47 protein-coding genes, 2 tRNA genes and 2 pseudogenes (2 of these 51 only partly in view) are annotated in these 57,671 nt (G+C 38.3%); 36 read left to right on the forward strand and 15 right to left on the reverse strand.

Features of this window, described 5'->3' with window-relative positions:
• The 4 genes from D0T85_RS13095 to D0T85_RS13110 all read left to right on the forward strand — a co-directional run.
• A protein-coding gene (locus D0T85_RS13095) for a hybrid sensor histidine kinase/response regulator transcription factor (RefSeq protein ID WP_163213944.1) crosses the window boundary here: on the forward strand, positions 1–3,704 show its 3' portion. Its footprint begins 322 nt before the window's first position; 3,704 of the gene's 4,026 nt are visible here — the last part of the coding sequence; the start codon falls outside the window, past its left edge; the stop codon is at positions 3,702–3,704.
• Between the two features lie 142 nt (positions 3,705–3,846).
• On the forward strand, positions 3,847–4,965 hold the full coding sequence (locus D0T85_RS13100; RefSeq protein ID WP_163213946.1) for a glycoside hydrolase family 105 protein: 1,119 nt from the start codon (positions 3,847–3,849) through the stop codon (positions 4,963–4,965).
• Positions 4,966–4,981: 16 nt separating this feature from the next.
• Positions 4,982–7,102 (forward strand): glycoside hydrolase family 2 protein, encoded by a 2,121-nt coding sequence (locus tag D0T85_RS13105; RefSeq protein WP_163213948.1) that lies wholly within the window; start codon positions 4,982–4,984, stop codon positions 7,100–7,102.
• On the forward strand, positions 7,099–8,541 hold the full coding sequence (locus D0T85_RS13110) for an alpha-L-fucosidase (protein WP_163213950.1): 1,443 nt from the start codon (positions 7,099–7,101) through the stop codon (positions 8,539–8,541). Before D0T85_RS13105 ends, D0T85_RS13110 begins: the two co-directional genes overlap by 4 nt.
• 61 nt (positions 8,542–8,602) lie before the next feature.
• Here the strand turns inward: D0T85_RS13110 and D0T85_RS13115 are convergent, their stop codons facing one another.
• Together D0T85_RS13115 and D0T85_RS13120 are read right to left on the reverse strand one after the other, a co-directional pair.
• Positions 8,603–9,763 (reverse strand): MalY/PatB family protein, encoded by a 1,161-nt coding sequence (locus tag D0T85_RS13115; protein ID WP_163213952.1) that lies wholly within the window; start codon positions 9,761–9,763, stop codon positions 8,603–8,605.
• A 21-nt stretch (positions 9,764–9,784) separates the two neighbouring features.
• Entirely contained in the window at positions 9,785–11,191 is a 1,407-nt protein-coding gene (locus D0T85_RS13120) for an amidophosphoribosyltransferase (protein ID WP_163213954.1), read from the reverse strand.
• A gap of 150 nt (positions 11,192–11,341) precedes the next feature.
• Between D0T85_RS13120 and rpe the strand changes: the two genes are divergently transcribed.
• The 5 genes from rpe to D0T85_RS13145 all read left to right on the forward strand — a co-directional run bounded on the left by rpe (position 11,342) and on the right by D0T85_RS13145 (position 18,379).
• Entirely contained in the window at positions 11,342–11,992 is a 651-nt protein-coding gene (rpe, locus tag D0T85_RS13125; RefSeq protein WP_163213956.1) for a ribulose-phosphate 3-epimerase, read from the forward strand.
• Positions 11,993–12,018: 26 nt separating this feature from the next.
• Entirely contained in the window at positions 12,019–14,127 is a 2,109-nt protein-coding gene (locus D0T85_RS13130; RefSeq protein WP_163213958.1) for a ComEC/Rec2 family competence protein, read from the forward strand.
• A 51-nt stretch (positions 14,128–14,178) separates the two neighbouring features.
• Positions 14,179–16,029 (forward strand): endonuclease/exonuclease/phosphatase family protein, encoded by a 1,851-nt coding sequence (locus tag D0T85_RS13135; protein ID WP_163213960.1) that lies wholly within the window; start codon positions 14,179–14,181, stop codon positions 16,027–16,029.
• A 493-nt stretch (positions 16,030–16,522) separates the two neighbouring features.
• Positions 16,523–17,311 (forward strand): META domain-containing protein, encoded by a 789-nt coding sequence (locus D0T85_RS13140; RefSeq protein WP_163213961.1) that lies wholly within the window; start codon positions 16,523–16,525, stop codon positions 17,309–17,311.
• Between the two features lie 54 nt (positions 17,312–17,365).
• On the forward strand, positions 17,366–18,379 hold the full coding sequence (locus D0T85_RS13145) for an Rpn family recombination-promoting nuclease/putative transposase (protein ID WP_163213963.1): 1,014 nt from the start codon (positions 17,366–17,368) through the stop codon (positions 18,377–18,379).
• A 5-nt stretch (positions 18,380–18,384) separates the two neighbouring features.
• Here the strand turns inward: D0T85_RS13145 and D0T85_RS13150 are convergent, their stop codons facing one another.
• The 8 genes and pseudogenes from D0T85_RS13150 to D0T85_RS13180 all read right to left on the reverse strand — a co-directional run bounded on the left by D0T85_RS13150 (position 18,385) and on the right by D0T85_RS13180 (position 27,250).
• A complete protein-coding gene (locus tag D0T85_RS13150) occupies positions 18,385–19,374 on the reverse strand; it encodes an iron ABC transporter permease (protein ID WP_163213965.1) in 990 nt (329 codons plus the stop codon).
• Positions 19,371–20,393, reverse strand: a pseudogene (locus tag D0T85_RS13155) (ABC transporter substrate-binding protein); the annotation flags it as partial. The pseudogene D0T85_RS13155 and the gene D0T85_RS13150, both read right to left, overlap by 4 nt.
• 24 nt (positions 20,394–20,417) lie before the next feature.
• Positions 20,418–21,068 (reverse strand): annotated as a pseudogene (locus tag D0T85_RS22795) (vancomycin high temperature exclusion protein); the annotation flags it as partial.
• Between the two features lie 122 nt (positions 21,069–21,190).
• Positions 21,191–22,507 carry a TolC family protein gene (locus tag D0T85_RS13160; RefSeq protein WP_163213967.1) on the reverse strand — a complete coding sequence of 439 codons (1,317 nt, stop codon included), beginning with the start codon at positions 22,505–22,507 and terminating at the stop codon, positions 21,191–21,193.
• A 9-nt stretch (positions 22,508–22,516) separates the two neighbouring features.
• On the reverse strand, positions 22,517–23,623 hold the full coding sequence (locus D0T85_RS13165) for an efflux RND transporter periplasmic adaptor subunit (RefSeq protein ID WP_163213969.1): 1,107 nt from the start codon (positions 23,621–23,623) through the stop codon (positions 22,517–22,519).
• Between the two features lie 116 nt (positions 23,624–23,739).
• A complete protein-coding gene (locus tag D0T85_RS13170) occupies positions 23,740–24,993 on the reverse strand; it encodes an ABC transporter permease (protein ID WP_163213971.1) in 1,254 nt (417 codons plus the stop codon).
• A gap of 217 nt (positions 24,994–25,210) precedes the next feature.
• The gene (locus tag D0T85_RS13175) at positions 25,211–26,470 is read right to left on the reverse strand and encodes an ABC transporter permease (protein WP_163213973.1); all 1,260 of its coding nucleotides are present in this window, start codon (positions 26,468–26,470) and stop codon (positions 25,211–25,213) included.
• A 63-nt stretch (positions 26,471–26,533) separates the two neighbouring features.
• Positions 26,534–27,250, reverse strand: a complete 717-nt coding sequence (locus D0T85_RS13180) for an ABC transporter ATP-binding protein (protein WP_163213975.1) — start codon at positions 27,248–27,250, stop codon at positions 26,534–26,536.
• Positions 27,251–27,423: 173 nt separating this feature from the next.
• Here D0T85_RS13180 and D0T85_RS13185 point away from each other — a divergent pair, with 173 nt between their 5' ends.
• Positions 27,424–28,395, forward strand: coding sequence for an ROK family protein (locus D0T85_RS13185; RefSeq protein ID WP_163213977.1), 972 nt, complete (start codon positions 27,424–27,426; stop codon positions 28,393–28,395).
• A 146-nt stretch (positions 28,396–28,541) separates the two neighbouring features.
• On the opposite strand, the gene D0T85_RS13190 is transcribed toward D0T85_RS13185, so the two are convergent.
• Both D0T85_RS13190 and D0T85_RS13195 read right to left on the reverse strand, forming a co-directional pair.
• A tRNA-Thr gene (locus tag D0T85_RS13190) sits at positions 28,542–28,615 on the reverse strand.
• Positions 28,616–28,797: 182 nt separating this feature from the next.
• Positions 28,798–30,264: a hypothetical protein gene (locus D0T85_RS13195; protein ID WP_163213979.1), complete on the reverse strand. Its 1,467-nt coding sequence runs from the start codon at positions 30,262–30,264 to the stop codon at positions 28,798–28,800.
• A 427-nt stretch (positions 30,265–30,691) separates the two neighbouring features.
• Between D0T85_RS13195 and D0T85_RS13200 the strand changes: the two genes are divergently transcribed.
• The 21 genes from D0T85_RS13200 to D0T85_RS13300 all read left to right on the forward strand — a co-directional run bounded on the left by D0T85_RS13200 (position 30,692) and on the right by D0T85_RS13300 (position 53,346).
• Positions 30,692–31,381, forward strand: coding sequence for a hypothetical protein (locus D0T85_RS13200; RefSeq protein ID WP_163213980.1), 690 nt, complete (start codon positions 30,692–30,694; stop codon positions 31,379–31,381).
• A 488-nt stretch (positions 31,382–31,869) separates the two neighbouring features.
• The gene (locus D0T85_RS13205) at positions 31,870–32,232 is read left to right on the forward strand and encodes a hypothetical protein (protein ID WP_163213982.1); all 363 of its coding nucleotides are present in this window, start codon (positions 31,870–31,872) and stop codon (positions 32,230–32,232) included.
• A 54-nt stretch (positions 32,233–32,286) separates the two neighbouring features.
• Positions 32,287–33,039, forward strand: coding sequence for a hypothetical protein (locus D0T85_RS13210; protein ID WP_163213984.1), 753 nt, complete (start codon positions 32,287–32,289; stop codon positions 33,037–33,039).
• A gap of 5 nt (positions 33,040–33,044) precedes the next feature.
• Entirely contained in the window at positions 33,045–34,940 is a 1,896-nt protein-coding gene (locus tag D0T85_RS13215; protein WP_163213986.1) for an Hsp70 family protein, read from the forward strand.
• A 3-nt stretch (positions 34,941–34,943) separates the two neighbouring features.
• A complete protein-coding gene (locus D0T85_RS13220; protein WP_163213988.1) occupies positions 34,944–37,652 on the forward strand; it encodes an ATP-binding protein in 2,709 nt (902 codons plus the stop codon).
• A gap of 2 nt (positions 37,653–37,654) precedes the next feature.
• Complete coding sequence (locus D0T85_RS13225; RefSeq protein WP_163213990.1) at positions 37,655–39,370, forward strand: hypothetical protein; 1,716 nt, start codon at positions 37,655–37,657, stop codon at positions 39,368–39,370.
• A complete protein-coding gene (locus D0T85_RS13230) occupies positions 39,367–39,648 on the forward strand; it encodes a hypothetical protein (RefSeq protein ID WP_163213991.1) in 282 nt (93 codons plus the stop codon). The genes D0T85_RS13225 and D0T85_RS13230 overlap by 4 nt, the downstream gene beginning before the upstream one ends.
• Before the next feature lie 11 nt (positions 39,649–39,659).
• Positions 39,660–39,875 carry a hypothetical protein gene (locus tag D0T85_RS13235; RefSeq protein WP_163213993.1) on the forward strand — a complete coding sequence of 72 codons (216 nt, stop codon included), beginning with the start codon at positions 39,660–39,662 and terminating at the stop codon, positions 39,873–39,875.
• Between the two features lie 519 nt (positions 39,876–40,394).
• A complete protein-coding gene (locus D0T85_RS13240) occupies positions 40,395–40,811 on the forward strand; it encodes a YkvA family protein (RefSeq protein ID WP_163213995.1) in 417 nt (138 codons plus the stop codon).
• 949 nt (positions 40,812–41,760) lie between these two features.
• Positions 41,761–42,234 (forward strand): phospholipase D-like domain-containing protein, encoded by a 474-nt coding sequence (locus D0T85_RS13245; RefSeq protein WP_239060712.1) that lies wholly within the window; start codon positions 41,761–41,763, stop codon positions 42,232–42,234.
• Positions 42,235–42,347: 113 nt separating this feature from the next.
• A complete protein-coding gene (locus tag D0T85_RS13250; RefSeq protein ID WP_163213997.1) occupies positions 42,348–42,938 on the forward strand; it encodes a Panacea domain-containing protein in 591 nt (196 codons plus the stop codon).
• Positions 42,926–43,354: a hypothetical protein gene (locus D0T85_RS13255; protein WP_163213998.1), complete on the forward strand. Its 429-nt coding sequence runs from the start codon at positions 42,926–42,928 to the stop codon at positions 43,352–43,354. Before D0T85_RS13250 ends, D0T85_RS13255 begins: the two co-directional genes overlap by 13 nt.
• A 93-nt stretch (positions 43,355–43,447) precedes the next feature.
• Positions 43,448–43,972 (forward strand): DUF4199 domain-containing protein, encoded by a 525-nt coding sequence (locus tag D0T85_RS13260; protein WP_163213999.1) that lies wholly within the window; start codon positions 43,448–43,450, stop codon positions 43,970–43,972.
• Position 43,973: 1 nt separating this feature from the next.
• On the forward strand, positions 43,974–44,921 hold the full coding sequence (locus D0T85_RS13265; RefSeq protein WP_163214000.1) for a glycosyltransferase family 2 protein: 948 nt from the start codon (positions 43,974–43,976) through the stop codon (positions 44,919–44,921).
• 32 nt (positions 44,922–44,953) lie between these two features.
• Entirely contained in the window at positions 44,954–45,463 is a 510-nt protein-coding gene (locus D0T85_RS13270) for a DUF6452 family protein (protein ID WP_163214001.1), read from the forward strand.
• Positions 45,414–46,157 (forward strand): DUF6048 family protein, encoded by a 744-nt coding sequence (locus D0T85_RS13275; RefSeq protein WP_163214002.1) that lies wholly within the window; start codon positions 45,414–45,416, stop codon positions 46,155–46,157. The genes D0T85_RS13270 and D0T85_RS13275 overlap by 50 nt, the downstream gene beginning before the upstream one ends.
• Positions 46,158–46,177: 20 nt before the next feature.
• A complete protein-coding gene (locus D0T85_RS13280; RefSeq protein ID WP_163214003.1) occupies positions 46,178–47,209 on the forward strand; it encodes an FAD:protein FMN transferase in 1,032 nt (343 codons plus the stop codon).
• Positions 47,210–47,242: 33 nt separating this feature from the next.
• Positions 47,243–49,162: a sialate O-acetylesterase gene (locus tag D0T85_RS13285; protein ID WP_163214004.1), complete on the forward strand. Its 1,920-nt coding sequence runs from the start codon at positions 47,243–47,245 to the stop codon at positions 49,160–49,162.
• A gap of 180 nt (positions 49,163–49,342) precedes the next feature.
• Positions 49,343–51,694 carry a ferrous iron transport protein B gene (feoB, locus tag D0T85_RS13290; protein WP_163214005.1) on the forward strand — a complete coding sequence of 784 codons (2,352 nt, stop codon included), beginning with the start codon at positions 49,343–49,345 and terminating at the stop codon, positions 51,692–51,694.
• A 256-nt stretch (positions 51,695–51,950) separates the two neighbouring features.
• Positions 51,951–52,021: transfer RNA gene (locus D0T85_RS13295), tRNA-Cys, on the forward strand.
• 152 nt (positions 52,022–52,173) lie between these two features.
• On the forward strand, positions 52,174–53,346 hold the full coding sequence (locus D0T85_RS13300; RefSeq protein ID WP_163214006.1) for a site-specific integrase: 1,173 nt from the start codon (positions 52,174–52,176) through the stop codon (positions 53,344–53,346).
• 81 nt (positions 53,347–53,427) lie between these two features.
• On the opposite strand, the gene D0T85_RS13305 is transcribed toward D0T85_RS13300, so the two are convergent.
• The 3 genes from D0T85_RS13305 to D0T85_RS13315 all read right to left on the reverse strand — a co-directional run bounded on the left by D0T85_RS13305 (position 53,428) and on the right by D0T85_RS13315 (position 54,713).
• The gene (locus D0T85_RS13305) at positions 53,428–53,838 is read right to left on the reverse strand and encodes a hypothetical protein (protein WP_163214007.1); all 411 of its coding nucleotides are present in this window, start codon (positions 53,836–53,838) and stop codon (positions 53,428–53,430) included.
• Between the two features lie 93 nt (positions 53,839–53,931).
• Positions 53,932–54,477, reverse strand: a complete 546-nt coding sequence (locus D0T85_RS13310; protein WP_163214008.1) for a hypothetical protein — start codon at positions 54,475–54,477, stop codon at positions 53,932–53,934.
• Positions 54,474–54,713 (reverse strand): hypothetical protein, encoded by a 240-nt coding sequence (locus tag D0T85_RS13315; RefSeq protein WP_163214009.1) that lies wholly within the window; start codon positions 54,711–54,713, stop codon positions 54,474–54,476. The genes D0T85_RS13310 and D0T85_RS13315 overlap by 4 nt, the downstream gene beginning before the upstream one ends.
• 27 nt (positions 54,714–54,740) lie before the next feature.
• Between D0T85_RS13315 and D0T85_RS23065 the strand changes: the two genes are divergently transcribed.
• The 5 genes from D0T85_RS23065 to D0T85_RS13335 all read left to right on the forward strand — a co-directional run.
• On the forward strand, positions 54,741–54,872 hold the full coding sequence (locus D0T85_RS23065; RefSeq protein ID WP_255495701.1) for a hypothetical protein: 132 nt from the start codon (positions 54,741–54,743) through the stop codon (positions 54,870–54,872).
• A 675-nt stretch (positions 54,873–55,547) separates the two neighbouring features.
• Positions 55,548–56,675, forward strand: a complete 1,128-nt coding sequence (locus tag D0T85_RS13320; protein WP_163214010.1) for a radical SAM protein — start codon at positions 55,548–55,550, stop codon at positions 56,673–56,675.
• 11 nt (positions 56,676–56,686) lie between these two features.
• On the forward strand, positions 56,687–56,875 hold the full coding sequence (locus D0T85_RS13325) for a hypothetical protein (protein WP_163214011.1): 189 nt from the start codon (positions 56,687–56,689) through the stop codon (positions 56,873–56,875).
• 2 nt (positions 56,876–56,877) lie between these two features.
• The gene (locus D0T85_RS13330) at positions 56,878–57,228 is read left to right on the forward strand and encodes a hypothetical protein (RefSeq protein WP_163214012.1); all 351 of its coding nucleotides are present in this window, start codon (positions 56,878–56,880) and stop codon (positions 57,226–57,228) included.
• A gap of 13 nt (positions 57,229–57,241) precedes the next feature.
• Positions 57,242–57,671 carry the 5' portion of a GNAT family protein gene (locus tag D0T85_RS13335; RefSeq protein ID WP_163214013.1) on the forward strand. Its footprint extends 74 nt past the window's final position, so 430 of the gene's 504 nt are visible here — the first part of the coding sequence; its start codon is at positions 57,242–57,244; its stop codon lies beyond the right edge, outside the window.

Raw genomic sequence — 57,671 nt, forward strand, 5'->3', positions numbered from 1 at the left:
GCTACAACCGCATATACGATAAATTTGAATGGATATTCGATCGGGTTTATGTTATAAAAACAGATAAACTAAACAACTTGTGGGCATGGCACGAACAAAAGTGGCGACTGGTTGATGTAATAAACAAAACCTTAACCGAACCATTGTTCGATGGCGACTCGGTATCGTACGTTAACCCAACCATTTGTACCCATAATAATGATCTTTATACATTTATAAATAACAAAGTATACCGCTACAACCCGGCAAAGCACGAATTTGTTTTCTGTATGGCACTGCCCCAAAGCGATTCGAATATACGATTTGCCAAAGCACACCAGGGAAAGCTATGGCTATACAACAATAAGTACGGGCTGTACAAAATAGATTTATCAACCTTTAGGGTAGAGGAACAATACGGACTGATTGACGAAGTTAGTAGCAGCTCAATCAGAACTTTCCTGATAGACCGGGAAGGATACCTGTGGCTGGGAACCATAAACGGTTTGTACATACTCGACCCTCAAACCCGCACCTGCTCGCATTACACACATTCGGACACCGATCCGTTTAGTTTGCCCAATAACTCTATCTGGACAATAAACGAAGACCGCCAAGGCAATATCTGGGTAGGTACTTACTCGGGTAAATTATGTTATGTAAACATCAACGAAAGCAATGCCTTTAAAACCTTCACTCCGCAAAACAGTGGCTTAAACCAAGTACCGGTAAGCTCGTTTGCCGAAAGCGAAAAACACATCTGGATTGGAACCGAAGGAGGAGGCATAAACCGTATGGATAAAGAAACCAACCAGTTTCAATACTTCACCCAGGACAACAATATAACATCTAACAACATAAAATCAATGGTGGTTTATCCAAACGAAAACCTCTGGATATCCATGTACACCGGCGGATTAGACCATTATGACAGATCGCAAAATACTGTTACCAACTACAAAAACAAACGCGAAACATCGAACTCGCTATTGATAAATAACATTCGTAAAACGGTTCAGGAGGCCGACTCCGGATTGTGGATAGCCTACCAGTATCAAAAACCCGAGATATCTTACTTCTCGATAAAAGCCAATACATTTAAGCATATTAAACTGAAAAAAGATACCGACGAATACATCTTCGACATTCTGAAGCAGGGCGAAAAGTACTTATGGGCCATCACCAACGAAACTCTTTATAGAATGGACATAGCAACACACAAAGTAGAAACAATGATTGCCAAAAACTATATGGGGTTTTTCACGTTTTGCCTCGACGATTCCGGAAACATCTGGATAGGAACCATTGGTAATGGTTTGATTAAATTCGATCCCAACAACACCACATTTGTAGCATTGCACGAACTGTTGCCCAACAATATTTATTCTATTTACAACATTTGTTACGACGATGGAAACATTTGGATGGGCACCGATAACGGATTGTATTGTTATAACATAGCGCAAAACAGTCTACAAAAATTTGATAAACGCGAGGGTACCCAAGGTCAGGTTTACTATCCTTTGGCGGTAATGAAAGGCAATAACGGGAAATTGTATTTTGGGGGCACAAATGGCTTCACGGTAGTTAATCCTAAAAAGCTGCCTTACAATCAGTATAAACCCAAAGTTATTATTTCCGACTTCTTTATTGATCATAAATCGGCACAACCCACTTATGCCTTCAAAGACTCGGTTACCGAGATTGTATTAAAGTACGATCAGGCAAACTTCGGATTTAAATTTTCTTCGGACAACTACCATGTTCCCGAAAAAAACACGTTCAGGTACAGGCTGAAAGGATACGATGAACGTTGGATTGAAACCACAGCCGCCAACCGAACTGCCATGTACTCTAAAGTTCCGGCAGGCACATACTACTTCGAGGTTTACACTGCCAACAACGATGGGGTTTGGGGCAATACGCCTGTTACCATAAAGATAAAAAGAAAACCCGCCCCTTGGGTAAGTTGGCCGGCATACCTGCTTTATTGTTTGGTAGTTATAAGTATTGTGTACATCATACTGCGACACTACAACGAAAAGAAACGGCTAAAAATGCAACTATATCTGGAAAATATCGAAAACGATAAGAAAGAACAGATACACCAAACACAGCTTCGTTTCTTTACCAATATATCGCACGACTTCCGCACACCTCTGTCGCTTATTATTGCTGCATTAGAGAAGTTAAGAAAAGAAGGATTGAAAGAGTATTATTACCGCATACTGAATGGTAATGCCCAACGGCTGCTCAATTTGGTTAACGAGTTAATGGATTTCAGAACAGTTGAAAACGGTAAAATGAAACTGGAACTGCAATCCATCAACATTAACAACCTGATTAATGAAATAGCAACCGACTTTGCCGATTATGCCGCACAACGGAATATAGACTTCCGGATAGCATGTAACCCCAACCTGCCCAACGATATATATGTTGACAGAAATATACTGGAAAAGGTTGTTATGAACTTATTGAATAATGCCTTTAAATACAGTCGCGACAATGGCAACATTACCATAGAAACGGGGTTTGGAAACAATAACTTTGTTTCTCGCTATAAAAGCAGCCACACCATTGGCGAGGTAACCAACTATGCCGAAACGTTTCACATAGCAGTTAAGGATACCGGCGTTGGCATTTCGAAGGAGTCTATCAGCAGTGTATTCGAAAGATTTTATAAGGTAAATACCGTTAACTCCGATTCGCATTTAGGAACCGGAATAGGTTTGGCACTTGTTAAAAGCTTTGTGTTACTGCACAAAGGAAGCATATCGCTTTATAGCGAAAGAAACGAAGGTACAGATATCATTGTTTATCTGCCCCTGAACAAAGAGGTGTTTAATGAAGAAGACTTTATGCAATCGAAGGAGGTCAAGGTTGAAAAAGAAGAGCCAGCCGAAGACAATGCCCCATACACACCAGCCGGGAATGAAGAAAACAAGATACTGAAACAACTGAAAAAGAAAATACTGATAGCCGAAGACAACGAAGACCTGCGCGTACTGATTGCCGAATCGCTATCGGACGAATTTGATATTTACCAGGCACCCGACGGACTTGCAGCCACCAAGTTGATTGCCAAAGTAGATTTTGAGCTGATTGTAAGCGATATTATGATGCCCCACAAAGATGGAGTTTCGTTGTGCAACGATGTGAAAACGGATATAAACACATCGCACATTCCATTTATTTTGCTTACAGCCAAAACAAGTGTGGAAAGTAAAATAGAAGGAGTAGGGTCGGGCGCCGATTTGTATCTGGAAAAACCAATAGACCTTAACTTCCTTAAACTGTCCATACAAAATATATTCAGAAACCAGCAACAGCTGAAAGAATACTATGCCAAGAACTACTATGCCGACAGCAGTGAACTGTCGTCGAACGAACAAGACAACAAATTCCTGAAGAAACTCACAGCATTTATTGAGGCCAACCTGGATCAATCCGAGATGGATGTAAACCTGATAGCCAACGAACTGTCGATGAGCAGAAGCAAACTTTACACAAAAGTGAAAGGCCTCACAGGCAAATCGGTAGTTGAATTTGTACTAAATTACCGTTTGCGTAAAGCAGCCAAACTAATTATTGAAGAAAACATAACAATGAAAGAAGTTATGATGCAAATAGGTATTGAAAGTCAACCCTACTTTACAAATGCCTTTAAAAAGATGTTTGGCGAAACCCCAACTGCGTTTGCAGCAAAGCACAAAGCAAAATAATAACCCGTTTTAAACAAATAGATAAAACAAATACTGAATTGAGTAAAGGCGCAAATGGGTAAACATCTAATTTTGCTCAGAGGTTGATTGGCTTTAGATCAAATCATCATACAAAGAAAAAACGTTATCAAATTACATTATTATGAAACCTTTACTCACTCCGTTCCTGGCATTTCTTCTACTGGTTAACCTCTCTTGTTCCGGAAATAAAGAAAGAGATAATATAAAGTTGGTTATGAAACAAGTAGCCAACTGGCAAATGGAGAACTTTACCTATAAAACAGAAGGTAACCTGCACGACTATGGCATCGATGCCTGGACCAACGGAGTACTTTACCTGGGCATATTTGATTGGGCAGAGGCAACCGGCGATACGTTGGGCCACAAGTGGTTGATGTCTATAGGTACAGAAAACAACTGGACCATTCCTGCTAACTTTGCCAATTATCCCAAATACAGCCTTTATCATGCCGACGAGTTGTGTGTTGCCCAGTTTTACCTGAGCATGTATGGCAAGTATAAGCAACCCGAAATGCTTGCATCCGTCAGGCAACGGGCCGATTGGATAATGCACAACCCGGCCGACTCTTCTATGAGTTACCGTAACAAGCAACAATGGGTTTGGTGCGATGCGTTGTTTATGGCCCCTCCGGTATATGCACAACTATCTGATATTACCGGTAACACTGCCTATCTGGATTTTATGCATGAAAACTTCTTGAAAACATACCATCACTTATACGATAAGGAAGCTAACCTGTTTTACCGCGATGATAGTTATCTGGGCAAAACAGAGGCCAACGGCGAAAAGATTTTCTGGGGCCGGGGCAACGGTTGGGTGTTGGCAGGCATAATAAACATACTGAAACAGATTCCTGCAGATTCTCACTATCGCCCTTATTACACCAGTCTTTTTGTTGAACTGGCCGCCCGGTTAAGCAAATTGCAAAATGCTGATGGCTTTTGGCACGCCAGCCTGTTAGATCCCGCCAGTTACCCATCGCCCGAAACCAGTGCAACAGCCCTGATTACATACGGATTGGCCTATGGGGTAAACAACAAACTGCTCAACAGTTCGTATATTCCTACTATTAAAAAAGCATGGGAGGCACTTCTCACTGCTATCGATACAAACGGCAAACTGGGATATGTGCAGCCCATTGGTGCCGATCCCAAAAAGGTTACCCGCGAAATGACAGCCGTATATGGTACAGGTGCATTCCTGATGGCCGGAGTCGAAATGTTGAAACTATTAGAATAAGCATAAACTAAATCTCATGAAAAGAAACGTGTTTTTATTACTTGCCTTTTACCTTTTTGCATGCACTGCTTACAGTCAAACAACAGCAAGAACAGTTACTTCCTTCAACGAGGGTTGGAAGTTTAAAAAAGGTCCCTTCGCTAAAGACCCCACTTTGTTTGCTGCCGGCTTCGACATGCGCTGGCAGGATGTAAACATTCCGCACACCTGGAACAATACCGATATGCAGAATGATAAAAACAACTATTATGCAGGCGAGGCGTACTACCGGAAAGAGTACACCCCGGATGCTTCACTCAAAGATAAAAGAATATTCCTGCGATTCGAAGGGGTAGGTTCAGTGGCCGAAGTATATGTAAACAACACCTATGTGGGAAATCACAAAGGGGCTTACTCTGCTTTTGCTGTTGAGATAACCAATGCCTTAAAGTTTGGCGAAAAAAACCAGATTCAGGTAAAGGTCGATAACTCGTCCCGGCCAGATGTTATACCCATTAATCATACACTGTTTGGGGTGTACGGGGGTATTTATCGTCCGGTAGAACTTATTGTTACCAATAAAGTAAACATTGCTGTAACCGATTTTGCATCGCCCGGTATTTACATCAGCCAAAAGAAAGTAACTTCTAAATCGGCAGATGTGAACATTAAGATTAAGATGGAAAACAAGAACAAAACAGCTGTAGATGTTGTGCTTTCGACAACTGTTTTCGAGGCAAATGGTAAAGTAAAGGCGGGTATGTTAACTCCTGTAACCGTTCTTCCACAGGGAAGACAGTTTGTTGAACAAGACTTCACCCTAAAGAATCCGCACCTGTGGCAAGGACTGGAAGACCCCTATCTATACAAAGTAGTTACCCAGGTATTATCCGGTAACAAGGTGATTGATGAAGTAGTTCAACCCCTGGGACTAAGACACTTTGAACTGAAAGCTGCCGATGGCATGTACCTGAACGGGAAAAAAGTTCCGATGTATGGCGTATGCCGGCATCAGGACTGGTGGAAGCTAGGTAGTGCCCTTACAAACGAAAATCACGATACCGATCTTGCCATTATTAAAGAAATAGGGGCCACCACCATTCGTTTTGCACATTATCAGCAATCGGAATATCTTTATTCTAAGTGCGATAGTATTGGTTTTATGATTTGGGCAGAGATTCCTTTTGTTAACCGGGTAAGCACTTGGGAGGGCGAAAATGCCAAACAACAACTGATAGAAATGGTTCGCCAGAACTACAATCACCCCTCTATTTATGTTTGGGGGCTGCACAACGAAGTATACACCCCTTACGATTACACAGTAGCACTCACTACCGATCTGCACGATCTGGCTAAATCCGAAGATCCGTACCGGTATACGGTTTCGGTAAGTGGTTATTCAAAAGTAGATCAGGCATCGAACCTCAATGCCGACATACAAGGTATTAACCACTACTTTGGTTGGTATAGTGGCAAAATACAGGATGTAGAAAAGTGGATAACAGGCATGGAGAAAGATTTTCCCAACTACAAAGTAATGTTCTCCGAGTATGGTGCCGAAGCAAACATTCATCAACAAGAAGAGGTGGTTGGCGATTTCGGCCGGTGGTTCTCACAGTTCTATCCCGAAACATTTGCTACTAAGTTTCACGAAATACATTGGGGGGTAATATCCCAACATCCTTACCTGATTGGTTCTTACATTTGGAACACCTTCGACTTTGCTACGCCGGCCACAACACAGGGTGGGGTAGAAGCACGGAATATGAAAGGCCTTGTTACCTTCGACCGTAAAACAAAGAAAGATCCATATTACTGGTACAAAGCAAACTGGAGCAAAGAACCTGTATTGTACCTTACTCAGCGCAGGGCTACACAACGAGAAAATAAAGTAACGCCTGTAACCGTATATTCAAATATGGGCACACCTAAATTGTATGTAAATGGTGTAGAGGTAACAAATGTAACACAGGGCACAACCCATGTACACTATATCTTCAACAACATTGAACTGAACGAAGGCGAAAACACCATTATAACAAAAGTTACTGCCAACGGTAAGGAACACGAAGATAAGGTTGTGTGGAACTACTCTCCCGAGAACCGCAAGTTACTGGAGAAGGCAACGCTTAAAACAAAAGAACATATAGGATTATGAAAAAAACTCTTTTCTTATTATTTGTATTAGCAGGATTACTAATATTTCCTGCAAATGCACAAAACAGACGCGCATCAATCCCGTTAAAACATGGTGCGCACCGTATAGGGAAACGTACCGATGCCGAAATGCAACGCTGGCGCGAACATGGCTTGGGTCAGTTTATACATTGGGGAGTATATGCCATACCGGGTGGTTTTTGGGAAGACAAATATTATCCCGGTGCTGCCGAATGGATTCGCTCATGGAAAGAAATGCCCAAAGATGCTTACGATAACCTGTACAAGGGATTCAACCCCAAAGCTTTTGATGCCAAACGTTGGGCTAAACAAGCCAAAGAGATGGGGGCTAAATATATGATATTTACCACAAAGCATCACGATGGTTTTTGCTTGTGGCCCAGCAAATACACCGATTACACCATTGCCAACTCACCCTACAAAAAGGATATAGTAAAAGCTGTGGTCGATGCTTATAACAAAGAAGGAATCGATGTGCATCTGTATTTCTCCATCATCGACTGGAATTACAAAGGATATCGTTCGGCACCTCCGGTAACCAAAGAGGACAGCGTGTTGTACGATAAGTTTAAAGAGTTCACCCGCAATCAGTTAATAGAACTGTTAACCAATTACCCTACCATTAAAGGACTTTGGTTTGATGGTAGTTGGGATAAGGCATGGATAAACGAAGCCGCCTGGGTTGATGAATTAGGAAACGAACTTCGTGCCATGCATCCGGGATTGGTTATTGGTAGTCGCTTCCGTGCCGATGAGAATGGTAAACGCCACTACGACTCAAACGGTGACCTGATTGACGATTACGATCAGACTTGGGAACGCGACCTGCCCAACTCAATAGACGATTTGAATGGTAGTGATTGGGATTGTGTAATGACTGTACCTCAAAACCAATGGGGTTATCATAAGGAATGGCGAGGGTATGTAAAAACATCGTACGACTTAATAAAGATGATGCTTCATGCCGTATCTATGAATGGTAACTTTGTTGTAAACTTCGGCCCCGACGGGCAAGGCAACATTCGTCCGGAAGAAACTCAACTGGCTGCAGAGATAGGCGAATGGATGAAGATTAACAGCGAAGCCATTTACGGTACATCCCATGTAGGTTTGAAACAACAAGGCTGGGGATATTATACCGGAAAGGATAATAAAATATACCTGACTGTTTTTAACAGGCCAATTAATAACATGATTAATCTGGAGATTCCCAAAGGAGGCGTTAAGCCATTAAAAGCTTATTTCTTAGCGAATAAAGAGGAGGTTGAGATTATTGATGCCGCTAAAAACAAACACAATAACAGTTTGTATAACATCGCCATACCTGCCGGTTATACCTCGGATAAACCATTTGTTATTGTTCTTGAAGTGGAACAGAATTTGAATGATAAGGATACGTATCAACAGGCGAAAACGTAAATAGTTGAGAGTTGAGAGTTGAGAGTTGAGAGTTACCATGCGGCATCGTAACTCTCAACTCTCAACTCTCAACTCTCAACTGCTCCAATGCTTGCTTCAACACACTCCGCGGACAACCTACATTGAGCCTCATAAAGCCGGTGCCTTCTTTTCCAAACATTGTTCCATCGTTTAAAGCCAAACGGGCATCATCAACAAAGAATTTCACAAGTTCTTCTTGCGACAATCCCAATTCCCTGCAATCAAGGAATACAAGGTAAGAGGCTTGCGGACGAATCACTTTGATGGCCGGCACATTCTCTTTCAGGAAATTATCAGTAAAGTCAATATTGCCCTGAATATATTCTATCAGCTGATCCAACCATTCGGTTCCGTTACTGTAGGCGGCTGCAACGCTGATAAATGAAAATACATTTCCTCCGCCTAACTCTATCTTATTGAGGTGGTCTTCGAATTTCTCTTTCAATTCTTTATTCTCAATGATGCAATAAGAACTGTATAGCCCTGCCATATTAAAAGCTTTGCTGGGCGACATAAATGTTATGCAGTTCATTCGGGCCTCTTCGGATATCGTTGCAAAAGGATGATGCTTGTAAGGAGGTAAAGTTAAATCGGCATGAATCTCGTCCGAAACAACAAAAACATTGTTTTCGTGGCAGATGGCAGCCAGTTCGCTGAGTTCCTCTTTTGTCCACACACGTCCGCCGGGGTTATGGGGATTACAGAGGATGAACATTTTGCATCCTTGTATATCTTTTCTGAACCGGTCCATATCGATATGATACTGCCCATCTTGCAGCACCAGCGGACTGTATACCACCTCGCGGTTATTGTGTTCGGTTACCAAAAAGAAAGGATGATATACAGGTGGCTGCACCATTACCTTATCGCCAGGTTTGGTAAAACACTGAACAGCCAGTGCCAATCCGGTAACAATGCCGGGAGAGAATAGCAGTGTGTCGCTGTTAATCTTCCAGCTGTAACGGTTGTTCAGCCATTGAATGATAGAAGTGTACCAGCTTTCTGCTTTTACGGTATACCCCAGTATTTCATGTTCCAGCCGTTTCTTTATGGCTTCAACAACAAACGGAGCTGTACGGAAATCCATATCGGCTACCCACAAGGGAGTTAAATCTGTCCGCCCCCAGATTGTTTGCAAAGCGTCTACTTTAACAGCATCGGTGTGGGTGCGATCTATTATTTCATCAAAATTGTATTTCATGGGGTTGGGGTTTAAAGATTACTAAAATCGGCTCGACCCATCAAAGCAATGTGTACATACTTTGCATTTAGGTAGTCCAATAGCCTGAATCATAGTCTCCATCGAATTGAATTTTAAACTAGTTAGTTTAAACTTTTCTGCAATCTCGTTTACCATTCTTTTATATTCGGGAGAGTCTGTTGTGGCATATTTATCCAGGTTTTTATTTTCATCGCCCTCAAACTTCTTGATTATTTGGCGAGTGATAAGCTCCATTGGGCTTCTTGAAGAAGTAAAGCCTATAAACGGACAACCATAGATAAGCGGTGGACAGCCGATACGCATGTGCACCTCTTTGGCACCATACTCAAAAAGAACTTTTACGTTATCTTTCAGCTGAGTGCCTCGTACAATAGAATCGTCGCAGAAAATAATACGTTTACCTTGTAATATGGCCCGGTTGGGAATTAGTTTCATCCGGGCAACCAAATCACGTAGTTCTTGCTTAGCAGGAGTAAAGCTACGAGGCCATGTAGGAGTATATTTAGTAATAGCACGGCGGTAAGGTACTCCTTTTCCCTGTGCATAACCAAGTCCTTGTCCGATGCCCGAATCCGGGATTCCGCAAACAAAATCCACATCCGAATCATCACCCTGGCTCATAATGCGTCCGCTTTCGTACCTGAATTCTTCTACATTTCTACCTTCGTAAGATGAGTTTGGAAATCCATAATACACCCAAAGGAAAGAGCAAACCTGCATTTCTTCGTTAGGTTTCCGTAATTGCTCTACCCTGTCGGCATATACCCTAACAATTTCTCCCGGGCCTAAATCGGAAACGTGATCAAAATCAAGATTGGGTAAACTGTTCGATTCGCTGGTTATGGCATACGCATTTTCTTTCTTACCCAATATAACCGGCGTCCGGCCCAACTTGTCGCGGGCAGCAATAATTCCATCTTCAGTAAGCAGAAGCATGGAACACGATCCTTTTATTTTGTTGTATACATTTTCTATACCTTCAACAAACGTTTTACCTTGTATAATAAGAAGTGCAACAAGTTCGGTTTGATTGGTATTGCCGGAACTAAGTTCGGCGAAGTGCATGTTTTTATTGAGGAGTTCTTCTTCGAGTTCGGGTAGGTTGGTTATTTTGGCTACAGTAACAATAGCGAAACGGCCGAGGTGAGAGTTGATTATAATTGGTTGAGCATCTGTGTCGCTGATGATTCCGATGCCTGCTTCTCCGTTAAATTTACCGAGTCCTGCTTCAAACTTACTCCTGAAATATGAACTTTCCAGGTTATGAATGGCTCTGATAAATCCTTTTTCTTTACTGTAAGTGGCTAATCCGCCGCGTTTTGTACCTAAATGTGAATTGTAGTCTGTGCCATAAAATAAGTCAGTCACGCAACTGACCTTCGAGACTGTTCCAAAAAAACCTCCCATGTAATCTTCGTTTTTATTTAGAGGGAACAAAAGTACGAAAAGAATTTTGAAATTTACGATTAGATGATTTACGATTTACGATTGAAATTAGTTCTTGTTTACCAGAATCATTTTTTTATTTACCTTTGTAGAAAGATAAATTGTGAATCTATGAAACCAATAATAGCCCCTTCCATATTATCGGCAAACTTTGCCAATCTAGCCAAAGACATTGAAATGGTAAACCGGAGTGAAGCCGAATGGATTCATATTGATATTATGGACGGCGTTTTTGTTCCCAATATTTCTTTTGGATTTCCGGTATTGAAATATGTAGCCGAGCTAACTAACAAACCACTGGATGTACATTTAATGATAGTGCAACCGGAAAAGTTTATACCCGAAGTCAAAGCCCTTGGTGCACATACCATGAATGTACATTTTGAAGCCTGCACACACCTGCACAGGGTGATACAACAAATTCGTGAAGCAGGCATGCAACCGGCTGTAACTATTAATCCGGCAACTCCGGTATCTTTATTGGCCGATATCATTAAAGATGTATATATGGTATTGATAATGAGTGTGAATCCCGGATTCGGCGGACAAAAGTTTATCGAACACTCTATAACCAAAGTACAGCAACTCCGTAAATTGATTGAAGAAACCGGATCGAAAGCACTTATTGAAGTAGATGGCGGAGTTAATCTGGAAACAGGAGCACGACTGGTAGCAGCAGGTGCAGATGTACTTGTTGCCGGAAGTGCCGTTTTTGCCAATGAGAATCCGGAACAAATGATACATAATCTGAGAACTAGTTAGTAGCTAGTAGTTAGTAGCTAGTAGCTATGCAGTATCGCAATACTAACCACTCACTTATTACTCGTTATCCTTTTCTGCGTTTGTTATTGCCTCTGGCAGTTGGGATATGGTTGGCCGATTATCTGTTTTTTAAAGATATCCGAATTTCTTCAGAGGCTTTATGCATTGGTTTATCAGCCTCTTTTATTGTTTTATTGATTACTCACTTTGTTCGGAATTACACTATCAGGTGGTTCTTTGGAGTAACATTACACATTTTTCTTTTTCTTCTGGGCGCTACCCTTACCACATCTAAACTATCTGATGGTTCTTATTCTTTTGCCGGAAAAGAAATGATTTACCGGGCTGTTGTTACAGGTAATCCTGAATATAAACCAAACAGCATTCTTTGTCCGTCTACTTTGAGCGAAGCATTCGATTCTATTCCGGGTTCTGTAACCCAGAAAGTGTTACTTTATTTTCCGCAGGATTCATTAGCCTCTACTCTAAAACAAGGAGACGAACTACTGTTTCATGCACAAATATCATTGCCCCGGAACAATGGCAATCCGGAAGAATTTGATTATCCCCGGTACTTGATACGGAAAGGCATAAGTGGTACAGCTTATGTAAAGCCTGGCAAATGGAAGGTTGTATCGCACTCGGAAACCGAAACTTTACAGGAAGAAGCATTTAAATACCGCAATTATGTGCTGGATAGATACAAACAACTGGGATTTGCAGGAGACGAACTTGCTGTACTTTCTGCATTAACGGTTGGATATAAAGATGAATTGAGCGAAGAAATACGAGAGTCGTTCTCAATATCCGGAGCCAGCCATGTACTGGCGCTCTCAGGCCTGCACATTGGAATCCTCTTTGCACTGATGTCCTTCATTTTTATAAAATGTTTTGGATCGGGCAGGAAAGCCTCCATACTTCGTGCAACAATTACAATCATACTTTTGTGGTGTTTTGCTTTAATTACCGGATTCTCTCCTTCAGTGGTTCGTTCGGTGTGTATGTTTTCGTTGATAGCCATATCACAGGTGTTCTCGGGTAAACTGCTGACCATAAATTCGCTTGCAGTTTCGGCCTTTTGCATGTTGCTTTATAATCTGGTATGGCTGTTCGATGTTGGCTTTCAACTCTCGTATACCGCAGTGTTGGGCATCGTTTTAATTCAACCCCGGATATTTGGGCTACTCAATGTAAAAAATAAAATCCTAAACTATCTCTGGGGACTAATAACAGTGTCGATAGCTGCGCAAATTGCCACAGCGCCATTGGTATTGTATTACTTTTCACGGTTTTCTACTCACTTCCTGCTTACAAATCTGTGGGTAGTTCTTTTGGTTACCATAATTGTGTATGTTGCAATTGTAATGCTTCTTGCCTCTCCGGTTTTATGGCTATCGCAATTTATTGCTGATATACTAAATACATTGATAGGAGTCTTAAATTATTCGGTTCGCTGGATCGAGAAATTACCATACTCTTCAATAGACAATATCTGGGTGCACCATTGGGATGTTTTTGTTTTTTATCTGGCGCTTTTTATCGGTTTGATTTTAACAATCCGGTTCGCCCAAAAGTATGTGTTTGCTTTAATAGCCTGTTTACTTTTTCTGGTGTCTCATCAGCTTTGGTTTACTGCAACCGAGTTGCCTCATTCAAACATAGTATTCTATAATGTGCGCAACTGTCCGGTTGTACATTGTATCAATAACAATGGCACCTCGTGGTTGGTATGTGCCGACAGCGTATCGGATTTAAAACATTTATCTAAAACTCTTTCAAACTACTGGAATCGGCGAAAACTCGATACTCCACAACAAATACTGGCCGATAGATACGAAGCAGATATTTTACGGCAAGATAACTACCTGCATTTTAAAGGCAAACGCATTTATATACTGAATGATGACCGGTGGTACGGCAAACACAGCAAATGTTTATTGGAAATAGATTACCTGTATGTATGCAAAGGATTTACAAAAAGTCTGGAATCTATAGCAGGGCTAATGGATGCAAAATGTGTTGTCCTGGATTCTTCTTTACCCGCTTACCGGATTAATCAGTTAAAAAAAGAATGTACACAATTAGGTGTTGAATATGTTTTATTGAACGAAAAGGCTTTGATTATTGACTGTTAAATGCTTTTTTGTTACTTTTGGCATTCACTAACCTAATTAATCTCTATTGTCATGAAAAGAACTTTTTTTGTTTTCCTATCCTTTTTGTGCTTTGTTTCTGTTATAGCACAAACAGTTCAACCTAAAGAAGAGAACTCCCTGCGCATTATGTCTTACAATATTCGTAATTGTATTGGCATTGACGGCAAAATGGATATTCAACGTGTTGCCGATGTTATAAACGAAGTTGCTCCCGATTTTGTAGCCATACAAGAAGTTGACAGCGCAGCAACCCGTACCAATGGAGTATATGTATTGGAAGAAGTTGCAAAGAAAGCATTGATGCACCCTTCCTTTGCTCCGGCTATTGATTTTCAGGGAGGCAAATACGGAGTAGGGCTCCTGTCGAAAGAAGTTCCATTGAACATCCGGCAGATTCCTTTGCCTGGAAAAGAAGCCCGTGTACTACTGGTAGCCGAGTTCGATAAATGTGTTGTTTGCTGCACACATTTTGCTTTAACAAAAGAAGAGAGAATGGAATCGGTTTCTATTATCCTCGATGCACTTAAAGACATAACCAAACCGGTGTTTCTGGCAGGTGATATGAATTCTTTGTACGACTCGGAAGAACAAAAGCTATTACGCGAACATTTTGTGGTTTTGAATAATCCCAAGCAGAATACATTTCCATCGGATACACCAAGAGAGTGCATTGACTATATGTATGGTTTTAAAAATGCCGGAAATACGTATTCGGTTTTAGGACGAAATGTTTTAAACAACCGGTTGGGATCGGATCATTTACCCCTATATGTTGATGTACGTCTGAAAGCAGAACAGGCCGATATTTTCCGTACAAAACCGTATCTGCAAAATCCAACAGATAATGGGATTACCGTTTCATGGTTTACCAATGTTCCTGTGCATGCATGGGTAGAGTATGGAACAGATGGCAAGCTGGACCAGCGAAAAGAATTGTATGTTGATGGGCAGATGATATGCAACAATAAACATCACAAAATACGACTCACCGGGCTTGAACCGGGTAAAACATACTATTACCGTGTATGCTCGCGCGAAATCACTTTATACCAGGCATATAAAAAAGAATTTGGAGAGACAGCCTACTCTGATACATACAGGTTTATTATGCCATCCGAATCTACTCAGGATTTTACAGCAATTATTCTGAATGATATCCATAAGAATAATAAACTGATGGCTATGGTTGAGCAGGTAATTCTTGGAATGGACTATGATATGGTATTCTTTAACGGCGACTGTATTGACGACCCCAAGAATGAGCAAGATGCTGTTGGCTTCCTCTCGTATATGAACGAAAAGGTAAAAGCACAAAATGTTCCGGTATTTTATATGCGTGGCAATCACGAGATAAGAAATGCCTACTCCATTGAACTGCGCAACCTGATTGATTATGTTGGTGATAAAACGTATGGAGCATTCAGTTGGGGCGATACCCGTTTTGTTATGTTGGATTGTGGCGAAGATAAACCCGATAGCACATGGGTATATTATGGACTGAATGATTTTGAAGGTCTACGGTTGAATCAGGCTCAGTTCCTTAAGCAGGAATTAAATAGTAAAGTTTTCAAGAAAGCTAATAAACGTGTACTTATTCATCATATACCTATATATGGAATGAGGGCAGAATCATACAACCCTTGTTTGAAGTTATGGGGCGATTTATTGCAGAAAGCTCCTTTCAATGTTAGTTTAAATGCTCATACCCACCGTTACGCTTATCACGAAAAAGGGGCAGTAGATAACAATTTTCCTGTTGTAATTGGTGGAGGCAACAGGCCCGAAAGTGCAACAATTATGGTTTTACGCAAAAAAGGCAATGATATGACATTGACTGTATTAACACCTACAGGCGAGAGTAAACTGGAATTGAAGTTGTAAACATTACATCAATGTTTACAGATGTTAATATATATTGCATATATCATTGTTTTTTCGTATCTTTGGCATTGCATAAGAGTAGCATATAATAATACGGGGATGTTAGTAATTCAAAAGACTATCGTTCCCGTATTTTATTTTGTAAAACTACAGAGTTTTCTGTGGCGAACTACAGACTTTTCCACAGAAAGCTACAGACTTTTCTACAGAGAACTACAGTGTTTTCCGAAGAGAACTACAAAGAAACATATTGATAGATCTGAAAAAACATTTGCAGTGAATAGTTACAGGAAAGCCTCAGGTTAATAATATATAAAAGCTAAAAGTGCTCCTTATGCTGAACACCAAGGCTTTGTATTTGTTGTAAAGTATAAGCGATAGTTCTCTGTTCCAAAAATATGCCGCAGGGAAATTTGTTCAACGAAGATTGGGCAAAATCGGTTAGTTGGTGTTATATTTGTGATAAGATTAGTCATATTTAAACTTTAAAGCAATGAAAAAGATATCTATTTTTATAGTAAGCCTGTCGATGGTGCTTGCCTTAACTTCATGTCGTACCAGTAAAGAAATGGCCACTATATCAAATATAGATGGTGAGTGGAATATTATTGAGATTAACGGTTCGGCCGTAGTTCCTCCTGTTGGCCATGAATATCCGTTTATCGGTTTCGAAGCTGTAACTGGTAAAGTGTATGGAAACAGCGGTTGCAACCGGATGATGGGTACATTCGACACATCGGCTAAGGCAGGTGTACTCGATTTGAGCCATATTGCTTCTACCCGTATGTTTTGCCCCGATATGACTTTGGAACAGAATGTACTTAATGTGCTTAAAAACGTAAAAGGATACCGGATGCTGGACAATAACCGGGTAGCATTAACCAACTCATATAACCGGCCGGTTGTAGTTCTTGCCAATAAAGAGAATCTGTCTGTACTTTCTTCACTAGAGGGTGAATGGAAAATAACGCAGGTAAATGGTGAAACTATTCCTGCTAATTTGGATAAGAAACCTTATATCAGTTTTGATACCAGCAAAAAGAGTATTCATGGTAATGCCGGTTGCAATATGATTAATGGTGGATTTACAACTTCAAATAACAGCGAAACTTCTATTGCTTTTCCTGCTGTGGCAGCAACCATGATGGCCTGTCCGGATATGACAATAGAACGTAAAATTATGAATGCATTGAATATTGTAAAATCATTTTCCATACTAACCGATAAAAGTGCCGGATTGTATGGCGAAGATGGTACAATGCTGTTATTGCTGATGCGATGATTTGATAATACAATAACTTTCGTGTACATTTGTGATATCTAAATACAATGTGTTATGTCTGACTCTCGTTTCGTTCGTTTCGATTGGGCTGCAAAGCGTTTGCTTCGCAATAAAACCAACTTTGTAGTGCTTGAAGGTCTTCTCACGGTTCTTCTGGGTGAATCTATCCGTATTGATCACATTCTGGAAAGTGAGGGTAATCAGGAAGAATTTGATGATAAGTTTAACCGTGTTGATATGCTGGCCGAAAACAGCAAAGGTGAACTAATTATTATCGAAGTACAAAATAGTCGTGAGCTGGATTATTTTCATCGTATGTTGTATGGTACATCAAAAACTATTGCCGAATATATGCACCGTGGCGAACCTTATGAAAAAGTTCGTAAAATATACTCTGTTAATATTGTCTATTTTGAATTAGGACAAGGATTAGACTATGTTTATCATGGTAAAACAACATTTTTAGGCATTCATAATAACGATGTATTAAAATTGTCAGTTCATCAGCAAGAACGATTTATAAAGAAAGAAGCCGGTGATATATTTCCTGAATATTATGTTCTTCGTGTTAACGATTTCGATAAACATGCTATTACTCCACTTGATGAATGGATCTCTTTTTTAAAGACTGGTGAAATCCCCGATACAGCCACAGCTAGTGGATTGCCTGAGGCCCGCGAACGTTTACGCATAGATTCTTTGCCCGAGAAAGAACGCAAATCTTATGAATCGCATATGGAAGCACTTAGATATCAACGTAGTGTGATAGAAACTGGGATATATGAAGGATATAGAGATGGGTTAGCTGAGGGTAAGGCAAAAGGGTTAGCTGAGGGTAAGGCAAAAGGGTTAGCTGAGGGTAAGGCAAAAGGGTTAGCTGAAGGAAAGGCCGAAGGGTTAGCTGAAGGTAAGGCCAAAGGGTTAGCTGAAGGCGAAGCCAAAGGAAAGGCCGAAGGCGAAAAGCTAAAACAACAAGAGATAGCCAGCAATCTGAAAAAAGCAAATGTTCCTATAGAAATAATAGCTCAAACAACAGGACTTACTGTTGATGAGATACAAAGATTGTAAAGGCATCACCCCTTATTCTTCCAAATAATCCAAACAATTAACGGTGCACCGAACAAGGCAGTAACTGCATTTACCGGAAGTGTACCCTGAAGACCGGGCAGTTGCGATATGATATCGCAAAGAAGCATCACTACCGATCCGCAAAGCATGGAAGCCGGTAAGATAATTTTGTGGTTGGCGGTGCGAAACAAACCGCGTGCAATGTGTGGCATAGTTATGCCGATAAAAGCTATAGGACCAGTAAAGGCAGTTGAGGTGCCGGCTAACAATGCAGTAGCCAGAATGGTGAGCAAGCGTAGCCGGGCAACCGAAATGCCTAACCCACTGGCGTAGTTATTACCCAGCAGAAAAACATTTAAGGGCTTTTGTAACAGGAAAGCCATAAAAATACCCCCTGCAATTACAGGAAACATAATACTCATCTGTTCCCAGTTTACTGCTGAGAGGCTTCCGAAGGTCCATGTTATAAATAGTTTCAGTGTGTCGGGGTTACTAACACTCTGCATAATGCTTACAATGGCGGCTGCAAACTGTCCGAACATCATTCCAACAATCAATAATGATACTGTTTGGGGTATTTTTACTGAGGCAACAATTATCAGCAGTAATACTCCTACAGCACCCAGTATGGCAGCAATTACCTGTCCCCAACCAGTAATCATCCACAAAGGGAGCGTTGCAGTTCCAAAGGTGAGCAATGCTACTCCTAAGCTGGCACCCGAAGTTACACCCAATACATCGGGACCGGCAAGCGGATTGTGGAACAAAGTCTGCATCATCACCCCCGAAACCGATAATGCACATCCGGTAAGAATGGCTGTAATAGCTTTGGGAAGTCGGTGATTGAGAATAATTTCATGATAAATAGCATCATCGGTTTGTCCGGTTAGTGCATGCAGAACATCTTTCAGAGGGAGTATAACACTTCCCAGAATAATGTCGGCAACAAACGTAAGGCAAAGTAGGACTATAAGAATAATGAACTCTTTTTTCATTCCGGTAATTGTTGCATGTAAGTTAGCTCATAGTTGGGCAGAACTTCGGGATGGAATATCTTTATCATATCACTTAAAAGCAAATCGGGACGAGCAACAGCGCCTTCCCAATAGTCGTTTCCGCCCGAACCTGTAATGCGCTTATTATTGTTATATACTTTTCCTTCGCGAAAAGCTTTGAACAGTTTGTATTTGCTATCCGTCAGTGCCAGTTCGGCCAGTGTATTGGCCTGTACATTTACCCATACATCGGCCTTGTTAAAGTTTATAAGTGCCTCTTCGATGGTGGTCGACAGGCTTCCGGTACTGTTGTCTTTTTGATAGAAATAGTCACCACCTGCATCTTTAAACAGTTGTGCGTTAAAGCTTTTTCCTCCAGGCATGGACCAGCTACCACGAAAATCCTGACCAGAAAGAACAGTTGGTTGAGTAGTTGTGCCGGCTGCCATTTCTTTAATTTCGTTGTATCGTTGTTCAACAGTCGTAAAAATACTGTCGGCCAAAGCATCCTTATCAAAAAAAGCACCCACATACTTTATCCATTCTGCCCGGCCCAGTAATGTTTGTTCCTGCCATTCAATGTTATATAAAATGGTTAGTCCGGTTTGTTTCATCCGTTTGCTGTTTTCGTCGTCTGCGTTATATGCGGTGGTCATAACAGCTTGTGGGTGGAGTAACAGCAGCCGTTCGATATCCAGGCTGAATGCATCTCCAAGGTCGATGGCTTGTCCCCCGGCCACTCTTTCGCCGATAACAGAGTTGTATATATAATCCGAACTGCATACCCCGGTTACTTTATCGAGTTCACCAAGTAAATCCAGAAAGCCAATGTGTGTTGCCGAGTTTGCCATGAGTGTTTTTACCGGAATAAGTATTTTATCTCCATCTGCTGGTACAGGTGTGGCGTTTTCTTTCACCAAATAATAGCGTGCATATATTTCTCCCGGTTTCCATGGGTTGAAAACAGTAATCGTTTTATAATCATCTGTTTGCTCAATTGAAAACAGTTTAGCATGGTTAAATCCGCCGGATGGCTGTGTTCCGGGTATCTCAATCTCCTCACCTAAAAACTTTGGCTTTTTCTTTATAACCAAATCAACAAAAACCTTTACCCGTGCCAGGTATTCGCGTATTGTTGTCTTAAACCCATAGTTGGCACTTACATTCTTTGCATTATATCCGATAGCATCAATGTGATGCCATCCTGCAATGTATACAGCCCTTTCGTTATGAAACTTCTGCGAAATAACAGTAAACGATGTTTGCCCGAAGATCTCCTTTGCCCGTACTACGGAGTCTAGCGTGCGGAAACCTGCATAATCCAGAAATATTTTGTTTTCGGGTACGCCTTTTTCAATCAGAGCATTCTTCATTTCGAGTGGCTCATTATAATCGCTCCTGCTATTATCACCACTAACAAGTATGTATTCTATTTTTCCTGAATTATATAATTCAACAGCAGCCTGTATGCGGTATTTAAAGTAAAGATTTACATTGCCATTCCCCAGATAAGGAGATGTACCTAGTAAGAGACCAACGTGGTTGTGAGGTATCTCGACGGTATTATTATAACACTTTGGTCTTGCTTTCATCACAATAATAATGTTGCAACTAACAATAACCAATAACAGTAAGACCAACAATGTGGCAATTACTTTGAATTTCTTCTTTCTATAGAATTTTGTCTTAACCATATTGCAAAGATACATTAAAACCCTATTTTAGCATTACTTTAAAAACAAAGAAACAAAAAAACGATAAACCACAGAATTGTACCCATAGCTTATCGTTTCTAAAAAAATCAGACACTTATTTTTTATTCTATTGGTATTCCTTTGTAGAAATCCAGAATCTTTGTAGAGAATATATAATTATACTTTGCCTGTATTCTGTCGGATATAGACTTCATCAGATTCAGTTTTGCTTCATTATATTCTATGGATGTGGCTTTGCCGTTTTCGAATTTCTCAGTCATCAGGCGAAAAGATTCTTGATTAGCCTCAACAGCTACAGCACTGGTTTTATATTTTGTTTCGGCAGCTACAGCATTATACCATGACTGTTGGATCTCTTTGTATAAGTCCTTCTTTGTTTCGTCTAACAGAATAGAATAGTTGGTATGCTGTAACCGGGCAGTTCTCACTTGGTTACGGGTAGCAAACCGATTGAAAATAGGAATACTCAGGCTAAAACCAATAGATTGGTTTCGCTTATTTTTTAATTGTTCAAAAAAGCTATCTCCTTTACCATTATAAGTTGTATAGCCACTACTTATATTTGCATTAAAAGACAGGGTAGGGTAGTAACCGCTCTGTGCAATGCGAATGCTTCTTTCACTACCTTCTAACCGATACTGGGCAGCCAGAATTCCGGGCTTATAATTCAATGCATCCGTATAAATATCATCTGGTGGTGTTAACGGTTTAAAGTCAGGATCGACCTGCATGGGAGCAACAGTAAAGCCTTCCGGAGTTGGGAGCTCCAGCAATTGACTAAGATTAAGCAGAGATAATTGATAATTGTTTTCTGCCTCTACTGAACTCATTTCACTTTGGGCTAAACGGGCGCGGGCTTCAGCTACTTCGGCAGGTGATGCCTTCCCAACTTCCTGTAACTTCTCCATACGATTTAATTGCTCACTACTTAATATAACTTGCTCTTTAGCTACATTCTTTAATTCCAGATTGTATAAAACTTGTACATATTGGGAAGCAACATTCACAGCTATATCTTCTTTTGCCTTCTCAAGGTCTACAAAAGCTGCCTTCAAATTGAGTTTTGATAATTGATATCGATTGGGCAATTCAAAGCCAGTGAATAATGGTACATTGGTACTCAAATTGAAATTTGTATTTGTACTATGTATGTCATCAATATATGTATTATCATCCGATACATTACGACCCCAGCCCAGACTCTCATTGACATTGGCATTCAGGTTAGGTAACCGGGCCCATTTGTTGGTATTTACTTCAATCTCACTTTGATCCACATCAATTTGTGCTTTACGGATGGTTAAGTTGTTGGCAATAGCGTGATCAATGCATTGCCGCAATGTCCATCCTTGCTGTGCCGATACAGAAGACGCAAACAAGGTAGCTATGGCTGTTATTAATACTATTCTTTGTTTCATGTTCTTCTATTATTTATTCATTTTTTCTGCACCACGCACTTTATCATCAGATGCTAATCCTTTCTTAATCTCCATACGTATACCATCGCTCATACCGGCGGTGATTTCGCGACGTTCAAATTTCTGTTCAGGTATGCTATCAGTCATAACCCATACAAAAGTAGAGTCGCCACTGAACTGGATAGTGCTTTCGGGAAGCGCTAGAACATTGGTTGCGCGTTGCAGTACAATTTCTGCATTGGCCGAATATCCTGCACGAATAACTACAGTATCAGGTACCGATATAGCTGCTTTGATTTCGAAGTTGATGGCTCCGTTTTCTTCTACACCTTTAGGAGCAATGTATTCCAGGCGGGCATCGAACGAGAAATTTTGTAAAGCACCAATAGTCAGCTTCATAGGCATACCTTCGATAATGCGGCCTACCTCGGTTTCGTCAATGTTGCCACGGAATATCAGGTCGTTCATATTGGCAACAGTAGCAATGGTAGTACCATCATTAAAAGTATTACTTAAAATAACCGAGTTACCTTCTTTTATAGGAATGTCGAGTATTAAACCATCAATGGTTGAACGAATCAATGTATTACTGTACGAGGCACTTTTCTTGGTAATACCTTCCCGGATAATGTCGAGAGCATCCTGGGCTTTATTTCGTTCTTCGATTGCCTGTTTGTAACTAACGTTCCCTTTTTCGTATTCTTCTTTGGATATCAATCCGTCTTTGAACAACTTTTCGGTTCTGGCAAAGTTCGTTTCTTCCTGCTTGGCGTTGATTTCTGCAACACGCAAGCTACTCTCGGCAGCGTTAAGCTGTCCCATTTCAGGAATAACTTTAACTCTGGCAATAATTTCATCTTTCTTTATGGCTTGTCCGGCTTCTTTGTATAGTTTATCAATAATACCCGATATCTGAGGCTTGATCAGAATTTCGTCGCGTGGTTCTATTTTTCCGGTAACCACAGTTGTTTTTTCAAGATTAGTAATTTCGGGCTTAATAACCTCGTATACGGTTACCTTTGGTTTCGACTTGCTATAGAGGAACATAAATGTACCGAGAAATATAACGGCCACAATAACCAGTCCCACAATTTTTAATGATTTCTTTACTTTCATTGTATTTAAGTTTTTAATTAGTAGCTAGTAGTTAGTAGTAAGAATTAAGTAGTTAGTAGTAAGAATCCATGCGGAATCAATTCTTAATTCTTACTACTTAATTCTTAATTCTAATATTATTCATCCCTGATAGCATCTATTGGTTTTACGGCCATGGCGCGGTATGCCGGTGCCAGTCCTGCCAGCATGCCAAGGGTAAGAAGTATGGCGGCTGTGCCGATGGCTGTCCAGAAGGATACCTGAAACTGGTAATAGTTTACTGCATGGTCTGCTCCCGAGTTAATGCCTACCTCGGCCAATTGCAAGATAAGAACTGCAAAGGTGATGCCTGCCATTCCTGCAATGGTGGTAAGAACAATGCTCTCCGAAAGAATTTGCTGAAGTATATCTTTTGGGCGCGCACCGATAGCCCGGCGAATACCCAGTTCGGTGGTACGTTCACGAACAGTAACCATCATAATGTTTGATACACCAATGGCTCCGGCAAGCAATGTACCTAATCCTACCATCCAGGTAAGAATTTTAATTCCGGCAAAAAGATTATCAACCATAGAGAACATGGCTTCGGCATTAAGCATCATAATAGCCTGTTTATCAGTAGGACTTATATAATGGGCTTTTTTCACCACTGCTTCTACTTTGTCTTGCACATCTGTAATCTTAAGGCCCGGTTTGGCTGTGAAAGATATCATGTGTACCCTTTTACCAAAGTTGTATGTGCGTTGCATGGTGGTTATGGGTAATGTAATAGCTTCGGATGCACGCCCGTTGATAGACATATTACTTTCTGAAATGCAAACCCCTACTACCTGATAGTAAACTCCATCTACCTTTATAAACTTTCCACAGGGGTCTTCGCCGGGAGCGAAAAGTTCTTCGTACACCCTTTTACCTATGGAACATACTTTGCGGCTTTCGCGTATATCTACTTCGTTTATAAACCTTCCATAGCCCATTACCTGTCTTTCAATAACATTATATTCGGGTTCAAGGCCTTTTACCTGGCAGTTAGATTTCTTTTCGCCGTACACAGCTGTCTGTCCCCATCGGCTGATGGTTGGTGTTATAACTTCTATCTCGGGTACAGCTCTTTTGATGCGTTCAACATCATCATACTCCAAGCTCCACCATCTTCCTTTGCGAAAACCTTTATAAGGTTCGCCGGTTTGTTCGGCAATAAAGAAAGCCGAATTGGTAGCAAACCCATCGAAGTTAGATTGCATCATTTCTTTCATTCCGTTACCACCTCCAATAAGGGCTACGAGCATAAATATACCCCAGAATACCCCGAAAGCAGTAAGAAGGCTTCGCGTTTTGTTTCTTGTTATGGTTACGAGGATTTCTTCCCACGTATCTATGTCCATTTTCATGATTTCTAATGTGCCAATGTGCTAATATGCCAATGTGCCAATACGGCAATGTGCAAATTTGCTAATGAGTTAATATTTTAATTATCTAATTTCTAATGTGCCAATGTGTTAATATGCCAATATGCCAATTTTGCTAATGAGTTAATATTTTAATTATCTAATTTCTGTGCGCAGCCAATTGGCACATTGGCACATTATCCACATTGGCACATTACTATTAATCCGCCCTTAACGCCTCTATTGGTCTGATGCGGGTTGCTTTCCGTGCAGGGAAAAAACCTGCCAGTGTACCTGCAATAACCAATGTTACCGTGGCTTGTATAGCTACTTTTATTTCTACAGTTGGATTTTTAAAGAGGGTTTCTTCCCACATACCCACATTCATGGTTTGGGTACCAAAAGCAACATTCATCCATTCGGTTGCTCCAATTCCGGCTACCATACCTATATATCCAAAGAGGGTTGTTATAACAATACTCTCAATAATAATAAGCGAAAGGATAGAGCGGGGTTTAGCGCCCAATGCTTTACGAATACCAAATTCGCGTGTACGTTCTTTTACTGTGATTAGCATAATATTACTTACCCCTACAATGCCACTAAGCAAGGTAAATATGCCAATAATCCAGATAGCAGTAGTTAGAATACTCATACCATTCATTTGTCGCATATAATCGGTAAAGCGATTCCATATCCAGATAGCACTTTTGTCAGTTGGATCGAAGCGGCGGTTGGCACCAATAACTTTGCGGTACTCTGCCTCAAAGGCTTCGTTCTGTTCAATGGTTTCCAAGTCCTTTGTTGTAAAGGTCATATTGTTGAGCTTGTTGCCTTTGTTGTAAATGGTTTGAAGTGTACTGAAAGGAATATATGCCTGCCGGGTGTCCATATCATTAGGATCGTCATAAAATCCTATAATCTGATAAGCTACCTTACCGGCATTAACAAATTGGCCGATTGCTTTTTGGGGTGCTTTGGGAAATAGTACCTCGGCTGTTTTTTTGTGGATAACCACCACTTTGCGTCGTTCCTTAATATCCAGGTGGTTAATAAAACGCCCCTCTACCAGTTTGGTTGTTTCAACCTCGGTATAGTTAGGATAAACTCCGTAAAAACTCATATTTACATATTCTTTCCCTCTGGCCAGCACTATATTTCCCTGATAGAGTGTTGCACCGGCTTCAATAATGTTGTTGGGAAACATGGTACGGGTAAGTTCCAGGTCCGAGTTTTCGAGTTGTATTCGGCGGTTACCCTTCAAACCATCATAAGGTTTAGATGCCCATCCGTTAAATATCTTCATCGAGTTCATCGACATACTTTCGGCATAACTGCCAAAGGCATTGATGAGGCCATTGCCGGCACCAAGTAGTACAATCAGCATGAAGATTCCCCATGCCACAGCAAACCCGGTAAGGAATGTTCTTAGTTTGTTACGGCTAATAGTGGCGTATATTTCTTGCCATATATCAATCATGAATTTAATGTGCTAATATGCAAATGTGCCAATATGCAAATTTGCTAATGAGTTAATATTTTACTATTTCATAATCCCATCCATCGAGAATACAGCGTGTTTTTTGTCTTTGTTATTCTCAATGTTTTCAATGATTCCGTCTTTGATGTGGATAATTTTATTGGTTTGGCTGGCTACACCACTTTCGTGGGTTACAACAATAATCGTCATTCCCTGTGCATGAAGTTCATTGAGTATTTGTAGTACCTCAACAGATGTTTTACTATCCAAAGCACCTGTAGGCTCGTCGGCAAGTATAATTTGGGGGTTGGTAATCAGTGCCCGTGCAATGGCAACACGCTGTTTCTGGCCTCCACTCATTTCGCTGGGTAAATGGTGAGCCCAGTCTTTTAATCCAAGTTTATCCAGATACTCTAAAGCCAGTGCATTACGCTTTCTGCGGCTTACGCCCTGATAAAAGAGAGGAAGAGCAACGTTTTCTACCGCATTTTTAAAAGGAATAAGATTGAATGACTGGAAGATGAAGCCGATCATGCGGTTACGATACTCGGCAGCTTTACTTTCACTGAGGTTCTTAATAAGTACATTATTGAGATAATATTCGCCGGTATCATAATTATCTAATATACCAAGTATATTTAATAATGTTGATTTTCCCGAGCCCGAAGCTCCCATAATCGAAACATACTCTCCCCGCTCAATGTCGAGATCAATCCCTTTCAGTACATGTAAGGGGGCGCCGTTGTAATAGGTCTTATTTACGTTTTCTAAATGTATCACTATTGTGGGTATTTAGTTTCATTTTTTTGTGATTTGTTGTATTAGACGCACGGCAGTTATGAAAAGTTGCAGAGGAAGTGAACTTTTTTTTAAAAAGATTTTGTAGACTGATGCGAGTTTACGTTATTTGTATGCAGAAAAGTAATTAACTAATCCTAATTAAACAAAGTAACATGAATTCACACATGGAAAAGCCCTACGTGGTTGGCATAGACATAGGCGGAACAAACACTGTTTTTGGTATTGTTGACGCACGTGGTTCTATTATTGCCAATGGCAAAGTTAAAACACAGGCTTACGACGATGTAGACAACTATGTAGATGATGTCTGCAAAAATCTTCTACCATTAATTATTGAACACGGTGGAATTGAAAAGATAAAGGGTATCGGTATTGGTGCCCCCAATGGTAACTACTACAGTGGTACAATTGAGTTTGCTCCTAACCTTCCATGGAAAGGGGTTATTCCATTAGCTGCTAAATTTGAAGAAAAACTAGGTATCCCCACAGCCTTAACCAATGATGCTAATGCAGCCGCCGTTGGCGAAATGACCTATGGTGCTGCCCGTGGTATGAAAGACTTTATCATGATTACCCTTGGAACAGGTGTAGGTAGTGGTATTGTTATTAACGGACAAGTTGTTTATGGTCACGATGGTTTTGCCGGTGAGCTTGGTCATATTATCACTCGTCGCGAAAACGGTCGTCTTTGCGGTTGTGGTCGTCATGGTTGTTTAGAAGCTTATTGTTCGGCAACAGGTGTTGCACGTACAGCGCGCGAACTTCTTACTGCACGTACCGAACCTAGTTTATTACGCAACATTCCAGCCGAAGACATTACATCGAAAGATGTGTACGACGCTGCCGAACAAGGCGATACACTGGCTCAGGAAATATTCAACACTACAGGTACATTGCTTGGTGAAGCTTTGGCAGACTTCATTGCATTCTCTAGCCCTGAGGCTATTGTGTTGTTTGGTGGTCTGGCTAAGTCGGGCGATTATATTATGAAACCAATAGAAAAAGGTATTAACGATAATATTCTTACTATTTACAAAGGCAAAACCAAATTGTTGGTGTCTGAGTTGAAAGATTCGGATGCAGCTGTACTTGGTGCAAGTGCTTTGGCTTGGGAGCTTAAGTAAATAATAGAAATAAAATATGGGTATGAAAAGAGGTTGTATCAACGTGGTTTGGTATAACCTCTTTTTAATTTATATAACGGACCCGGTTTTCCAATCATGCACGGCACACAACAAAAAAAGCATCCCAATACTGAGATGCTTTTTTGAGCCTCTTGTCGGATTCGAACCAACGACCCCGAGATTACAAATCACGTGCTCTGGCCAACTGAGCTAAAGAGGCAAGTGGGCAAGCTTACTATATCGCGCCGCTACAACCAACTACCTTTGCTGCGATCAAGCCCTGGAGGATTTGAAGGGAGCTGGCCGTATAGGACTTACCCGGGCACAAAGGTAGATATTTTTGTTAAACCTGCAATAGGTTAGGGGTGTTTTTTTGCAATAAAATTATTAACCAACTGTATATCAGAACGATATTTTATTGGTTAATAATACACCATTCTTCTTGCACATGGTTTCATCTGTAATATCGAGAAAAAGTAATAAAGGAACAACTTCTATATATTTGCGTCCGTTGGTTGTTAATATCCCAACGGCATCTTTGGTAGTAATATCTTCTAAACCGCAATTCAGGCTTTTGGGAATACAATAATAAACTGGTTCTTGGTCTGTTGATTCAGCTTCGTCTTTAATATAAATAGAATCCCAGGTTATGGCTAACGGATAGAGCATAAGAGTGTAATCAGATTCCGGATATTTATTTCTGATGGTATATCCTCCTTCAAAGCACTTTGTTATTTGTGCAATTTTATCTTCTTCGGTCAGCCGAATCAGTTTTTTTACAGTAAAATCAGTTTTATTGAACGATAATGGATGCAGTTCCATTGTCTGGGGAAACTTCCAGTTATCAATGGAACAAGCAAAAAAGATTAATGAATTATCGGGGAATGGTTTACCTTCAATAATAGGAATAATAGAATTAAAGGTGTTTACAAATAAGATTAACTCTTCTAAATTATCGTTCAGAAATGTGGCTTCATAGCGCACATATACAAGCTCTTTTTTCTCAATATTAACAACATAGCGATACAGAAAATAATCATTCGTATTTAAATACTCAAATTTCATGAAAACACTTGGGGTAGACAACATCCCGGGCTCAACCCAAATAGCATCATCAACATCGAGAATAATTTTATTGTTGTTTACACTTGTGTTTAAAGAATATAGTTCCTGAGGATTTGCATAGTTACTAAAAGTATTGAGTGTAACTGCTGTTATATAAATTAAATATAAACGACTGCAATAAATGTTTTCGCGTACTTGTTTATCGAAACGCTCCAATATGGGCAGTTCTTCAAACACGCTGCTCTGCATTGTGAATCTTTTCAAGAATAGATAAACACAGCGAAAATCGTTCACAGCATCTTTTACATCGCCTTTTTTTGATGTGTATACTGGTAACACTTTTAGTATTAACAATAAAAGAATGGGCATATAAATTTCTTGTTCCCAGATGGCAGATCCTACTTTTTGCAGAAATGCTTTCTTTGCCGGTAACTTATAATCATCAAGATATGCATACTTTAATAATTCATGAATATTTTCTTCCTGATGCATGCGTTCTCGTCCTTTCATATAGCGTTCATAGCAGTTCGACGCCTTTTCGTATTCAGCAAGGCACTCTTCCAAATCCAGATCTGGTGCAATTTGCTTCTGCGTTTCGCGGCACAATTCGCGAAATATGCAACGGGCGGTAAAAGGAGGAATATTGTTTAGGCTGTTATTTGAATTCAGTTTATAGCCAATATATTCGCCCATCTCTTGATTGGTGTTGCGAAATAGTCGTAAATGAACTGTTTTTTTAAGTTGTTCGCGTAATATCAGGTTAAGCTCCTGTTGTTGGTTTGTGGATGGGTTTTTCTCTCTCATATTCATGGATGTTTGGTGGGCAAACTTAAATAAAAAGATGCGATTATTGGGTTTCAAACTGTTTTTTTTGAATATGAGTTATCCTTCTCCATCAAGTTTATTTAAATAAATCTTGCCAACAACTATTCATCTGTTTGGTTATTTTACACCCTCTAAAGTGTAGTAAAAACAGAAAATAGCCTTACTTACCACCCTCTACAAGCGTTACAGGACCGATTTTAGTACTCGTTTTCAAAATGCTGCATTTTGCATTGATGAAATGCTGCATTTCGTTCGATCAAAATGCTGCATTTCGAAAGTGTGAAATGCTGCATTTTGAAACAACGATTTGCAGCATATCGAAATAGTAATGATTTATAAATGAAAGAAAGTTGACAGATGGGCATTTTTCGATTATCTTTGTTATTTCGATTAACAACTTACAATTATGAATAATGCTTTGAAAAACGTAGCATACACAGATGAATACAAAAAAGAGTGTATGAAATTTCAATCGTTGTTTTCAAAAGAGAATAAAGCAGCGAACGAAACGATAATTCTTTCTGATGATTATAAAATAGTCCAGACCACATATAGAGGAAAAGTGAACGATTGCAATCTGCATGGTAACAGTTGTGTATTATTAAACAGTAAAGGAAAAGCAATTCATACCTGGAATAGCTTTGATGATGATGCCGAATTTCATACACTTATTCACCACCAGAATGGTGGTATGTATTTGGTTTACAGACAAGAACTGTATGGATATACCGTTTTTGATTTAGCCACTAACAAGAGTTTTCAGTATTATCCGCAATGTGTTTTAGATGGTTGCGAATATTTTATTTGGACCGATGTGCATTACAATCCTCTGAATAATTTATTGGCAGTAAGTGGTTGTATATGGGCCGCACCATGGAGTACACTCATTGTTAATTTTGAAAATCCGATGGCTGAACCTGAATTTCAGATTGATATAATTGAATGTTTAGATGGCGGTTATAAGGTGTACAATGATGCCGATTTTGTGAGATGGGATGGTGTAAATCTAATCTTAAATTGTTATAATATTACGAAGAAGGCGAAGGAAGAGGTTATTGTTACTCCCAATGTTTACCTGAACAGAGGTGTTTTTTGATTCAAATTTGCTTGTATTTAGTATATAAATACGGTTTACTTATTATTTAATGAAAGGAAAGTAAATATGATGCAAAGAAATAGGGGTTGTTTAGCGAAACAGATTTATTTTGCAGTATAAAAATATAAGCATAAGTAGTCATTGATATTTTAATAGAATGTTCTTCTCTAAAAGAAATTCTTTTTGTATGTTTGCATGTATTAACATTAAAAGAGAAAAGTATATAGAAAGAAGAACTGTAAATTAAAATATTGATTGGACGTTAAGACGATTATTTGATTCACTTAAATCTAGCAGTTTATTATCGAATCACTAAATAATAAGTCTAAGGTTGTTCACACACCCTATTGGGGCGTGGGCTGCTTTTGCTTATTCTGTGATTCGGGGTCATGCTAGAACCTAAGTGAGCGGATAATGCGAAAGTAGTATCACGCTCTTTTTTTGTGCTGTTGGAAAGCAGAAACAGAAATAACTTAAAAATTAATCTTATGTATTGTAGTAAATGTGGAGAAAAACAAAGTAATGATGCTATTACTTGTAAATGTGGAAATATTGTTCGTGCTAATTTGGAAACAATAAAGCCATATCATAGAATGGCACAAGAGTATTATAAAAAATATGAGAAAAACAAGAATAGTTCAACTGTTTATTGGTTCCTAACACTGGCAGGTGTTATTGCTACTATTCTAATTTTCATATCTGATATGGGGTTCTTTGCAAAAATACTATGTGTTTTAATTTCGGGCTCATTGGCATTCTTTTTCTTTTTGACTGTGTCTGTATATAATCGTACTGCAGACCATTACAAAAATAAATACGAGAAATTTTCAACCATGACAGACGAAGGATAATGCGGGTCATTGAATAATATAAAAGTAAAAAATAGATCATTAAATCAAGAAAATATGAATAATCTTACCATTACCTCCATCTTTGAATCTAACAAAGATGAACTTGGAGAAAAACTAAAAGGACTTACATTACCAAAAGACTCAAAGAAAATACAAGTAGATGTAGCTGAATTTCTAAATAACCTCTTTGAGAACAATGGTGCATATCGCCAAAGCTTAACCCAATCTGAGGAGTACATTCTACAAGCATCGTTATATTTGCTTCAAGCACAGCAAAATATAGCTACTGAAATTGCTGTTTATGCTTCCAAACAACACAATGCAAAAACAAATGTAGAATCCAGCACAACTCCATACATCTCTCTTGTTGGAACTGGAGTAGGTGGGATTATTGGTGGTCTACTTGGAACATGGGGAACAATTTGCGGAGCGATTGCTGGTACTGCTATTGCTGTTTACTGCTCAACAAAAGCAACTAAAAAAACAGATGTGACTACAACAGAATTTTCCATAAACACAAAAGTTTTTACTGATATTGTAAAGAAAATATGTGAAAGTATTGATGGGTTGATGCAGACTTATCGCGTACAAGTAAAACGTATTGAAAACGCATACAATCAAAAAGAACAACCTACTTTGCAAGGTTCTTATGGCGCGTTACTGGATCAAGTTGCTAATGTTTATAATGTTGTTAAGAGCGTAGGAGATGCGGCCCCAGTAAAAGTACATTCTGCAGTAGAGTTCATGGTAGAGTCGCTAGAGAACTATGATTTAGCAATAAAAAACGGTAAAATCGTAAATAAATAACACATATGGCTGAATTAATAATTCCAAATAAACAACTGCACAAGTACGTTGTTGGAATTGACTTTGGGCATGGCGAAACATCAGCGGCCCTTTGTGAACTTGAATGGAACAAAACAGCAAGTCAACGTTTAACTGATATCTTTGATATTGACATTAATGAGGGAGCTCGATCGAAGGTTATACCTTCTGCTATTTGCAGAGTTAATGGAGGTCTTTATATTGGTGAAGAGGCATTTGAATATACCACAGATAATGATGGGATACGAGTTTGTTTTAAACAATGTCCTCATTCATTAGAAGGTGAAGCAGAAAAGCTCATGATTGACTTTATGCGAGCCGTTTATAATAAGATTCGGGAGAATGATGATAGGCTTACTGATTCCAATCATATTGTATATATTGCACGACCCTCTGGTTGGACGGATGAAAGAGCAAAAGAACTCTATCGTCAAATGGCTATTAAAGCAGATATTCCTTTAGCAGGTTTAACAGCGGAATCTCGTGCTGCTATATTCTATGCGAAAAGTCCAAAAGTAAATTTTGCAAATGAAATCACCCGTGGAGCTATTGTGTTTGATCTTGGTTCAAGTACGCTTGACTTTACTTATTTATCTGATGATGAAAAACCAGTAGATTATGGGTATGATTTGGGTGCTTCTAAGATAGATCGTGCTATCTACTCTAAATTAATTCTTAGCGCAAATAATATCTCTGAATTTATAGAAAACTATCCTGAATATGAAGATGCTTTATTATTTAAGGCTCGTAAATTTAAGGAAGATGCCTATGGTAGAAGCGCGGAAGCTAAAACAATTGGAGGCTTTACACTTGATTCAATAATATCCGAGAGCAATCAATCATATGAAGAGTATGCGAAAACTTATGTACAACTACGGATAAATAACCTTCAACAACTTAATGATCTGGTAGAAGATGCAACGAATTATCAATCAGAACTTAAAAAAGCTCTTGAAGACTTTAAAAAGGTTCACGTTTTAGACAAAAGGATCAATGGCGTCTTCTTGACAGGTGGTGCTTCTAGAATGAATTTCATTAGACCATTGATTGCGGAGGTACTTAACCTTCCATTGGAAAAGGTAAAAATAGACAGAGACAATCCATCACTTACAATTTCTCGGGGAATAGCATTGCTTGGAACCACAGATGCTATAACTTCTCAACTAACAAAACAGCTTAAAAAGGATATTCCGCCAATGTTTCGGAATGATAAGATGCGCGAATTATTAATCAATATGCTTTCCGAAAATGTTACTAAAACTGCTTGGCAACAAATAGAGGAATCTTGTAATAGCTGGATAAAATATGGTAAAACTACAAAAAGAAGTGAACTCAAAGAAAAACTACAAAAAGACTTAGTCTTTTTTCAAAACAATAAAATTAATGGTATTATAAATTCTACTTTTCAAACTTTTGTCAAAAACGAAAGTGAGCAAATACGAGTAAGGATGAATGAAATTATTAGCCGTTATGCTCCTGGTAGAGAAATTGCTACGACTAGCGAAGTTAAACTGGGGGAACAAGCTGCTATCAATAACAGCCTTAAACATGTTTCTGACTCTATTGCTGAAATATGTGACAGCATTAGCCATATAATCATAGATGTTTTATGGAAAGTTGTTGCTGCGATACTTTGGGGAGTTTTTGCCATCCCCTACTATGTGCTGAAAGCTTTATTAACTAGTGATGAGAGTAAACGGCATGACAAAGCAAAAGATATTTTGAAAAAAGAAAAAGAAATAACAGAAAAACTAAAGTTGTCTATAATAGAAAATCTTAATCAGAATTCCTCATTCAAATCATCTATTTCCCATGTGTTAGAAGAGTACTTTACTATAGTAATTGACTCTAATCTTCAAAAAATTATGATACCTATTGAATAAGCTATGAAACAACAAATAATTAAACAGGAAGAGGCAAGGCAATTTGAACCAACTGCCAAAATATTGGCAGCCAATGGTATTGCACAATCCCTATCCTTTACATCTGAAAGAAAGTATCTCAATGTTGTGACAGCCAATTCTGAACCATTGTATCTTGAGGTTCCAAATAAACATCGAATTGATTCACCATCCGTTCCTTTTTGGCTTAAAATATCTCAAGTAGGAAAACCGCTCGAAGATAGTGCAGAAAAGTGTTTTACTGCTATACAAAAAATTCTAGCATCCTGTTTTATCCCAACAAAGACACAACTTATTTTTATTGTTCACGGAGAAAATGGAATCTATGAAATGTATCTTGGGTTACGTTCTTTTTCAAAGGAAGAAATAAATGCTACTTTTGTTGAAAACTTGAGTAATTTCATTGAAGGCATTTGGCCTGGAATGAAATGTAGTCATAGAAAAGGAACATTGGAACCTATCCAAAGAAAGATACGGGAATCATACGATTATATTGATGCTCTGACTGGCATCCCATCAATGGAAAGCCAATATAAAACAGTATATCCAGCCACAATCGACACTCTTTTATCTGGTATGCGAAATAAAAACTTCACATACATGGTAATAGCAGATCCTATTTCAGAAAATGATATTGATGGGATACTATATCAATGTCGAGATTTTAATGGGCAAGCAGAATCATTGAAAACATTCAACTTTTCAGAGAATCAGTCGTCATCTATGAGTAAAACCCTAAGCTTATCCAAATCTATCACAGATGGAACAAACGAGAGCACATCTAAAAAAAACATATGGGGCACCCTTGGTGCAGGTTTGATGTTAGCTTCTATTCTATTCCCTCCTGCTGGGGCAATAACAACTGCCGTAGCTGTATTAGATGGTGCTAACCGGATTATGGGTGGTAATCTTCTATCCGAATTTACTCCAACAAAAACAAAAGGTACCTCTCATTCTGAAACAACGCAAGAAGGGAAAACTGATGCTTTTTCTGAACAACAAGGAAAATCGATAAGCAGCAATATTGTAAACAAACAGATAGAATCTGTATCTGAGCACCTCTTTTATCATTCAAAAAGATATGAGTTGGGCAAAGCTCTTGGCTGTTGGAGTGTAGGTGTTTACCTTTTATCTGATTACAAAAATGAGCTTCAAAGTGCTTCAATGCAGCTTAAGTCGATAGTAAGTGGGCAGGAGTCCACTTTCGAACCTATAAGAATACATCACATTGAAGATGTTGTGGATAAAATCATTCCGCAGACTCTTGCACAAATGGATTATCCATTAATCAAGATAAAATCTTCTAATGGCACATATTTTCAAAATCCTTTTGGAAAACATTTTAATGATCTGCGAACTGTTCTAACAACCAAAGAATTATCATATTTTATCAATTTTCCCTTGCGTTCCGTACCTGGTATTAGCGTAATTGATAGTTCACCAGAATTTAGTTTAAGCCAAGTAGAATATTCGACAGAATCAATACACATTGGCAGTTTGCTTTATGGTGGTTCAGAAACTAGTATGAAGTATCAAATACCTATTAGTTCTTTGGCTAAGCACACTCTACTATCAGGCATTAATGGCAGTGGTAAAACTAATACAGTACAAGCTATACTAAATGGGTTAACAAAAGATTTTCCATTTTTAGTAATAGAACCAGCAAAAACAGAGTATGTAGATTGGGCATTGGAATATAACAAAAAACATCCTCAAACTCCGATAGATATCTATATGCCTGGCTGTAAAATATTTAAAAGTAAGGCTCATCCGAATGGATATACTTTCAAGAAAAAATTAAAATTAAATCCATTTGAGATTGTTTGGCTATCGAAAGAACAAGAACCCAATGTGTTGGCTCATATAGATCGATTAAAATCAACTTTTGCAGCTGCATTTCCTATGTATGATATTCTTCCTATATTAATGGAAGATCTTATTTATACAGTTTATCAAAATACAACATCCAATTGGTTGACAGCTACTCCCGAATATAAGAAAACGCTTGCACCAACCCTCAACAGTATGAGCATATCTGTAGACAAAGTTATTTCAAATCGTCAATATGAAGAACGCATAGAACGAAACATGAAAGCGTGTTTAAATACACGTATAGATAGTTTGAAACGAGGTTGGAAAGGAGAAATGCTAAATACTACTCATTCGACTGACTGGAAAGAACTTTTTGAGAAACGTTGTATAATTAACCTTTCGTATGTTGGCGATGATGTAGACAAAGCATTTTTAATGGCTCTCATTCTACAATTCCTGTATGAGTATAAATCGGCCTGTGTTGAATTAGGGCAAATAGATTACAACGATAACGCATGTAAACATCTTACGGTTATTGAAGAAGCACATCGAGTAATGGCAAAATGTGAAAACCAAGAATTGCCACAATATAAATCAGCTATGATGTTCTCCAATATGTTATCCGAGATTCGTGCATATGGAGAGGGTATGTTTTTAGTTGACCAGGTGCCAACACGCCTAATCCCAGATGCAATTAAAAACACCAACTTGAAGATTACTCATCGTTTAGTAGCCGAAGATGATAGCAAAGCTATAAGTGAATCAATGGGACTAAACGAAGAACAACGCAAGGTTATTCCTAAATTGATGACAGGACAATGTTTAGTTGCAGGTTCGTTATCTACTGATACATATTGGATAAAGGTTGATAAAGTAAAATAAAGATGGAAGGACTCTACTACAAAGATACCGAAGGATTAAACTCTCAGATGAAAAATGAGAGTTTAGAGCTTTCACAAAGCCAAAAAGAATATTTGAGAGAATTATCTGTTTCTGAACAAGACTGGAAAAATACACCAACGGAAATTCAGACAGAGTTGCTAGAAGGTATACAAAAGAGATGTACAGAAATAGGAGAAATAAAGTATGAAGATGTTTATCCCGAATTTCTATCTAAAGAACTTGCAATGAAGGATAAAAACGATTTTTTAGATCAAGTTGATGCATTGAAGCAAGAAATAGAGCAACTACCTTGTAAACGTGAAGGAGCAAAATCAATAATTGATGGAGCTATCAACCCTGAACGTTATTATGATGCACCTACTAAAATAATAGCCATTCTGAAAGAACCGTATGATAAAAATGGCGATGATTTAGGTGGTTGGGATTTAACTGAATCATTAAATCGCAAAGTGTCTTTATTGGATCAACCTGCGGAGGGAAGACCTACTTTTAGGCCATTAATAGCAATTGCTAATCAAATTGAATCTGGAGAAAGTTATCAAGAAGTAAAGCCAGCACTCAATTCGGAAGAGGCTTATTATACTTTCAAATCCAATTCAGGTTATATTAATATAGGAAAGGAACTACAAAGTGGAACTGCTTACACAGACGATTCAACTATTGCAGCAAAGGTTGAACGTAACAATGATATTATCAACAAACAACTTGAAGTTTTGCGTCCAGATGTAGTTCTTATTGGAGGAAGATCTGTTGAAAATGCAATTATAAGACCAGTTGAAGGAGGATATGAAATTGGGAATGATTTTATATCAAAAAATAATTTTAAAGAAGTCGGTTGTTGTAGAGCCTATTATACTGATGAACGCATATATATAGCAACATATCACCCTTCTCAACGTACGATATCCGATGCTGATTATTGTAATACAATTAGTGGTTTGGTTAAAGATTGGAAAGAAGAATACAAAGGCACAAACAATTTAGAAAATTTTCGCTTTAGTTTATCCGAAAGTCAACAAAACTATCTTCAGGAAGTGTTACCTTTGGGCAATCATGATGTCTTGGTTAATCGAATTGATGAATTAAACGATTCGCATCCACCAAAAGCTATTGACTCAAATAAAGAAATAGCAGAACTGATTGAGCCAATAAAAGATCAAATAGATACAAAGTTGTTAGAAGCTCCCAATGACTTTGTTCAGATAGAACAAGTGTCGGACGCAATGTGTGAAGTTGAGGGCTTGAGATATGATGACTGGAAAGAGCTTTCTTTTGATGAGCGGATGGATACACTTAATAAGCTGGAAAGTATTATGGCTGAAATCACGCACCGACCAGCATCTGTTGTGTTGGCAAAAGAACTAGGAGAGGGCTGTTGTGGGTATTTCAATTCAATGTCAAAAGAGATAGTGATAAGTAGCGAACACATCAAAGGTGAGTCTATAGAATGTTATGCCAATGTGTTGGATACCCTCATACACGAAGGAAGACATGCGTATCAAGATTACAATTTGAATGAGCGTGAAGTTCATCCAAGGCAAGGAGAATTATCAAATTGGAGAACAAACGAACTTGATTATGGATACAGAGATGTTGAAACTTATGGATTTGAACATTATGCAATGCAACCAGTAGAAGCTGATGCTCGCGCTTTTGCAGAAGATGTATTAAAACAGTATATGGAGAAGACAGTATGAAAAAGACAGTAGAAATATTGACAGCAAGAGGGTATACAGAAAAACAAGCCAAGATATTAGGTGAAAGTCTTTCGAAAATAGATGCATCATTGAAAAACGGCCTTGACAAGTGGTTGGAAGACGTGAGTATAGAAAAAGATTTTTCTATTCATGGGATTACACTTTCTGAAATTAAGAAAAAGTTTAATATGACTTATATTGCGGCACTCTTATCAATGGATTGGGTAATAAGAGAGCCGGATAGAGCGGTTAAGAGTATAAATAATGGAATTAAATAAATCAAAAGAATATGCCAACATTCATAATCACATCCAAAGCACCACGCGATAATAAAATTCCTATGGACAAAGGAACAACTGTGGAAGTGCAATTGCCTTTCGGTCAGCTTCCATTTGGCTCAATAGCAAGTAAAGAGAAAGTTATAGAGGCTTTTAAATGTCAAAAAGGGGTTGATATTAGTAGCATTTACATGCATGGAGGTTATTTTAGTTGGAAGAAAATATGAATAAAAAAGAAATATGTCCAATATGCAAGAAAGTTGTGCTAGGACAGAAAAATAACTTAGCGTCTTATTCTATAGGATTCGGTAAACTTTTAGGTCAAACTGCATGCGCATTTCTCCCGGGCGGTTATATTGTTAAAAAATGAGGTAAAATCTATTGTTGACTATTTAAAACAATACCAATCATACGAAAACATTTAATAGATGATTAGAGGGACAATAAGATTTTGCTGCAGTGAGTGTGATGAAACTTTCAAGGCAGTTGATATTGAATATCGTGCAACTACTTTTAGTGTTCCAATGCAATGCCCTAGGTGCAAATCTAATAGAACATTTCCTTGTGGGTGGCTTGGAAAGTATAGTTATAATAGAATCGCATACAAAGTGATCTGGGAAAAAGAAAACGACAATGGACTGAAGCGTTGAAACATACTGGTGAAAGTTATACATGGAATAAGAAACACTTTCAGTAGATTATACAATTAGGTCAATATTTTAGGTTTAAAATTCAACTAAAGAAACATGAAACAAGAGAATAACTTTGAAAACACCGAAAATTTCGATACTCCCGAAAAGCTCGAAAAATATGAAAAAGAATACTCCGAGAACAGTCTTATGGACAAGATAGCCAAGTTTGCAAAAAAAGCTGGTGCAAAGACTATTTATGCAGTATTTTTGTGTTACTATGCTTTGCAAGACGAGAATTTTCCTAAAAAGCAAAAAATGATTATCATAGGAGCTTTGGGATATTTCATTCTTCCCATAGATCTCATTCCAGATGCAATCCCTTTTGCCGGATTTACCGATGATTTAGCAGCTTTAGCCTACGCTTTATATACCGTTTGGGTTCATATCACCCCTGAAATTCAAGAAAAAGCGCGCAACAAAGTGATATCTATATTTGGTGAGGTAAAAGAAGAGGATTTAATTTTATTTTAGTATTAGCAGTTTCATACAATGCGATTTGGGGGAATGCGCTACTCTGTATGGAAGCAGGGACCCAAAAGCAAATCAGGGCAAAATGCAAATCAGCTAACCCCTCAGAAAATGTTTTTTCGCCATTTTGCTGTCACTGCTATCACTAACAGTAATAACGTATTGATAAACAGTTGATTAATTTAGTGATAGATGCAGTGATGGTAAAATATATCTACCACTGCTATCACTAAGATGTTTTTGTTAGTCGCTAAAAATCAGTAAGTTATAAAAAAAACAACATTGTTCGTACTTTGAATCACAGTATTATAACTCTTTCTCCCGGTAGCATGACGCCTTTCTCCCGGTAGGATAAACGGTTTCTCCCGGTAGGATGAACGCTTCATCCCGGTAGGAGAGAGGCTTTATCCTACCGGGAGAAAAGTGCTGTTCAATAATAAGTAAAATATCTTTCTATATAGATCGAGGGGGCAATGCTATATAGAACAAGGGGTCGGTGCTATATAGATCGAGGGCACTCATCTATATAGACCGGAATCCCAATGCTATATAGCTTGCGTAGAAGCATGGACTCAAAATAAAGCGTGTTGAAAGCGTGACGACAAGGTTGTAATAATGTTTCTCGACACGGCATTCAACACGCATTTAATACGCTGTTAATCAAATCGATAAAGCCTTTGCGTGTTGAATGACGACAAATTTTGCATTTTAAACTTTTGTGTAGAGGGGTTTGGGTTCAAATTAGAGAGGGAATTGAAACGCTGAGTTACGCTAAGTTACACGGAGTTTTTATTTCGATGCCGCAGGAAAACTAAAACTCAGCGTAACTTAGCGTAACTCAGCGTTTCAAAAAAGCCTCTAACCGAACCAAACGAATATGAACAATGAATTTTAAACAAATAACACTCCCATGCTCCAATACATTCGCTCTCAATCCCACTATTCCCTCTTGATGCAACAACTTCAAGTAGTAAAACACACCTTATGGATAGGTACTGCCGATCTCAAAGATCTCTATGTGAAGCCGGGCAATGTAGCCATTCCGCTACTTGCCGTATTGGAGCAAAAGATTCGGCAAGGCGTATCCATCCGCCTGATTCATGCCAAAGAACCAGGAAAGAACTTTCGCGAAGACTTCGATAAATACCCACTGTTATGGGAAGCTATGGAGCGAGTGCTCTGTCCCAGAGTACACTTCAAAATGTTGATATTCGACCTTCAAACTGTTTACATTGGCTCTGCCAACCTTACAGGAGCAGCCTTCGGCATGAAAAGCGAAACAACCCGAAACTTTGAAACCGGACTCTTTACCGACATGCCCGGTATAGTAGAAGCCGCCACCAATCAATTTGATGAAGTGTGGATGGGGAAACATTGCAAGGTGTGCAAAAGGAAAAAGTATTGTGGGGATAGGATAGGTGAATGACAGGTAAAACTAATGAAGTTTTGAATTATTGGTAGCACAATTAAAAATGTTTTCGTAATTTTGTAGCATAAAAACAACATATTGTAGGAACATATAATCTACAAATTACAATCATGAAAACAAATGATCAGATATTGAAAATTAGGGCAACTTTGCTTTATATACTCCAAGCATTCTCTAATGGTGCTGATTATATAAAAATTTTCAAGATCTTATACTTTGCCCAACAAAAGCATTTAGTAGCCTACGGTCACGAGATTGTGGAAGATTCATTTATGGCTAGAGAACACGGGCCTGTTCCAGCATTTTTATACAAATGTCTTAAATCTTTAGAGGTAGGCGATGAAAAAGGAAAAGATATTGTCGCTTTTATTCAAAATATAACATGTAAGGAATATAAAGGTCATTCAGTATTCTACACAAAAGAAAAGCCTGATATGGATGAATTGTCGATTTCTAACTTGAAATGCTTAGATGAGTCCATTGAAGAAAACAAAGACAAAGATTCATTTTTATTATCAGAAGAATCGCATAAATTTGCTTATAATGAAGCAGTAAAGCGATTTAAACAATATCCAGATATTGGAGATAGATTATCTATTATTGATATTGCAAAAGAAGGAGGTGCTACACAAGAAATAATTAACTATATAAAAGAAAACCTGTTTATAGATCAAGCATTATATAAACTATGCCAGGATTAAATGATGATTTACGAGAAAGATTGCAACTGGCAAAAGAAAAATTCATAGTACCAGGTAGTATTTATAGAATAATAATGGGTAAAGAACAGGGAATTACTCCTGACAAATTAAAAAGATTTGTTATTATAGGTTGTGATGATGATAATTTCATTGGTTTCGTTGTTGTAAACTCAGAGGAAAGAATTCAGAATAAACATTTGCAATACCCCTTATTTAAAAAAGATTATGATTGTGAGTTGGACTGGAATAGTTTTGTGGACTGTTCTAAAATAAGGAAAATTAGCAAAAGTGCTATATTTAAAGATGGAGAGCATTTGGGTAATTTAAATGATATAGACAAAGAATTTTTATTTGAAACAGTGAAATGTGCAGATACTATTTCTAACAAAGAAAAGAAAAAATATAATTTAATATAGATTTATAGGCCGGAGGAATCCGGTTTTTTTGTTTTTGCTTTCCATCTAACTTTATCTACTTTTTTTATACCTTTGTGCCTTATTAAAGTAAAAATGGCCGAGAACAGAATCAATTTACAAAGACATGCCATGACATTTGGCACATATATGGGAGTATACTGGATAATTAAATTTGTATTTCTCCCCCTTGGGTTAGCCAATCCTTTTCTTCTTCTCCTATTCTTTGGGTTAACAGTGGCTGTTCCTTTTATAGGTTACCGGTATGCCAAAGTATTCAGAGATAAAATATGTGAAGGGAGTATTGGTTTTCTGCAAAGTTGGCTTTTCATGATTTTTATGTATATGTTTGCCGCACTGCTCACTGCTGTAGCACATTACATATATTTCAGGTTTATAGATAACGGATATGTTGTTGGGCAGATGACGGATGCAATAAACGCATATCCTACCAATATGCCTGGCATGGAAGCCTATATTAACCAGGTAAAAGACGGATTGGATATTTTACGAGCCCTGTCGCCCATTGAAATAACAATGCAATTGCTATCTTCAAACTTTCTGTATTGCAGTATAATATCGCTGGTTACAGCTCCGTTTGTAATGAAAAAAAAGAACTAATATGGATATATCTGTTGTAGTCCCTTTATATAATGAAGAAGAGTCGTTGAATGAGTTATTCAACTGGATAGACCGTGTTATGAAGAAAAATAACTTCTCGTACGAGGTTATTTTTGTAGACGATGGCAGTACAGATAGTTCATGGCAGGTAGTGGAAACCCTCAAAAGCCAGTCGCCTAATGTACGGGGTGTGAAGTTTCGGCGGAACTATGGCAAATCTCCGGCTTTGCATTGTGGGTTCAGAGAGGCAGAAGGTGATGTAGTTATTACCATGGATGCCGATTTGCAGGATAGCCCCGACGAAATACCCGAACTGTACCGGATGATAGTGTCTGACGGATACGATATGGTATCGGGATGGAAACAAAAAAGATACGACCCGCTGTCGAAAACCATTCCAACAAAAATATTCAATGCAACAGCCCGTAAGGTATCGGGCATCAAAAATCTGCACGACTTTAATTGTGGACTGAAAGCATACCGGAAAAACGTTGTAAAAAACATCAAGGTATATGGTGAAATGCATCGTTATATCCCCTATCTGGCAAAGAATGCCGGCTTCGACAAAATAGGCGAAAAGGTTGTTCAGCATCAGGCACGCAAGTATGGAAAAACCAAGTTTGGCTTGTCACGCTTTGCCGGATATCTGGATTTATTAACCCTATGGTTTCTTTCGCGTTTCGGAGTAAAACCGATGCACTTTTTTGGTATATTGGGGTCGCTTATGTTTTTTCTGGGTATTGTAGCTGTAATTATTGTAGGGATAAGCAAACTATATCGCATGCATCATGGTTTACCTTACAGGTTGGTTACCGATTCTCCATATTTCTTTATATCTTTGACCGCTATGATAATCGGTACGCAGTTTTTTCTCACCGGTTTCCTGGGCGAGTTGATCTCGCGTCACTCACCAGATCGTGACAGCTATCAGATTGAAGAAAAAATATAGCCTATAACCCATAACCCGTAATTCAGGCAATTATGAAAAAGTTTGTTAACATAACGCTGATAATGGCAGTGATTTCTTTTGTGGCCGGAATGGTTATCTCCTGTGCCGAAGAAAGCGATTGCTCCATAGTTAGCAGAGCCACTTTGAATGGAGGTTTCTTTTCTTTGAGTGAAACCAATAAACCTATAGCGGGCTCGTTAGCCACACTCACAATATCGGTACGAACCACCGAAACAGAGAGTGATACAATCCTTAATCAAGATAAGAATGTTCAATCGTTATCTTTACCGCTGCAATATGCGGTAGATACTACTGCAATTATTCTTCACTATGGCGAAGAGATAAGAGATACAATTGTGTTTAAACATACCAATACTGAATATTTTGTATCCATGGACTGCGGATTTGATATGCTACAAGTTGTTACAGACTATTATTATACAACGCACGCTCTGGATTCTATTGCTTTGACAGACAAAAATACCAATAAAGATGGAACAGAAAATCTTCGCATATTCTTCCCGGCGGCACCTACTGAGTAGCCTGTTTTTTCTTTTTCTGATTGTATCTCCATCTTTCGGTCAGGCCAATCAGAAGAATGAGAAGAAAGCACCCGAAGTTGTTTATCCGCTATACAACGGCATAAGCATTAGTACTGATTTATATGGAATTGGGAGTAAAGTTTTGGGAGGTGATATCCTCACAGCCGAAATAGCTGTTGAAGCAAACCTGAAAAACCGTTTCTTCCCTATTGCTGAAATTGGCTACGGAACCACCAACACGCGGAGCGATAACACCAATATACTTTACAAAAGTAGCTCTCCTTACTTCAAAATAGGAATGAACTACAATACCATGTACAAAAAGAATAATAAGGGACATTTGTATGTGGGGTTACGATATGCGTTCAGTCCGATGTCATACGATATAGAAAGCATTGATCTGGAAAATGGTACCGATACCAATCCTAATTTAGAAGATGGTGTGTGGGGAACTACCAGACCAGGATTCGACCATAAAGGGCTGAAGGCAACCATGCACTGGTTCGAATTGGTTTGTGGAGTAAAAGTACATATATACAAACAAATTTACATGGGATGGTCTGTGCGGATGAAGTATAGAATAACAGCCTCGCCCAGTGAGTATGGCGACCCCTGGATGGTTCCCGGATTTGGCACTTACGACACATCTAAAATGGGTATAACCTACTCTCTGATCTATAAATTACCTTTCTAAAAACCATTTTTCTACTTATTATGGAAGAGAAAAAGAAATCAAGGTTACGTTTACTATGGCTTATTCCGTTAACCATAGCTACCGTTTATATATTGTATAACAATAACACCAATATTCCTTATCAAACAGCTTATGGAAGAATATTTGGTACTCTCTACAAAATAACTTACCAAAACAACAAAGATATACAATCCGAAATAGAAGAGGAATTACAACGGTTTGATATGTCGTTGAATCCCTTTAATACATCTTCGATTATCAGCAAACTTAACAGGAACGAAGAGGTTCAATTAGATACTTTTTTCCAGCATGTATTTGTTCGTGCACAAGAAATTTCGGAAGCAACCAACGGCGCATTCGATGGTACAATTGCCCCTTTGGCAAACGCCTGGGGCTTTGGCTTTAAAAAAGGAGATTTTCCGGATTCATTAACCATTGATAGTTTGTTGCAACTAACCAATTACAAAAGAATTGCTTTAGAAAATGATAAACTGGTAAAGGAAGATCCACGCATAATGGTAAGCTACAGCGCCATTGCCAAAGGCTATGCTACGGATGTTGTAGCTCAGTTTCTTGATCGCAAAGGTATAAAAAACTACATGGTAGATATTGGTGGAGAAGAAGTGCTTAAGGGTGTTAATCCTCATGGTAACTTATGGCGGGTTGGTATTAGCAAACCTGTTGAGGATGCGCTTGCACAAAACCAGGAACTTCAGATGAGGCTACAACTTACTGATTGCGGGATTGCAACTTCGGGCAATTACAGGAATTTTTATTATAAAGATGGTAAGAAATACGCTCATACCATAGACCCGCGTACTGGTTATCCGGTGCAACACACCATACTCTCGGCAACAGTGATTGCTAAAGACTGTATGAGTGCAGATGCCTATGCTACTGCTTTTATGGTGATGGGATTAGAGGAAGCCGAAACCTTTATAGCTTCGCATCCCGAAATAGGAGCTTGCTTTATTTACAGTGACGAAAAAGGAGAATACCAAACATATATCACTGAAAATATGAAAAAGCATATAATTGATGATATTCCTTAACACACGTATTTAGTTAACTAAATATACATACCTATGCAAAGACATAATTTAAGTATCCTGCTTATAGGCTTGCTTGTTTTAAGCGTTAGCACATTGCAGGCAAAAGTAACATTACCAGGTATCTTTACCAATAATATGGTAATACAGCGTGATCAATCGGTAAACATCTGGGGCTGGGCAGATTCTGGCGAAACAGTTGAAGTAACTTTTAATGGTCAGAAGAAAAAAACCAAGGCCAACAAAGAGGGAAAATGGATTGTTCAGTTAAAGCCAATGGCTTTTGGAGGTCCACACACAATGGACATTAAAGGAAAAAGTGATAAGATTCGTCTTTCTGATATCCTGATTGGTGATGTGTGGGTTTGTAGCGGTCAATCGAATATGGAATGGGTAGTATCTAATTCTAATGCAGCCGAAGAAGAAATCGCAAATGCCAAATATCCACAAATCAGAGCATTTAATGTAATCAAAGATTTAAGTGTAAAACCAAAAGATGATTTAAAAGGTAACTGGGAAGTTTGTTCTCCGGCTACAGTGGGAAATTTCTCGGCAGTTGGTTACTTTTTTGCCCGCGATTTGTATCAGAACTTACAAATACCTATTGGTATCATTAATTCCTCATGGGGAGGTACCGATATAGAAACATGGATAAGCCGTGGAACTTTCGCCGAACTCCCGGAACAATTCGAAAGCCGTTACAAAAATGAGATAAAAGACTTCGATCAGTTTGTTGAAAAAAACACTGCTGCCCGTGAATTGTATCATAAAGCCTTAGAACAAGAGCCAGGTTTACCCGGTGGATGGTACAAAAAAGATTATGATACATCCGGTTGGGAAAACATGACTGTGCCTCAGTTATGGGAAAATGTTATTGGTAATGTGGATGGATATATCTGGTTTAGTTATGAATTCAACATTACTTCGGAACTTGCAGCACAATCGGGTAAAATATATCTGGGCGCTATTGATGATATAGATATAACCTGGATAAATGGAACTAAAGTAGGTGAAACCGATGGATATGCAGTGAAGCGTGAATATGATGTGCCACAAGGATTGCTTCAACCGGGTAAAAACATAGTAACAGTTCGCGTTCTTGATACTGGCGGAGGCGGTGGTATGTATGGACGTCCGCAGGATATGTACCTATCTGTTTTAGGTACTAAAATTCCATTAGCCGGTGATTGGAAATACAAACAAGCCGTAACGAATGCGCAATTCGATTATATAGAATTCAATCCTAATATGATGCCTTCGTTGTTGTATAATGCAATGATCAATCCAATAATCAGCCTATCAATTAAAGGTGCAATTTGGTATCAGGGTGAGAATAACTCATGGGCAGCTACTAATTATCAAACACTTTTTCCAACTATGATAAATGACTGGCGCAATAAGTGGGGATATGAATTTCCATTCTACTGGGTGCAGTTGGCTAACTTCATGGCAAAGGATACTACTCCTGTAGATAGCGACTGGGCAAGGTTGCGCGAGGCTCAAACCATGACGCTATCTGTTCCTAAAACAGGACAGGCAGTAATTGCTGATATAGGTGATGCTGATGATATTCATCCACGTAATAAACAGGATGTAGGACATCGGTTGGCATTGATTGCCTTAAATAAGGACTATGGTAAAGATGTAGTTTATAGCGGCCCTACATTTAAATCGATGACAGTTTCGGGCAATAAGGCAATTATTACTTTCGATAACATTGCCAACGGTTTAGAAGTTCGCTGTAAATATGGTTGTGTTAGTAGTTTTGCTGTAGCCGGAGAAGATAAAGTTTTCCATTTTGCCCGCGCATATAAAGAAGGTGATAGAATTATTGTGATTAGCGACGAAGTGAAGAATCCGGTAGCTGTACGCTATGGATGGTCAAACAATCCCGATATCAACCTTTATAATAGTGCCGGACTACCAGCCTGCCCATTTAGAACTGATGAGTTTTGAGTAATGAGTTTTGAGTTTTGAGTAGTGAGTAATGAGTTTTGAGTCACGATGCCGCATGGTAACTCAAAACTCAAAACTCATTACTCAAAACTCACTACTATTTAAAATCGATCTAAATAAGTTGCCTTAAATAAAGAAATCCTCTATCTTTGCATTCTAATTTAAAGATAGCAGGATTTTATGCGTTTATCTGAATTAAAAACCGGGGAAAAAGGGGTTATTGTAAAGGTACTCGGTCATGGTGGCTTCCGCAAACGTATTGTGGAAATGGGTTTTATTAAAGGTAAAACAGTAGAAGTATTGCTTAATGCTCCTTTAAAAGATCCGATAAAGTACCGATTGATGGGATATGAAATTTCTCTTCGTCGGCAAGAGGCTGAAATGATTGAAATCATAAGCGAACAAGAAGCAGCAGAACTTGAAAAAGAAAAGGTTTATCACTCCGGATTGAACGAAGATATTCAGCATACTGAGGAAGAACTGAAAAAGATAGCCCTCGGCAAACGAAAAAAAATCAATGTAGCATTGGTTGGGAATCCTAACAGCGGAAAAACATCTTTATTCAATGTAGCTTCGGGAGCACACGAGCATGTAGGAAACTACAGCGGAGTTACTGTCGATGCCAAAGAGGGTACTTTCAACTTTGAAGGGTATCAATTCAAAATAGTAGACCTTCCGGGAACTTATTCAATATCTGCATATACTCCCGAAGAAATGTATGTGCGAAAACACATCATTGAAGATACCCCCGACGTTATAATTAATGTGGTCGACGCATCCAACCTGGAACGCAATCTTTATCTCACCACCCAGCTTATTGATATGAATGTGCGCATGGTTGTTGCACTAAACATGTACGATGAACTGGAAGCAAGCGGTAACAGATTAGACTATCATTTATTAAGTCGTTTGTTTGGTGTTCCAATGATACCTACAATATCCAAACGCAATATAGGCATAGACCATCTTTTCCATATAGTGATTAATCTATATGAAGGAGCCGATTCTGTATACCGCCATATTCATGTAAATCATGGTCCACAGTTAGAAAAAGCTATTGATTATGTAAAGGACGAAATCTCTAAGAATGAATTTATCCGTCACAAATACTCTACCCGTTTTCTGGCAATAAAACTATTAGAGAACGATAAGGACATAGAACGTATCATTGGCGAACTACCGAATGGGCAAGAGGTTATCCGGAAACGCAATGAGAAGGCTACGGATATCCGTAAAACAATGAACGAAGATAGCGAATCGGCTATTACAGATGCGAAATACGGATTTATTAATGGTGCATTAAAAGAGACATTTACCGACAACCATATAGAACAGAAACACGTTACCCGCGTGTTGGATAGTATTCTGACTAACAAATACTGGGGATTTCCGTTCTTTTTCCTTTTCATGTTCCTCATGTTTGAGGGTACCTTTATATTGGGTGATTACCCAATGCAAGGCATAGAGTGGCTGGTTGAAAAGCTTGGAGAATTTGTAAATGGCAGCATGTCTGATGGGCCATTAAAAGACTTGATTGTTGATGGTATAATAGGTGGTGTAGGTGGTGTAATTGTATTCCTCCCAAATATCTTAATTCTTTATTTCTTTATTTCCCTTATGGAAGACTCCGGTTATATGGCTCGTGCAGCTTTCATAATGGATAAGATTATGCACAAGATGGGGCTGCATGGAAAATCATTTATTCCACTGCTTATGGGATTTGGGTGTAATGTGCCCGCAGTAATGGCATCGCGCACAATTGAGAGTAGAAAAAGTCGTTTGGTAACGATGCTTGTAAATCCATTAATGTCGTGCAGTGCCCGTTTGCCTATTTATTTATTACTTGTTCAGGTCTTTTTCCCGAACCATGAAGGAGTTATATTGTTATTAATATATTCCATTGGGATATTGCTAGCTGTTTTAATGGCAAGGTTATTCAGTAAGTTTCTGGTAAAAGGTGACGATACTCCATTTGTAATGGAACTTCCTCCTTACCGTATGCCTACAGCTAAATCAATACTTCGGCATACTTGGGAGAAAGGTGCCCAGTATCTGAAAAAGATGGGAGGGGTTATTATGATAGCTTCAATTATCATCTGGTTTCTGGGTTACTATCCACAAAATGACAGCTACGAAACCATAGCCGAACAACAGGAGAACTCCTATATCGGACAATTAGGTAAAGCTATCGAACCAGCTATCGAGCCTTTAGGCTTTGACTGGAAATTGGGAATAGGTTTATTAACCGGGGTAGGGGCAAAGGAACTGGTTGTAAGTACACTTGGTGTTCTTTACAGCAATGATGCTGAAGCCAACTATCAGAGTCTTGCTAATCGCATACCGATTACTCCTCTGGTAGCTTTTTGTTATATGTTGTTTTCGCTGATATATTTCCCGTGCATAGCTGTTCTGGTAGCCATAAAACATGAGTCGGGCAGTTGGAAATGGGCAGTATTCACAGCATTTTATACTACGGCACTGGCGTGGATAGTTACGTTTGCCGTTTATCAGATAGGGAGACTTTTTACATGATGTGGCAGGAATGGATAGTTGGCATTGTAGTTTTACTTTGTGTTATTGAAGTTACACGCAGAGTTATTGTTTTTTTTCGTTCAGCTAAAAACAATAATCCTTGCGCCAACTGTACTTCGGGCTGTGATTTGAAACAGTTATTTGAAGATAAACAACAGCAATGTAGGTCGCAACAATGTAAATCGAACAAAAAATGCTGCGGATAATTGTTTATTTGCAAAATTGGTTCTATCTTTGCAACCGCAAACAGAAAAATGGTTCCTTGGCCGAGTGGCTAGGCACCGGTCTGCAAAACCGTCTACGGCGGTTCGAATCCGCCAGGAACCTCTAAGTATGTTGAAGGATTAGAAAGTAAATTTCTAATCCTTCTGTTTTTCAGAGAGTTGCGTTTTTGGAAAAAGAAAGAATAGAAAGAAAAATTAGAGAAATTACACAATCTGTTGGTCGAAAATTGGTCGAACTTTTAAAACAATTTAGACATGAGAGCAACAGTAAAATTAGTACTACGCAACGATTACGTTCGTAAAGATGGTAAGCAACAACTTTGTATGCGTTACATCGCTTACCAAAAGGATTCCTATATTGGCTTAGGAATATCAATCTTACCCAAACATTGGGATGCTAAAGCCTTAATGGTTCGTGCGGGAGAACATCTTGCACATATGTACAACAAAAAGATCACAAATATTTATGAGAAGGCGAAAAGCCTTATTATGAATTTCTACGAGAAGCCTTTGCCAATTCCTCAATTCAGAAAAGAACTATTAGAAAGCAAGGACGATGACAACACGGATTTTTATTCTTTCGTAGAACAGGAATTAGAGGTTCTTAAACTTGATAGAGCCAAAGGCACTATTTCGAATTACAAAAAGCTTATTAATACGATGAAGGAATGGAAGCCAACTCTCCATTTCCATGAAATTTCATTAGACTTTATCGAAAAGTTTCATGCACACGAAATAGAGCAGGGAAATTTAGAATCAACAGTCAATAAGAAGCATGCTAACTTCAAGTTTTTGATTGGTCGGGCTGTTCTTAAAGAGAAGATAGAAAAGAATCCATATGAACGTTTTGCTATTAAAAAGAAAATTAAAGCACAAAATAATGATGTGCTGACAGAACAGGAGATTGATAAACTTTATAAGGTGTATACAAGCAATACATACACCAAAGGAAAACAAACTGTTTTGCGTAATTTTCTTTTTTCCTGTTATACTGGGCTTTCTTATGCTGAGTTTGATGTGGTTACTTATGCCGATTTAAAGCCTTATGTTGTTGATGGCAAGGATTGCCATTTGCTTAATAATGAGAGATATAAAAATCAAATCCCCTATAAAATTCCGATTATTTCCGACAAAGTGAAATTGCTACTTGCTTCTGGTAAAAATTTTCAGAAGATTTTTATACCTATTACAAATCAAGTAAGCAATAGATATCTGAAAAAGATAATGAAAGACCTAAATATTGAAAAGAAAATGACATTCCATCGAGCCAGACATTCTTTCCGAACAATTGCTGCCCGAAAAGGGATTCAAGATAATATTGCAGAACGGATGATGGGGCATGCAGAGGGTAACGACATTAAAGATATATACACGCATCTACATGATGAGGATATTATTCGGGAGATGCTGAATAAATGGATTGCCTAAGATATTAATTATATGTCATTTGAGAGGTATTCTTGGTGTATCCTCTCAAATGGCATTTATTGATTGGCATAGCGATTCTATCTAATCAGTCAAAAGGTAGTAAGATACCGAAACGGTTTTATTGTTTGTCTCTGCCTTTTTAATTCCATCGACAAAAATAGAGCTAGTAAAGGTTAATTCATCAGAGATTGTTTCTCCGTCCTCGCCATTGGCATATACCGAGATATAGCAATAATCGCCGTATTTCATCTCAAGTTCTGTCGAAAATGGAGATTTAACAAATACTTCTTTGGCATCTTCCGAAATATGTTCTATATCTGCATTTTTGGTGGTGTATAGAATGCAAAGTGTTACGTTTGGATTATCACAGGAAGCTTCATAGCGAACTTTGTAGGTTTTGTTTATTGTATCTCCATCGTTGTCATTGTCGCTACTACATGATAATATAACAAAAGGGAGAAAAAGAATAAGGGTTTTAATAAGTTTAGTCATTAGGTGTATATTTTTGAAGTGAATAATCATTTGATATATTATTATATTGTAACAATATCGTTTTATCATAATATGATATTGTTATAAAGCATATTATTGTTTTATCATTTTATTGCATTGTTTCCCATCTGCTGAAAGGATAAACAAGGCATTCATTTCTTGCCTAACCTGCAATTTAGGGTTCTGAAACGAAAAACGAGATTCCACTTTTTGGGCAAGAATGTCAGACGGATTGCGGGATTCATAACGATTCAAGTAGTCGGGCTTCCATTCTTGAGCCTTTTTAAGTTCAGTCTTGGCAATCTCAAGTTTCTCAGTGGAGTTTGAAATCAAAGCTTTGGCAACAAGCTGATTTTTCTTTCCCTTTTGTTTTTCTATTGATTCTTGCCAATGCTTGATGCTCTTTTCGGCAGATTCTATTTTCTTAGCTCTTTCGGCTTCAAAACGTTCTTGTAAGATGGCGATACTATCAGCAACAGTTATATCGGACACTTTCATTTCAAGAAATTCAATCTTTAAATCTGTTTTGATACCATTTTCCGTTTGCAAATAGTCTGCAATAACTTTCTCATATTCAGATTGAGTAGTAGAACAGGAAATAACAAAAGGGAAGAAAAGGAATAAGATATACTTTTTCATAGCAGGGCAGTTTTGGAGATGAATACTGTACTAGCATCTTCTAATGCCTTGTTATTCGGCTTTCCTAAAGAAAGGGCTTCTTCAAATTTATCATGTGCTGCATAGAGAAACTTCCATGCGAAAGGTAATGCGTCTATATCATCTTCGATTTGGTCGGCATGAGTTTGCCACACTTGTTCAAAAGCGACTTTCATAAAGTGCTCTTGGATTAATTCTAATGATTCAATTTTAGTCATAAAATGATTATTTTGTGATTAATATTTATGGATTCACTATTTCACAATAGCGATTCACTTAACCACAAAAAAGAAGGCATGGAACCCGCCAAGTTCGAAGCAGAGGCACTGGTATACCCAAGAAACGAAACAAGGCAAGCCCATACCTATACGGCATGAACATTGCACAGTTTCCTCGTTTCTTTTGAAAATTACCAGTTTTCTGCTTCGAGGTAATGTGAACGCTAATGTTATATTTTTAATGCGACGCTTCGCATTGTTATTTTCTAGGGCAAAGATAGTAAGATTCTTGGGAATAGGAATATGAAGGAAATTTTAAATTAAGACTTTATGTTATAAATTGGGTTGTTTTTCAGATATTTACTACTTTTGGAAATCAAATAAGAAATAGTGTGTTACTCCAAGGTGCATACTATTTCCAAATTTAGGTATGATTGGTGTAATAGAGTTACACAGATAAGTAAGTTAGCCGTCACCCTGAGAAAGAACGTGCAAAAATGAAGTAAAAAAACAAATAAATAAAAGGAGGTAACGCTGAAAATCCTGTAAAGAGTAAGCACAAATCATTAAATATTAACATTATGTTTGACTTGAACGAATTATCTTCTGCAAGAGAACAACTAAATTCTTCGATTTCAGAGCCGAACACTTACGGAACCGAAGGTTATAGCATGGGCTGTAGTGGCTGCGATGGAAGATGTAGTGGAACTTGCGATGATTCTTGTGACAGCACTTGTTATGGCTGTGGCAACAATGGCTAAAAAAAGCATGATGGGCAATTCATTATAGTTTAGCGACTTGCGGGAATTGCCCGTTAATTTAAATCATTTGTTTATGAAAAAAGCAGAAAAATTAGAAAGGAATGTCTACATAACAACCAATGTTTCTTGTAATCTTGACTGTATTTATTGCTACGAAGATAAAACAAGCAAAGAAACATTCGACGTTGAAAAAACGAAAAAAAGATTAGCAAAACTGCTGTCTGAAAAGACAGAAAAACACACAGTGATAAATTTGCATGGTGGAGAACCGTTTTTAGTATTTAGCAAAATAAAGGAATTATGCGAATGGCTTTGGGAAGAAAATTTCCCCGAAAAATTTCTTGTCTTTGCAACTTCAAATGGCACTTTGATACATGGAGAAATTAAAGAATGGCTGATGAAAAATCGCCATAAATTTATTGTAGGATTAAGTCTCGATGGAACAAGAGAAATGCAAAATACAAATAGGTCAAATTCGTTTGATTTAATTGATATTGATTTTTTTGTGGAAACATGGTCAAAGCAAGGAGTTAAGATGACTATTAGTCCGCAGACTATTGAAAAACTTGCAGAAGGTATAATTTTTCTACATTCAAAAAATATCCAAGACATAAGAGCAAACCTTGCGTATATGGTAGATTGGTCTAATCCCAAATATGTAGAAATCTTTCAACGTGAATTGCAGAAACTAGCCGTGTTTTACAAAGCAAATCCACATTTACCCAAAAGTTCCATTTTTAATGTGAATTTTGCTTCTCTTACAGATAAAGAAAATAAAAATAAAAAATGGTGCGGTGCAGGGACAGAAATGGTTGCACATGATATTGATGGAAGGGGTTATCCTTGTCATTTGTTTTTTGAATCAGTATGTGGTAAAGAAAAATCAGAAAAAATAAACAATGTCAACTTTGCAGACCCAAAGGAATTTATTTCAGACGAATGTGCGGATTGTTTAATGTTGGCGGTTTGCCCTACTTGCTATGGCTCAAATTACATTGAACGTGGAAATATTGGCAGTCGAGATATGTCTTTGTGCAAAATGAATAAAATTAGAATTTATGAAATCGCAAAGTATGAATATGACAAAATCGTAAATAACAAAACAGATGTAGGAAATCTTTCAGATGAAGAAAAATATAAAAGGATACGAACATTAGATGGAATCGAAATTTTATTACCTTATTTAAATACATTCAACTAAAATTCAATATTATGAATCAACAATTATTTAATTTAGAAGATATTACGGAAACGAAGGAGAATCTTACGCTTGCTCTATCAATGCCTATTTACGCATACGATGATGATAGCATACAAGAAAAATTTCAAATGGGCTGTTCGAGTTGTACTGGTGGCTGTACCTCTTGTTATGGTTCTTGTCAAGGCGCAATTCAAGGATAATTATGGAAAAGATTTGTTCAGAATGCGGAAAAATTTGCGGAAGTAATGCGCATAGCAATTTTAAATTATTAAGTTCATTTAGTGGGCAAACTCTGTGTGGTTTTTGTTTTAACAAATATAAAAATGATTTAGAAGCACGATTGTTAGATAATTTTAAACAAGGAAGTACTCTCCACCGTTTTGGCCCAGCAAATTTACCGCCAAATTTTCGACAATTATCATATAGAGAACAACAACCTTTTGTTGATAGAAATAATTATCAGCTTAAAATCCTTGAAGAACAATACAAAAGATTGCAACAGCAATATACAGATTTAACGGGGGTTAAATGGAATCCGCCACAAATTAAATAACAAAAAATATTTCATGAAATTTCTTATTCGTAGAACTTCGATAGATGACATTGAATTTTATCAACATTGTTTTAGTAATGCTGAATTCAAATGGAATTTATATGGGAAAGACAATGTTAATCTCGAAAAATACATATCAAACGAAGAAAAACATTTGAAGTTTGTTATTTCAAAAGTTGAAGGTATTACAATTGAGAAAGTTGCGTTCTGTCACTTTTATTATAATCCAAAATCAAATGATTATGGTTCTCTTGGTGGAATTATTCCAAAATATTTTAATAGCGGAACAGGTCTGTTTACGAGCATAGCCATTTTTTCGTATATGTTTGAAAACAAGCCAGATTTTGTTTTTAAAACAGGAGTTTTTAAGTATAATCAACGTGCTTTGAAAGCGTGGAAAGCTATTGGATTTGAACCTATAGAAGAAACCGATGAGAAAATCA

Source organism: Bacteroides sp. 519 (assembly GCF_010500955.1).
GTDB lineage: Bacteria > Bacteroidota > Bacteroidia > Bacteroidales > Bacteroidaceae > Bacteroides.

Excerpts from the sequence above, each read along its gene's own strand:
- D0T85_RS13320 (WP_163214010.1), top strand. The coding sequence starts at position 55,548 with ATGAAAAAAGCAGAAAAATTAGAAAGGAATGTCTACATAACAACCAAT.
- D0T85_RS13135 (WP_163213960.1), top strand. The coding sequence starts at position 14,179 with ATGAAAAGAACTTTTTTTGTTTTCCTATCCTTTTTGTGCTTTGTTTCT.
- D0T85_RS13205 (WP_163213982.1), top strand. The coding sequence starts at position 31,870 with ATGTATTGTAGTAAATGTGGAGAAAAACAAAGTAATGATGCTATTACT.
- D0T85_RS13280 (WP_163214003.1), top strand. The coding sequence starts at position 46,178 with ATGGAAGAGAAAAAGAAATCAAGGTTACGTTTACTATGGCTTATTCCG.
- D0T85_RS13145 (WP_163213963.1), top strand. The coding sequence starts at position 17,366 with ATGTCTGACTCTCGTTTCGTTCGTTTCGATTGGGCTGCAAAGCGTTTG.
- feoB (WP_163214005.1), top strand. The coding sequence starts at position 49,343 with ATGCGTTTATCTGAATTAAAAACCGGGGAAAAAGGGGTTATTGTAAAG.
- D0T85_RS13245 (WP_239060712.1), top strand. The coding sequence starts at position 41,761 with ATGCAACAACTTCAAGTAGTAAAACACACCTTATGGATAGGTACTGCC.
- D0T85_RS23065 (WP_255495701.1), top strand. The coding sequence starts at position 54,741 with ATGGATTCACTATTTCACAATAGCGATTCACTTAACCACAAAAAAGAA.
- D0T85_RS13250 (WP_163213997.1), top strand. The coding sequence starts at position 42,348 with ATGAAAACAAATGATCAGATATTGAAAATTAGGGCAACTTTGCTTTAT.
- D0T85_RS13130 (WP_163213958.1), top strand. The coding sequence starts at position 12,019 with ATGCAGTATCGCAATACTAACCACTCACTTATTACTCGTTATCCTTTT.
- D0T85_RS13305 (WP_163214007.1), bottom strand. The coding sequence starts at position 53,838 with ATGACTAAACTTATTAAAACCCTTATTCTTTTTCTCCCTTTTGTTATA.
- D0T85_RS13170 (WP_163213971.1), bottom strand. The coding sequence starts at position 24,993 with ATGAAAATGGACATAGATACGTGGGAAGAAATCCTCGTAACCATAACA.
- D0T85_RS13165 (WP_163213969.1), bottom strand. The coding sequence starts at position 23,623 with ATGAAAGTAAAGAAATCATTAAAAATTGTGGGACTGGTTATTGTGGCC.
- D0T85_RS13185 (WP_163213977.1), top strand. The coding sequence starts at position 27,424 with ATGAATTCACACATGGAAAAGCCCTACGTGGTTGGCATAGACATAGGC.
- D0T85_RS13210 (WP_163213984.1), top strand. The coding sequence starts at position 32,287 with ATGAATAATCTTACCATTACCTCCATCTTTGAATCTAACAAAGATGAA.
- D0T85_RS13150 (WP_163213965.1), bottom strand. The coding sequence starts at position 19,374 with ATGAAAAAAGAGTTCATTATTCTTATAGTCCTACTTTGCCTTACGTTT.
- D0T85_RS13285 (WP_163214004.1), top strand. The coding sequence starts at position 47,243 with ATGCAAAGACATAATTTAAGTATCCTGCTTATAGGCTTGCTTGTTTTA.
- D0T85_RS13230 (WP_163213991.1), top strand. The coding sequence starts at position 39,367 with ATGAAAAAGACAGTAGAAATATTGACAGCAAGAGGGTATACAGAAAAA.
- D0T85_RS13255 (WP_163213998.1), top strand. The coding sequence starts at position 42,926 with ATGCCAGGATTAAATGATGATTTACGAGAAAGATTGCAACTGGCAAAA.
- D0T85_RS13140 (WP_163213961.1), top strand. The coding sequence starts at position 16,523 with ATGAAAAAGATATCTATTTTTATAGTAAGCCTGTCGATGGTGCTTGCC.
- D0T85_RS13115 (WP_163213952.1), bottom strand. The coding sequence starts at position 9,763 with ATGAAATACAATTTTGATGAAATAATAGATCGCACCCACACCGATGCT.
- D0T85_RS13105 (WP_163213948.1), top strand. The coding sequence starts at position 4,982 with ATGAAAAGAAACGTGTTTTTATTACTTGCCTTTTACCTTTTTGCATGC.
- D0T85_RS13325 (WP_163214011.1), top strand. The coding sequence starts at position 56,687 with ATGAATCAACAATTATTTAATTTAGAAGATATTACGGAAACGAAGGAG.
- D0T85_RS13200 (WP_163213980.1), top strand. The coding sequence starts at position 30,692 with ATGAATAATGCTTTGAAAAACGTAGCATACACAGATGAATACAAAAAA.
- D0T85_RS13175 (WP_163213973.1), bottom strand. The coding sequence starts at position 26,470 with ATGATTGATATATGGCAAGAAATATACGCCACTATTAGCCGTAACAAA.
- D0T85_RS13100 (WP_163213946.1), top strand. The coding sequence starts at position 3,847 with ATGAAACCTTTACTCACTCCGTTCCTGGCATTTCTTCTACTGGTTAAC.
- D0T85_RS13270 (WP_163214001.1), top strand. The coding sequence starts at position 44,954 with ATGAAAAAGTTTGTTAACATAACGCTGATAATGGCAGTGATTTCTTTT.
- D0T85_RS13310 (WP_163214008.1), bottom strand. The coding sequence starts at position 54,477 with ATGAAAAAGTATATCTTATTCCTTTTCTTCCCTTTTGTTATTTCCTGT.
- D0T85_RS13315 (WP_163214009.1), bottom strand. The coding sequence starts at position 54,713 with ATGACTAAAATTGAATCATTAGAATTAATCCAAGAGCACTTTATGAAA.
- D0T85_RS13300 (WP_163214006.1), top strand. The coding sequence starts at position 52,174 with ATGAGAGCAACAGTAAAATTAGTACTACGCAACGATTACGTTCGTAAA.
- rpe (WP_163213956.1), top strand. The coding sequence starts at position 11,342 with ATGAAACCAATAATAGCCCCTTCCATATTATCGGCAAACTTTGCCAAT.
- D0T85_RS13160 (WP_163213967.1), bottom strand. The coding sequence starts at position 22,507 with ATGAAACAAAGAATAGTATTAATAACAGCCATAGCTACCTTGTTTGCG.
- D0T85_RS13215 (WP_163213986.1), top strand. The coding sequence starts at position 33,045 with ATGGCTGAATTAATAATTCCAAATAAACAACTGCACAAGTACGTTGTT.
- D0T85_RS13330 (WP_163214012.1), top strand. The coding sequence starts at position 56,878 with ATGGAAAAGATTTGTTCAGAATGCGGAAAAATTTGCGGAAGTAATGCG.
- D0T85_RS13120 (WP_163213954.1), bottom strand. The coding sequence starts at position 11,191 with ATGGGAGGTTTTTTTGGAACAGTCTCGAAGGTCAGTTGCGTGACTGAC.
- D0T85_RS13240 (WP_163213995.1), top strand. The coding sequence starts at position 40,395 with ATGAAACAAGAGAATAACTTTGAAAACACCGAAAATTTCGATACTCCC.
- D0T85_RS13265 (WP_163214000.1), top strand. The coding sequence starts at position 43,974 with ATGGATATATCTGTTGTAGTCCCTTTATATAATGAAGAAGAGTCGTTG.
- D0T85_RS13235 (WP_163213993.1), top strand. The coding sequence starts at position 39,660 with ATGCCAACATTCATAATCACATCCAAAGCACCACGCGATAATAAAATT.
- D0T85_RS13275 (WP_163214002.1), top strand. The coding sequence starts at position 45,414 with ATGGAACAGAAAATCTTCGCATATTCTTCCCGGCGGCACCTACTGAGT.
- D0T85_RS13260 (WP_163213999.1), top strand. The coding sequence starts at position 43,448 with ATGGCCGAGAACAGAATCAATTTACAAAGACATGCCATGACATTTGGC.
- D0T85_RS13220 (WP_163213988.1), top strand. The coding sequence starts at position 34,944 with ATGAAACAACAAATAATTAAACAGGAAGAGGCAAGGCAATTTGAACCA.
- D0T85_RS13110 (WP_163213950.1), top strand. The coding sequence starts at position 7,099 with ATGAAAAAAACTCTTTTCTTATTATTTGTATTAGCAGGATTACTAATA.
- D0T85_RS13195 (WP_163213979.1), bottom strand. The coding sequence starts at position 30,264 with ATGAGAGAGAAAAACCCATCCACAAACCAACAACAGGAGCTTAACCTG.
- D0T85_RS13225 (WP_163213990.1), top strand. The coding sequence starts at position 37,655 with ATGGAAGGACTCTACTACAAAGATACCGAAGGATTAAACTCTCAGATG.